This is a genomic window from Pseudomonas cremoris, from assembly GCF_014230465.1.
In genome coordinates, this window is sequence record NZ_JAAXCY010000008.1 from 169,738 (window position 1) to 227,208 (window position 57,471).

The 57,471-nt window shown below is 60.0% G+C and carries 50 protein-coding genes and 2 pseudogenes (2 of these 52 cut by a window edge); 29 read left to right on the forward strand and 23 right to left on the reverse strand.

Going from position 1 to position 57,471, the window contains the following annotated elements; translation table 11 throughout:
- Window positions 1–732: the 5' portion of a bifunctional glutamate N-acetyltransferase/amino-acid acetyltransferase ArgJ gene (argJ, locus tag HF257_RS20765; RefSeq protein WP_185708083.1), read on the reverse strand. It extends 486 nt beyond the left edge of the window; only the first 732 of its 1,218 coding nucleotides appear in the window; it begins with the start codon at window positions 730–732; its stop codon lies off the left edge, out of view.
- Window positions 733–857: 125 nt separating this feature from the next.
- Window positions 858–3,593, reverse strand: a complete 2,736-nt coding sequence (gene secA, locus HF257_RS20770) for a preprotein translocase subunit SecA (protein ID WP_185708084.1) — start codon at window positions 3,591–3,593, stop codon at window positions 858–860.
- Window positions 3,594–3,898: 305 nt separating this feature from the next.
- Here secA and HF257_RS20775 point away from each other — a divergent pair, with 305 nt between their 5' ends.
- Window positions 3,899–4,354, forward strand: coding sequence for a DUF721 domain-containing protein (locus tag HF257_RS20775; RefSeq protein WP_185708085.1), 456 nt, complete (start codon window positions 3,899–3,901; stop codon window positions 4,352–4,354).
- Window positions 4,355–4,358: 4 nt separating this feature from the next.
- On the opposite strand, the gene HF257_RS20780 is transcribed toward HF257_RS20775, so the two are convergent.
- A complete protein-coding gene (locus HF257_RS20780) occupies window positions 4,359–5,837 on the reverse strand; it encodes a helicase HerA-like domain-containing protein (RefSeq protein ID WP_185708211.1) in 1,479 nt (492 codons plus the stop codon).
- Between the two features lie 203 nt (window positions 5,838–6,040).
- On the opposite strand from HF257_RS20780, the pseudogene HF257_RS33630 reads away from it, so the two are divergent.
- Window positions 6,041–7,072, forward strand: a pseudogene (locus HF257_RS33630) (HAMP domain-containing protein); the annotation flags it as partial.
- A 93-nt stretch (window positions 7,073–7,165) separates the two neighbouring features.
- Window positions 7,166–7,930, forward strand: coding sequence for a methyl-accepting chemotaxis protein (locus tag HF257_RS33635; protein ID WP_376750111.1), 765 nt, complete (start codon window positions 7,166–7,168; stop codon window positions 7,928–7,930).
- 13 nt (window positions 7,931–7,943) lie between these two features.
- On the opposite strand, the gene HF257_RS20790 is transcribed toward HF257_RS33635, so the two are convergent.
- Together HF257_RS20790 and purU are read right to left on the reverse strand one after the other, a co-directional pair.
- A complete protein-coding gene (locus tag HF257_RS20790) occupies window positions 7,944–8,114 on the reverse strand; it encodes a hypothetical protein (protein WP_185708087.1) in 171 nt (56 codons plus the stop codon).
- Window positions 8,115–8,200: 86 nt separating this feature from the next.
- On the reverse strand, window positions 8,201–9,049 hold the full coding sequence (purU, locus tag HF257_RS20795) for a formyltetrahydrofolate deformylase (RefSeq protein WP_015885632.1): 849 nt from the start codon (window positions 9,047–9,049) through the stop codon (window positions 8,201–8,203).
- 350 nt (window positions 9,050–9,399) lie between these two features.
- On the opposite strand from purU, the gene mvaT reads away from it, so the two are divergent.
- Entirely contained in the window at window positions 9,400–9,774 is a 375-nt protein-coding gene (mvaT, locus tag HF257_RS20800; RefSeq protein ID WP_005790963.1) for a histone-like nucleoid-structuring protein MvaT, read from the forward strand.
- A 90-nt stretch (window positions 9,775–9,864) separates the two neighbouring features.
- On the opposite strand, the gene sbcB is transcribed toward mvaT, so the two are convergent.
- The gene (sbcB, locus tag HF257_RS20805; RefSeq protein WP_185708088.1) at window positions 9,865–11,292 is read right to left on the reverse strand and encodes an exodeoxyribonuclease I; all 1,428 of its coding nucleotides are present in this window, start codon (window positions 11,290–11,292) and stop codon (window positions 9,865–9,867) included.
- Between the two features lie 167 nt (window positions 11,293–11,459).
- Between sbcB and HF257_RS20810 the strand changes: the two genes are divergently transcribed.
- From HF257_RS20810 to HF257_RS20835, 6 genes are read left to right on the forward strand one after another with little or no spacing between them, the layout of a single operon-like run.
- Window positions 11,460–12,152 (forward strand): RDD family protein, encoded by a 693-nt coding sequence (locus HF257_RS20810; RefSeq protein WP_185708089.1) that lies wholly within the window; start codon window positions 11,460–11,462, stop codon window positions 12,150–12,152.
- The gene (locus tag HF257_RS20815; protein ID WP_185708090.1) at window positions 12,149–13,129 is read left to right on the forward strand and encodes a stage II sporulation protein M; all 981 of its coding nucleotides are present in this window, start codon (window positions 12,149–12,151) and stop codon (window positions 13,127–13,129) included. The genes HF257_RS20810 and HF257_RS20815 overlap by 4 nt, the downstream gene beginning before the upstream one ends.
- Window positions 13,116–14,636 (forward strand): DUF4129 domain-containing protein, encoded by a 1,521-nt coding sequence (locus HF257_RS20820; RefSeq protein WP_185708091.1) that lies wholly within the window; start codon window positions 13,116–13,118, stop codon window positions 14,634–14,636. The genes HF257_RS20815 and HF257_RS20820 overlap by 14 nt, the downstream gene beginning before the upstream one ends.
- The gene (locus HF257_RS20825) at window positions 14,633–15,790 is read left to right on the forward strand and encodes a DUF4350 domain-containing protein (RefSeq protein WP_185708212.1); all 1,158 of its coding nucleotides are present in this window, start codon (window positions 14,633–14,635) and stop codon (window positions 15,788–15,790) included. Before HF257_RS20820 ends, HF257_RS20825 begins: the two co-directional genes overlap by 4 nt.
- Window positions 15,787–16,782: an AAA family ATPase gene (locus HF257_RS20830; RefSeq protein WP_185708092.1), complete on the forward strand. Its 996-nt coding sequence runs from the start codon at window positions 15,787–15,789 to the stop codon at window positions 16,780–16,782. Before HF257_RS20825 ends, HF257_RS20830 begins: the two co-directional genes overlap by 4 nt.
- A 7-nt stretch (window positions 16,783–16,789) precedes the next feature.
- Window positions 16,790–18,121 carry a DUF58 domain-containing protein gene (locus HF257_RS20835; RefSeq protein WP_185708093.1) on the forward strand — a complete coding sequence of 444 codons (1,332 nt, stop codon included), beginning with the start codon at window positions 16,790–16,792 and terminating at the stop codon, window positions 18,119–18,121.
- Between the two features lie 63 nt (window positions 18,122–18,184).
- Here HF257_RS20835 and HF257_RS20840 read toward each other — a convergent pair whose 3' ends face one another.
- Window positions 18,185–18,544, reverse strand: a complete 360-nt coding sequence (locus HF257_RS20840; protein ID WP_185708094.1) for a PilZ domain-containing protein — start codon at window positions 18,542–18,544, stop codon at window positions 18,185–18,187.
- A 226-nt stretch (window positions 18,545–18,770) separates the two neighbouring features.
- Window positions 18,771–19,145: a tol-pal system YbgF family protein gene (locus tag HF257_RS20845; RefSeq protein ID WP_071496513.1), complete on the reverse strand. Its 375-nt coding sequence runs from the start codon at window positions 19,143–19,145 to the stop codon at window positions 18,771–18,773.
- 173 nt (window positions 19,146–19,318) lie between these two features.
- Between HF257_RS20845 and pyk the strand changes: the two genes are divergently transcribed.
- Window positions 19,319–20,770, forward strand: coding sequence for a pyruvate kinase (pyk, locus tag HF257_RS20850; protein ID WP_185708095.1), 1,452 nt, complete (start codon window positions 19,319–19,321; stop codon window positions 20,768–20,770).
- Between the two features lie 168 nt (window positions 20,771–20,938).
- Here the strand turns inward: pyk and HF257_RS20855 are convergent, their stop codons facing one another.
- Together HF257_RS20855 and HF257_RS20860 are read right to left on the reverse strand one after the other, a co-directional pair.
- Window positions 20,939–21,688: an enoyl-CoA hydratase-related protein gene (locus tag HF257_RS20855; RefSeq protein WP_185708096.1), complete on the reverse strand. Its 750-nt coding sequence runs from the start codon at window positions 21,686–21,688 to the stop codon at window positions 20,939–20,941.
- A 30-nt stretch (window positions 21,689–21,718) separates the two neighbouring features.
- Window positions 21,719–22,651 carry an iron-sulfur-binding ferredoxin reductase gene (locus HF257_RS20860; protein ID WP_185708097.1) on the reverse strand — a complete coding sequence of 311 codons (933 nt, stop codon included), beginning with the start codon at window positions 22,649–22,651 and terminating at the stop codon, window positions 21,719–21,721.
- A gap of 217 nt (window positions 22,652–22,868) precedes the next feature.
- Between HF257_RS20860 and HF257_RS20865 the strand changes: the two genes are divergently transcribed.
- The 4 genes from HF257_RS20865 to HF257_RS20880 all read left to right on the forward strand — a co-directional run bounded on the left by HF257_RS20865 (window position 22,869) and on the right by HF257_RS20880 (window position 29,259).
- Entirely contained in the window at window positions 22,869–24,392 is a 1,524-nt protein-coding gene (locus HF257_RS20865) for a fumarate hydratase (protein ID WP_016971118.1), read from the forward strand.
- Between the two features lie 168 nt (window positions 24,393–24,560).
- A complete protein-coding gene (locus HF257_RS20870; RefSeq protein WP_185708098.1) occupies window positions 24,561–26,327 on the forward strand; it encodes an ATP-binding protein in 1,767 nt (588 codons plus the stop codon).
- A complete protein-coding gene (locus HF257_RS20875) occupies window positions 26,321–27,646 on the forward strand; it encodes a sigma-54-dependent transcriptional regulator (RefSeq protein ID WP_185708099.1) in 1,326 nt (441 codons plus the stop codon). Before HF257_RS20870 ends, HF257_RS20875 begins: the two co-directional genes overlap by 7 nt.
- Before the next feature lie 293 nt (window positions 27,647–27,939).
- The gene (locus HF257_RS20880; RefSeq protein ID WP_185708100.1) at window positions 27,940–29,259 is read left to right on the forward strand and encodes an MFS transporter; all 1,320 of its coding nucleotides are present in this window, start codon (window positions 27,940–27,942) and stop codon (window positions 29,257–29,259) included.
- A 111-nt stretch (window positions 29,260–29,370) separates the two neighbouring features.
- Here the strand turns inward: HF257_RS20880 and HF257_RS20885 are convergent, their stop codons facing one another.
- On the reverse strand, window positions 29,371–30,126 hold the full coding sequence (locus HF257_RS20885; RefSeq protein ID WP_185708101.1) for a COG4705 family protein: 756 nt from the start codon (window positions 30,124–30,126) through the stop codon (window positions 29,371–29,373).
- Window positions 30,127–30,318: 192 nt separating this feature from the next.
- Here HF257_RS20885 and HF257_RS20890 point away from each other — a divergent pair, with 192 nt between their 5' ends.
- Window positions 30,319–30,951 (forward strand): flavin reductase family protein, encoded by a 633-nt coding sequence (locus HF257_RS20890; RefSeq protein WP_185708102.1) that lies wholly within the window; start codon window positions 30,319–30,321, stop codon window positions 30,949–30,951.
- 125 nt (window positions 30,952–31,076) lie between these two features.
- Here HF257_RS20890 and HF257_RS20895 read toward each other — a convergent pair whose 3' ends face one another.
- Together HF257_RS20895 and HF257_RS20900 are read right to left on the reverse strand one after the other, a co-directional pair.
- Window positions 31,077–31,355, reverse strand: a complete 279-nt coding sequence (locus HF257_RS20895; protein WP_185708103.1) for a hypothetical protein — start codon at window positions 31,353–31,355, stop codon at window positions 31,077–31,079.
- A gap of 10 nt (window positions 31,356–31,365) precedes the next feature.
- Window positions 31,366–31,707: an antibiotic biosynthesis monooxygenase family protein gene (locus HF257_RS20900; RefSeq protein ID WP_071484314.1), complete on the reverse strand. Its 342-nt coding sequence runs from the start codon at window positions 31,705–31,707 to the stop codon at window positions 31,366–31,368.
- 328 nt (window positions 31,708–32,035) lie between these two features.
- Here HF257_RS20900 and HF257_RS20905 point away from each other — a divergent pair, with 328 nt between their 5' ends.
- Complete coding sequence (locus HF257_RS20905) at window positions 32,036–32,965, forward strand: AraC family transcriptional regulator (protein ID WP_185712111.1); 930 nt, start codon at window positions 32,036–32,038, stop codon at window positions 32,963–32,965.
- A 124-nt stretch (window positions 32,966–33,089) separates the two neighbouring features.
- Here HF257_RS20905 and HF257_RS20910 read toward each other — a convergent pair whose 3' ends face one another.
- The 4 genes from HF257_RS20910 to edd form a co-directional block, all read right to left on the reverse strand.
- Window positions 33,090–34,571 carry an ATP-binding protein gene (locus tag HF257_RS20910; RefSeq protein ID WP_185708105.1) on the reverse strand — a complete coding sequence of 494 codons (1,482 nt, stop codon included), beginning with the start codon at window positions 34,569–34,571 and terminating at the stop codon, window positions 33,090–33,092.
- Window positions 34,561–35,295, reverse strand: coding sequence for a response regulator (locus HF257_RS20915; protein WP_185708106.1), 735 nt, complete (start codon window positions 35,293–35,295; stop codon window positions 34,561–34,563). Before HF257_RS20915 ends, HF257_RS20910 begins: the two co-directional genes overlap by 11 nt.
- Window positions 35,296–35,449: 154 nt before the next feature.
- Entirely contained in the window at window positions 35,450–36,406 is a 957-nt protein-coding gene (locus HF257_RS20920; RefSeq protein ID WP_185708107.1) for a glucokinase, read from the reverse strand.
- A complete protein-coding gene (edd, locus tag HF257_RS20925) occupies window positions 36,403–38,229 on the reverse strand; it encodes a phosphogluconate dehydratase (protein ID WP_185708108.1) in 1,827 nt (608 codons plus the stop codon). Before edd ends, HF257_RS20920 begins: the two co-directional genes overlap by 4 nt.
- Window positions 38,230–38,450: 221 nt before the next feature.
- On the opposite strand from edd, the gene gap reads away from it, so the two are divergent.
- From gap to HF257_RS33645, 8 genes and pseudogenes are all read left to right on the forward strand, one after another.
- On the forward strand, window positions 38,451–39,452 hold the full coding sequence (gap, locus tag HF257_RS20930) for a type I glyceraldehyde-3-phosphate dehydrogenase (protein ID WP_049711713.1): 1,002 nt from the start codon (window positions 38,451–38,453) through the stop codon (window positions 39,450–39,452).
- A gap of 215 nt (window positions 39,453–39,667) precedes the next feature.
- A complete protein-coding gene (locus HF257_RS20935) occupies window positions 39,668–40,186 on the forward strand; it encodes an RNA polymerase sigma factor (RefSeq protein WP_185708109.1) in 519 nt (172 codons plus the stop codon).
- A gap of 74 nt (window positions 40,187–40,260) precedes the next feature.
- Window positions 40,261–41,229 carry a FecR family protein gene (locus tag HF257_RS20940; protein WP_185708110.1) on the forward strand — a complete coding sequence of 323 codons (969 nt, stop codon included), beginning with the start codon at window positions 40,261–40,263 and terminating at the stop codon, window positions 41,227–41,229.
- Between the two features lie 115 nt (window positions 41,230–41,344).
- Complete coding sequence (locus HF257_RS20945; protein WP_185708111.1) at window positions 41,345–43,915, forward strand: TonB-dependent receptor; 2,571 nt, start codon at window positions 41,345–41,347, stop codon at window positions 43,913–43,915.
- Window positions 43,916–44,050: 135 nt separating this feature from the next.
- Window positions 44,051–44,659, forward strand: coding sequence for a biliverdin-producing heme oxygenase (locus HF257_RS20950; protein ID WP_185708112.1), 609 nt, complete (start codon window positions 44,051–44,053; stop codon window positions 44,657–44,659).
- A 157-nt stretch (window positions 44,660–44,816) separates the two neighbouring features.
- Window positions 44,817–45,218, forward strand: a complete 402-nt coding sequence (locus HF257_RS20955; RefSeq protein ID WP_185708113.1) for a YbaN family protein — start codon at window positions 44,817–44,819, stop codon at window positions 45,216–45,218.
- Window positions 45,219–45,498: 280 nt separating this feature from the next.
- Window positions 45,499–46,638: pseudogene (locus HF257_RS33640) on the forward strand (PDC sensor domain-containing protein); the annotation flags it as partial.
- Between the two features lie 102 nt (window positions 46,639–46,740).
- Entirely contained in the window at window positions 46,741–47,496 is a 756-nt protein-coding gene (locus HF257_RS33645; protein ID WP_370468593.1) for a methyl-accepting chemotaxis protein, read from the forward strand.
- Window positions 47,497–47,632: 136 nt separating this feature from the next.
- Here the strand turns inward: HF257_RS33645 and HF257_RS20965 are convergent, their stop codons facing one another.
- On the reverse strand, window positions 47,633–48,196 hold the full coding sequence (locus HF257_RS20965) for an NAD(P)H nitroreductase (RefSeq protein ID WP_185708115.1): 564 nt from the start codon (window positions 48,194–48,196) through the stop codon (window positions 47,633–47,635).
- A 139-nt stretch (window positions 48,197–48,335) separates the two neighbouring features.
- Between HF257_RS20965 and HF257_RS20970 the strand changes: the two genes are divergently transcribed.
- From HF257_RS20970 to HF257_RS20980, 3 genes are read left to right on the forward strand one after another with little or no spacing between them, the layout of a single operon-like run.
- Window positions 48,336–49,763 carry a di-heme oxidoreductase family protein gene (locus HF257_RS20970; protein WP_185712112.1) on the forward strand — a complete coding sequence of 476 codons (1,428 nt, stop codon included), beginning with the start codon at window positions 48,336–48,338 and terminating at the stop codon, window positions 49,761–49,763.
- Window positions 49,764–49,794: 31 nt separating this feature from the next.
- Window positions 49,795–50,859, forward strand: a complete 1,065-nt coding sequence (locus HF257_RS20975; RefSeq protein WP_185708117.1) for an imelysin family protein — start codon at window positions 49,795–49,797, stop codon at window positions 50,857–50,859.
- A gap of 2 nt (window positions 50,860–50,861) precedes the next feature.
- Window positions 50,862–51,959: a DUF1513 domain-containing protein gene (locus HF257_RS20980; RefSeq protein ID WP_185708213.1), complete on the forward strand. Its 1,098-nt coding sequence runs from the start codon at window positions 50,862–50,864 to the stop codon at window positions 51,957–51,959.
- Window positions 51,960–52,015: 56 nt separating this feature from the next.
- Here the strand turns inward: HF257_RS20980 and HF257_RS20985 are convergent, their stop codons facing one another.
- The 5 genes from HF257_RS20985 to colR all read right to left on the reverse strand — a co-directional run bounded on the left by HF257_RS20985 (window position 52,016) and on the right by colR (window position 55,787).
- Complete coding sequence (locus tag HF257_RS20985) at window positions 52,016–52,243, reverse strand: hypothetical protein (RefSeq protein WP_185708118.1); 228 nt, start codon at window positions 52,241–52,243, stop codon at window positions 52,016–52,018.
- A complete protein-coding gene (locus tag HF257_RS20990; RefSeq protein WP_185708119.1) occupies window positions 52,240–52,959 on the reverse strand; it encodes a lipopolysaccharide kinase InaA family protein in 720 nt (239 codons plus the stop codon). The genes HF257_RS20985 and HF257_RS20990 overlap by 4 nt, the downstream gene beginning before the upstream one ends.
- A gap of 4 nt (window positions 52,960–52,963) precedes the next feature.
- The gene (locus HF257_RS20995) at window positions 52,964–53,644 is read right to left on the reverse strand and encodes a class I SAM-dependent methyltransferase (protein WP_185708120.1); all 681 of its coding nucleotides are present in this window, start codon (window positions 53,642–53,644) and stop codon (window positions 52,964–52,966) included.
- Between the two features lie 189 nt (window positions 53,645–53,833).
- Entirely contained in the window at window positions 53,834–55,114 is a 1,281-nt protein-coding gene (locus HF257_RS21000) for a sensor histidine kinase (RefSeq protein ID WP_185708121.1), read from the reverse strand.
- Window positions 55,104–55,787, reverse strand: a complete 684-nt coding sequence (gene colR / locus HF257_RS21005) for a two-component system response regulator ColR (protein WP_016975511.1) — start codon at window positions 55,785–55,787, stop codon at window positions 55,104–55,106. Before colR ends, HF257_RS21000 begins: the two co-directional genes overlap by 11 nt.
- A 201-nt stretch (window positions 55,788–55,988) precedes the next feature.
- On the opposite strand from colR, the gene HF257_RS21010 reads away from it, so the two are divergent.
- Window positions 55,989–57,471, forward strand: the 5' portion of a protein-coding gene (locus HF257_RS21010; protein WP_185708122.1) for an LTA synthase family protein. The gene runs 467 nt beyond the window's last position; 1,483 of the gene's 1,950 nt are visible here — the first part of the coding sequence; it begins with the start codon at window positions 55,989–55,991; its stop codon lies off the right edge, out of view.

Here is a 57,471-nt window from a genome sequence, read left to right on the forward strand (position 1 = left end):
TTCCGGCAGGTTGGCCTGGCCGGTAGCGATGAGCATGCAGCAGTCGTTGGTCGAGGTGTCGCCATCGATGGTGATGCGGTTGAACGACTTGTTGGCGCCGTCCAGGATCAGGCTGTGCAGCACGTCGCGGGAAACTTTTGCGTCGGTGGCGATGTAGCCGAGCATGGTGGCCATGTTCGGGCGGATCATGCCCGCGCCCTTGCTGATGCCGGTCACGGTGACGGTCACGCCTTCGTGCACGAACTGGCGGCTTGCGCCTTTTGGCAGGGTGTCAGTGGTCATGATGCCGGTGGCGGCGGCGGCCCAGTTATCCACAGACAGATCATCCAGCGCGGCTTGCAGTGCGCCTTCGATCTTCTCGACGGGCAGCGGCTCACCGATCACACCGGTGGAGTACGGCAGCACTTGGCTGGCATCCACGCCGGTCAGTTGGGCCAGCTTGGCGCAGGTACGTGCAGCCGCCACCAGGCCTGGCTCGCCGGTGCCAGCGTTGGCGTTGCCAGTGTTGGTCAGCAGGTAACGGATGTTGCCGGCAACGCGTTGCTTGGCCAGGATCACCGGCGCTGCGCAAAAAGCGTTGAGGGTGAACACACCGGCGACGGTCGAGCCTTCTGCACAGCGCATCACCACCACATCCTTGCGCCCTGGGCGCTTGATGCCGGCCGAAGCGATACCGAGTTCAAAACCGGCAACCGGGTGCAATGTGGGCAAAGGACCAAGACCAACAGCCATGAATGCGCTCCTCAACAATTAGATGATGTCTGTGCCGTCGTGATCGACGGTGAAATTAATGGCAAAACGCCGCGACGGCAAAGGCCGGTCGCGGCGCGGGGTGTTGCAGCGTCAGGCAAAAAATCTTAGTTGATTTCGCCGTGGCAGTGTTTGAACTTCTTGCCCGAACCGCACCAGCACAGTTCGTTGCGGCCCAGCTTCTGGTCATTGCGAACCGGCGTCTGAGCCAAGGCCACATCGACCTCTTCGCCCAATACTTCCGGAGCTTCCAGACCAGGTGCTTCGTCGTGCTGGAACTGCATGCGTGCAGCCAGTGCCTCGGCTTCCTGACGCAGGCGAGCCTCTTCCTCGATCGGGTCTTCGCGACGCACCTGAACGTGGGACAGCACGCGAATCGAATCGCGCTTGATCGAATCCAGCAGTTCGGAGAACAGTGTGAACGACTCGCGCTTGTACTCCTGCTTCGGGTTCTTCTGGGCGTAGCCACGCAGATGGATACCATGACGCAGGTGGTCCATGGTCGACAGGTGGTCTTTCCACAGGTCGTCCAGCACGCGCAGTACGATTTGCTTCTCGAAGGTGCGCAGTGCTTCGGCACTCGCTTGCTCTTCTTTCTCGTTGTACGCGGCCAGCAATTCGGCCATCAGTTTTTCGCGCAGGGTTTCTTCGTACAGGTGATCGTCTTCGTCCAGCCACTGCTGAACCGGCAAGTCCACACCGAAGTCGCTCTTCAACGCCGCTTCCAGGCCGGCTACATCCCACTGCTCAGGCAGGGATTGTGGCGGAATATGTGCGCTGACGGTGGCGTTAAGCACGTCCTGACGGAAATCAGCGATGGTCTCGCCAATGTTGTCAGCGGCCAACAACGTGTTACGCATGTGATAGATCACTTTACGCTGTTCGTTGTTGACGTCATCGAACTCCAGCAGTTGCTTACGAATGTCGAAGTTACGGCCTTCAACCTTGCGCTGTGCCTTCTCGATGGCGTTGGTCACCATGCGGTGCTCAATCGCTTCGCCGGACTGCATGCCCAGGGCCTTCATGAAGTTCTTCACGCGGTCCGAGGCAAAGATGCGCATCAGGCTGTCTTCCAGAGACAGGTAGAAGCGGCTGGAACCGGCGTCACCCTGGCGACCGGCACGACCACGCAACTGGTTGTCGATACGGCGCGATTCGTGACGCTCGGACGCGATCACCTGCAAGCCGCCGGATTCCAGCACGGCCTGGTGGCGTTTCTGCCAGTCAGCCTTGATCTGGGCGATCTGCTCAGGAGTCGGGTTGTCCAGGGAAGCCACTTCCACTTCCCAGTTACCGCCCAACAGGATGTCGGTACCACGACCGGCCATGTTGGTGGCGATGGTCAGTGCGCCTGGGCGACCGGCCTGGGCGATGATCTCGGCTTCTTTTTCGTGGAACTTGGCGTTGAGGACCTTGTGCTCGATGCCTTCCTTGTTGAGCAGGTTGGACACGTGCTCGGAAGTCTCGATGGTGGCGGTACCCACCAGGATCGGACGACCCTGGGCCATGCCGTCCTTGATGTCGTTGATGATTGCCGCGTACTTCTCTTCGGCCGTCAGGAACACCAGGTCGTTGAAGTCTTTACGGGCCAGCGGCTTGTTCGGTGGGATCACCATCACGGCCAGGCTGTAGATCTGGTGGAATTCGAACGCTTCGGTGTCGGCCGTACCGGTCATGCCGGACAGTTTGTTGTACAGACGGAAGTAGTTCTGGAAGGTGGTGGATGCCAACGTCTGGCTTTCGGCCTGGATGTTGAGCACTTCCTTGGCTTCGATGGCCTGGTGCAGGCCTTCGGACAGACGACGACCCGGCATGGTACGGCCGGTGTGTTCGTCAACCAGCACCACTTGGCCGTCCTGCACGATGTATTCAACGTTGCGATGGAACAGCTTGTGGGCACGCAGGCCAGCGTAGACGTGAGTCAGCAGGCCCAGGTTATGCGCCGAGTACAGGCTCTCGCCCTCGGCCAGCAAGCCGATCTGGGTCAGCATGTCTTCGACGAACTGGTGACCGGATTCGTTGAGCTCGACCTGGCGGGTCTTCTCGTCGATGGTGAAGTGACCTTCTTTGGTCACCACGCCTTCCACTTCCTCGATGTGCTGCTCCAGGCGCGGGATCAACTTGTTGATCTCGGTGTACAGGCGCGAGCTGTCTTCGGCCTGGCCGGAGATGATCAGTGGGGTACGGGCTTCGTCGATGAGGATGGAGTCGACTTCGTCGATCACGGCAAAGTTGAGTTCGCGCTGGAATTTTTCATCCATGCTGAACGCCATGTTGTCGCGCAGGTAGTCGAAACCGAATTCGTTGTTGGTGCCGTAGGTAATGTCGCAAGCGTAGGCGGCGCGTTTCTCTTCCGGCGGCTGGAACGGCGTTACCACGCCGACGGTCAGGCCGAGGTATTCGTAGAGCGGGCGCATCCAGTTGGCGTCCCGGCGGGCCAGGTAGTCGTTCACCGTCACAACGTGCACGCCCTTGCCGGACAGTGCGTTGAGGTAAACACCCAGGGTTGCCACCAGGGTCTTGCCTTCACCGGTACGCATTTCGGCAATCATGCCTTCATGCAAGGTCATGCCGCCGATCAACTGAACGTCGAAGTGGCGCATGCCCATGACACGCTTGCCGGCTTCACGGGCGACCGCAAAGGCTTCGGGAAGCAGCTTGTCGAGGGTTTCACCTTTGGCTATGCGGGCCTTGAACTCTTGGGTCTTGGCGCGCAATTGCTCATCCGACAGGGCAACCATCTGCTCTTCGAAGGCATTGACCAGCTGCACCGTCTTGAGCATGCGTTTTACTTCGCGCTCATTCTTGCTTCCAAAAAGTTTCTTTAACAAAGGCGCAAACATATCGGCAGGTTCTTCCACACATAGGGATGGAGGGCGCACCGTGAGTGGCCCGAGCAGCCCTCACGGCCGCATGCGAACGCGCATTCTACCCGGATTCGTGGGTGAGGAAAGTGGCGTTATTCCCCGATGCTGGCATGGTGCTGTGAGAGGGCCTGTTTAAAATAAGGGCTTTTGCTGGAACTTCAACCCATGAAGCGCAGAAGTTAGCGATTGATTACACGGGCAAAGCCGCGCCGATGCATTGCCTGGGGGCGCACAGACGCTTTCTGCTAAGATGGCCGCTCTGTTACTTAAGGTGTCTAATCATGGCATTTCGCCCTCTTACAGCCCGCGCTCCCGGCGTGTTGCTTCGCGAAGCCAAGCCGTTGAAAGCCATCTTTGGCCATGCGCAACGCTTGGGCCATTTGCAACGCCTGCTCGAAAGCCAGCTGCAGCCGGCCGCACGTGAACATTGTCACGTGGCGTCCTGGCGTGAAGGAAATTTACTGTTAATTGTCACCGACGGCCATTGGGCAACCCGCTTGCGCTATCAGCAAAAACGCTTGCAGCGGCAATTAATGGCATTTGATGAGTTTGCCAGCCTGATGCGCATCCAGTTCAAGGTACAGCCCCCCACCGTCCAGCAAGGCGCGGTGGGGCATACCATGGACTTGTCGGAGAACGCAGCCGAAACCATTCAGGCCACCGCCGACGGTATCAGCGATCCAGGCTTGCGCGCGGCACTTGAGCGACTGGCCGCCCACGCCAAACCCAAGGCCTGAACCGCTACTTGCGCTTGTTACCGCCAAGCAACGACCCCAACAACCCACGCACCAACTGGCGCCCCATCTGATTGGCCGCCTGTTGCATGGCTGACTTGAGCGCCTTGCCCGCCGTAGTGCCCAGGAACGCACCGGCCTTATCGGTAAAACTCGGCTCCTCGGCGGCGGGCTTGGCCTCTTCGGTCGGCCCCAGCTCCTTGCGCGCCATCAGCACTTCATAGGCAGACTCCCGATCGATCGGCTTGTCGTAGCGCCCCAGTAATGGCGAACTGGCGACTATCGCAGCGCGCTCGGCCTCGCTCAGCGGCCCGATCCGCGATTGCGGTGGTGCGACCAGGACGCGTTGGACGACTTCCGGCGTGCCTTTTTCCTGCAAGGTGCCCACCAATGCCTCACCTGTACCCAACTCGGTCAGCACCGCCAGGGCATCAAACGCCGGGTTGGGTCGGAAACCGTCGGCCACCGCCCGCAGGAATTTCTGCTCCTTGGTGGTAAATGCCCGCAGGCCGTGCTGAATACGCAGCCCCAACTGGGCCAGCACGCTGTCCGGCAGGTCACCGGGCGATTGCGTGACGAAATACACGCCAACCCCTTTGGATCGAATCAACCGCACAACCTGCTCAAGACGGTCCTGCAACGCCTTGGGGGTATCGGCGAACAGCAAATGCGCCTCATCGAAAAACAGTGCCAGCAAGGGTTTGTCCGCATCACCGCGCTCCGGCAGTTGTTCGAACAACTCCGCCAGCAGCCACAACAGGAAGGTCGCATACACCTTCGGCGCCTCGTGCACCAGGCGGCTGGCGTCCAGCAGGTGGATGCGTCCACGCCCGTCACTGGCCGGCTGCAAGATATCTTCGAGCTGCAAGGCCGGCTCGCCAAACAAGGCTTCGGCACCTTGCTGCTCCAACACCGCCAGGCGCCGCAACAATGCCTGGCTGGAGCCGGTGGTCATCAGCGCCGCATCGTCGCCCAGCAGTTCCGGGTGATAACGCAAATGGTTGAGCAGCGCCTTGAGATCCTTGAGGTCCAGCAGCAACAGGCCTTCACGGTCCGCAACTTTGAAGGTGGCGTAGAGCGCCGACTGCTGGCTATCGGTGAGCTCCAGCAGAGCGCCGAGCAGCAACGGGCCCATTTCGCTGATGGTGGTGCGCAACGGGTGGCCGGACTGGCCGTGGATATCCCACAACGTCACCGGATAAGCCTTGGCCGTGTATTCAAGAAATGGCATGCCGGCTATACGTTCAGCGACCTTGCCCTGTGGGTTGGCTGCAGCACCCAGGCCGCAAAGGTCGCCCTTGATGTCGGCGGCGAATACCGCCACCCCCGCATCACTGAACGCTTCGGCCAGGCGCTGCAAGGTGACGGTCTTGCCGGTGCCAGTGGCCCCGGCAATAAGCCCATGGCGGTTGGCCAGGCGCATGGCCTGGGCGATTGGCTGGCCTTCAAGGTCGGCGCCGATCAAGAGTTGCGAGGCGTGAGGCATTTTGTCACCCATGGTTAATCTTTGGTTCCGCCAGGTCGATATAGACGGATGTGAGACCCACGAAGTCTAAAAATAGGTCAGATAGTTCCTACAGGAACCGGAGGAGCTATCACAAGAAGTATCACACCTTTTTTGACGCTGCCATTCTGCGCATCCCACAAGGGCGCGCATTGATATTAAGACCTTAGCGGACCCTACAAGCCATGAATAAAAATCTGCGCTTCAGCCACAAAATCCTGCTTGCAGCCTCCCTTATCGTCATCGCCGCTTTTGCGCTGTTCACCCTCTACAACGACTACCTGCAACGCAACGCTATCCGTGATGACCTCAACAACTACCTGCATGAAATGGGCGACGTCACCGCCGGCGATATTCAAACCTGGCTCACCGGGCGCATTGCCCTGGTAGAAAACGCCGCGCAGAACATCGCCACTAACCCCGAGCCCTCGGCCGTTGCCAGCCTGTTGGAACAGAAAACCCTGACCTCTTCGTTCATGGCCACCTACGTGGGTGACAGCAAGGGTGCTTTTACCATCCGCCCCGATACCAAGATGCCCGACGGTTTCGACCCACGTGTTCGCCCCTGGTACAAGGGCGCGCAGAGCAGCAACGGTTCGACCCTGACCGAACCTTATATCGATGCTGCCACCGGCAAGTTGATCATTTCCATCGCGACCCCAAGCACCAAGGCTGGCCAAAATATCGGCGTGGTCGGCGGTGACCTGAGCCTACAAACCCTTGTGGATAACATTGGTGCGCTGAAATTCGGCGGCAGGGGCTATGCGTTCCTCGTCAGTGCCGACGGCAAGGTGCTGGTTCACCCGGACAAAGACCTGGTGATGAAAACCCTGGCCGACATGTATCCGAAAAATACGCCGAAAATCAGCAGCGATTTCAGCGAAGTCGAGGCCAACGGCAAGGACAACATCGTGACGTTTACACCGATCAAGGGCCTGCCATCGGTGAACTGGTACCTCGGCATTTCGGTGGATAAAGACAAATCCTTCGCCATGCTCAGCGAGTTTCGCAACTCGGCGGTGATCGCCACCGTCATTGCCGTGGTGATCATCATCGCCCTGCTGGGCATGTTGATCCGTGTGCTGTTGCAACCCCTGCACCTGATGACCCGCGCCATGCAGGACATCGCTGACGGCGAGGGCGACCTGACTCGCCGCCTGACCATCCAGAATCACGACGAATTCGGCATGCTGGGTAACGCATTCAACCGCTTCGTAGAGCGGATTCATACATCGATCCGCGAAGTGTCCTCGGCCACCGAGCAGGTCAATGAAGTGGCACTGCGGGTGGTCAGCGCCTCCAATTCGTCGATGGTCAACTCCGACGAACAGGCCAACCGCACCAACAGCGTCGCCGCCGCCATCAACGAACTGGGGGCCGCCGCTCAGGAAATCGCGCGCAACGCAGCGCTGGCTTCGCACCAGGCCAGTGATGCACGGCACTTGGCCGAAGATGGCCAGCAAGTGGTTGAGCGTAATATCAAGGCGATGAACCAGCTGTCGGCGATGATTAGTGCTTCGAGCAGCAATATCGAAGAACTCAATAGCAAAACGGTGAATATCGGACAGATTCTGGAAGTGATCACCAGTATTTCCCAGCAAACCAACCTGCTGGCGCTGAACGCAGCCATCGAAGCGGCCCGCGCCGGGGAAGCCGGACGTGGGTTTGCAGTGGTTGCCGATGAAGTGCGCAACTTGGCCCACCGCACCCAGGAGTCGGCTCAACAAGTGCAAAAGATGATCGAGGAGCTGCAAGTCGGCGCCCGGGATTCAGTCAGCACCATGAGTGAAAGCCAGCGCCACAGCCATGACAGCGTGGACATCGCCAACCTGGCCGGCGAGCGCCTGAACAGCGTAACCCAGCGTATTGGTGAAATTGACGGCATGAACCAATCGGTCGCCACCGCCACCGAAGAACAGACCTCGGTGGTGGAGTCGATCAATATGGACATCACCGAGATCAACACCCTCAACCAGGAGGGTGTGGAAAACCTGCAATCAACCCTGCGCGCCTGCGCTGATCTGGAACAACAGGCCGCACGGTTGAAGCAACTGGTGGGCAGTTTCCGAATCTGACGGCGACGGCCCGTTATTCCCCGCTGGGCTCGGGCTTGGCCTGCTCGCGCTCCCACAATTCGGCGGCACCTGGAAATTCAGTGCCGTCGTCACTGTCCAGATCATCTGGGTCATAACGACTCAAACAGCCCTCCCCCAATGTTGCCGGGGCTTTTGATGTAGCTTTATCCAGTGGGTCGCTCATCAGTCAATCCTCAATGGCACACAACGAAAAAGGGCCTGGGACGATTTAACGCCCAGGCCCTTTATTGTTCAATCACAACGCGCTGATCAGAATACGACGGTCTTGTTGCCGTGAACCAACACGCGATCTTCCAGGTGATAGCGCAGGCCACGGGCCAGGACCATTTTTTCGACGTCACGGCCGAAACGCACCATGTCTTCAATGCTGTCGCTGTGGCTGACACGTACCACGTCCTGCTCGATGATCGGACCGGCGTCCAGCTCCTCGGTGACATAGTGGCAAGTTGCACCGATCAGCTTCACGCCGCGCAGGGAGGCCTGGTGGTACGGCTTGGCCCCGACAAACGACGGCAGGAAACTGTGGTGAATATTGATCACCTTGCCGGCGTACTCGCGGCACAGCTCCGGCGGCAGGATCTGCATGTAGCGCGCCAGCACCACAACGTCGGCTTCGTGCTGCTTGACCAGGCGCGATACTTCGGCGAACGCCGGCTCTTTATCCTGCGGGTTGACCGGCACGTGGTAGTACGGGATGCCGTGCCATTCGACCATGCTGCGAAGGTCGTCATGGTTGGAGATCACACAAGCAATCTCGCAATCCAGTTCGTCGCTGTGCCAGCGGTGCAGCAAGTCGGCCAGGCAATGGGACTCACGGCTGGCCATCAACACCACGCGTTTTTTCTGCTCGGTGTCGGTGATGTGCCAGGTCATCGAAAACTCTTCGGCGATCGGCGCAAATGCCTCGCGGAAGGCCTCAAGGCCAAACGGCAGCGTATCGGCACGGATCTCGTGACGCATGAAGAACCAACCGCTGAGATTGTCCGAGTGATGGCTGGCCTCGGTGATCCAGCCGTTGTGGGACGCCAGAAAGTTACTGACTTTGGCAACGATACCTACCCGGTCCGGGCAAGCAATCACCAGCCGAAAAGTGCGCATTAGGGGGAGACTCCAGAACTTCGCAAAGGCCGCCATTCTAGCGATTGCGCGGCAAAACTGCATTATTCCTTAGCGCTTATTCTGACCGCCCGCTTTCGGTTTCCCCCTTAATAACCTAAGGGTTTACCACCTTTATATGAATCTACTGCGTCATTCTCAGCCCACCCCCACTATTTCAAGGCAATTATCTTTAGGCATACGACCTAGTAATTAATTCGATGGCAGGGGTTTGCTACAAACATCCAAAGTAATTCACATAAATACACCCTTAAATGTTTACTTGGGGAAACTGCCTGACTATTATTAGGCCACTCTCCCTGTCAATCAGCGCTCTACATAAGGTAGTCCACATGTCTCTGATCAACGAATACCGTGCCACCGAAGAAGCTATCAAAGAGCTGCAAGCCCGTTTGAAGAATCTGTCCCAAGACGACAAACTGCAAACCGAGCTGGAATTTGAAGGCAAACTGCGCACCCTGATGGGCGAATACTCCAAATCCCTGCGTGACATCATCGCGCTGCTGGATCCAGAGTCGAAAGTTAAGGCACCTCGCGGCGCCGTGAAAACTACCGGCACCAAGCGTGCTCGCAAGGTCAAGCAATACAAAAACCCGCACAACGGCGAAGTGATTGAAACCAAAGGTGGCAACCACAAAACGCTGAAAGAGTGGAAAGCCAAGTGGGGTGGTGACGTGGTTGAAGGCTGGGCTACCCTGCTGGGCTAAGCCTCGCGAGGCTCCTGCCAGATACGCGACACATCAGAAAACGCCAGCTTGCTGGCGTTTTTTATTGCCTGGGCGTTCTGTAAAAACCGACTACAGACGCATTCGCGCGGCTAAAGACTCGGCATATTCCTGCCATTGGTCCAGCACGCCAATCTGAAATGGCGTCGCACTAACAATCAACTCCTGCCGCGCCTGATTAAATGCCTCCAAGGTAATTGGTGCCCCCCACTCCGGATTTGACAAACGCTGCTGACAGAAAAGTTTCCAGCGTTGTTGCTCCTCGCTATTCAAGGTATCGGGGAAGTTACGCGCACGGTAGCGGAACAATAATTCGGGCAAACGCTGATCATCAAACGGCCACTGCTGGCGTGCTAGTTGTGCCGGTTCGGCCAGCCGGACTTGCTCACATAAACGTCGATCTCGATCACCGATAAAACCATCGTACAGCTGCTGTTCCGGGTCCGAGTTGGGCGCAAATTCCTCCTCGGCATAAATAGCCGCCAACTTACCTTGCCAAAGTTCTTGTGCGTCAGTTAGCCGCAGCGCTCGGGCCTGGTACATTTCCATGTCCAATTGCAGGCGCTCACGATCTTCGGCCCGTAGAACATTCAGCGGCGCGACCACTGGGCAACGGTTGATATGCACCAACTTGAGCGGTACCGGCAGTTCGCCCTCGGCCAGGTCATCACGGCGGGTATAAAGACGTCGACGCAAGGTGTCCGCATCCAATTCCAGCAACCCCTGAGGATCAAGCCCAAGGTCACAGACGATCAACGCGTTGCGATTGCGCGGATGCCAGGCCAGGGGCAGGACCACGCCCAGATAATGGCGCTCGGCAGAAAAACGCCCGGAAATATGCACCATGGGTTGCAGCAAGCGCACTTGGTCCATCACCCGCTGCTTGCTGCGCAATTGAAACAGCCAGTCGTACAGCTTGGGTTGTTTCTCGCGAACCAATCGAGCCAAGGCAATAGTGGCACGCACGTCGGACAACGCATCGTGGGCCTGGCCATGATCAATACTGTTGGCTTCGGTCAGACGCTCTAGCTTGAGCGTGACGCGGCCATCCTGTTGCGGCCATTCGATACCCTCCGGGCGCAGGGCGTAGGCAGTACGAACCACGTCGATCAGGTCCCATCGACTGTTGCCGCCCTGCCATTCCCGCGCGTAGGGATCGAAAAAATTGCGATACAGGCTGTAGCGCGTCATCTCATCGTCGAACCGCAAGGTGTTGTAACCGGCACCGCACGTGCCAGGTGCAGCCAACTCGGCGTGAACCCGCGTCATGAAATCGGCCTCGGCGAGGCCTTTTTCCGCCAGGATCGCCGGGGTTATACCGGTAATTGCGCAGGCAGCCGGATGGGGCAGGATATCGTCGGCAGGCTGGCAATAAAGATTCACCGGCTGGCCGATCTCATTGAGCTCAAGGTCCGTTCGGATGCCAGCTACTTGAAGGGGGCGATCGTTGCGCGGGTTAATGCCGGTGGTTTCATAGTCGTACCAGAAAATGGAGGTCACGGGCTATTCCTGTACTGAAGATCAACAAAGTCTAGGCGCTGAACGGTCCTCGCCGCCAGCGCCAAATACACTGTACAAACATCCAGCAAAATGTTGAGTGGTTGCTTCCATCGCCGACACTGCTAGCATCCGAGTCTCCCAGCCGTTTTGCACTGCCAAGGATCGCAATGCCATCAGCCTCATTGGATACCCGCTACCAAATCGAGACCCCGGAGGGCATCGACCTGCCTTTGCGCCCGGCCGGCTTGGTACCACGCGCGCTGGCCTTCGCATTCGACCTTGGCGTACGCGGGCTAATGATGGGCGTGCTCCTGGTGCCCTTGGCACTGTTGGGCAACATTGGCATCGGCCTGGGATCCCTGCTGCTGTTTTTGGTCAGTTGGTGGTACATGGTGCTTTTCGAGGTGCTTAATCAAGGCTGCTCACCGGGCAAACAGGTGATGGGGTTGCGCGTAGTCCAGGACGACGGCACTCCGGTCAGTTGGTCAGCATCGCTGATCCGCAATTTGCTGCGGTTTGTCGACATGCTTCCGTTTGGCTACTTCCTCGGCGCCATCAGCTGCCTGCAGCACCCCCACTTCAAACGCCTCGGCGACTTGGCTGCCGGTACGCTGGTGATCTACCGAGAATCCCCCATGGTGCGGCCTAAAGTCCCGCAAGTGGCCGCACTGCGCCTGCCCTTTGCCCTGGACCTCAGCGAACAAAGGGCCATCCTTGGCTTCGCCGAGCGCCAGGGTGAGTTGTCGGCCGAGCGGGTTCACGAACTCGCCTCGATTCTCGCAACGCCCCTGCAAGTATCACCGGCTCGCGCGGTGGAACAACTCAATGGCGTGGCTCGCGGCCTGCTGGGGCCGACATGAAACAGAGCATGTTCGAAAGCCGCCACCAGCTTCAATGGCAAGCCTTTGCCGAACAACTCAAGCAGTTGGAGCAAGGCAAAACCAAGCCCGGTGACGTGGCCACTTTTCCGCTTCAATACCGGCGCCTGTGCCAGCATCTGGCCCTGGCCCAAGAGCGCGGCTACAGCAGTTACCTGGTGGATTCGTTGCAACAACTTGCCCTGCGCGGGCACCAACAGATGTACCGTCACCGCGGTCAATTGACGGCAAACGTGTTGGGTTTCGTGCTGGCCGACTTCCCTCGACTGGTTCGCGAACAGTGGCGTTTCGTGTTGATCGCCAGCCTGCTGTTTTTTGGCAGCCTGGTGGGCATAGCCCTGCTGGTCTACCTGTTTCCCGACATGATCTACAGCATCGTCAGCCCGCAGCAAGTGGCCGAAATGCAGGGCATGTACGACCCCGATGCCAGCCGCCTGGGTCGCGCTGCCGAGCGAGCATCGAGCGAAGACTGGATGATGTTCGGCTACTACGTGATGCACAACATCGGCATTGCCTTCCAAACCTTTGCCGCCGGCCTGCTATTCGGCTTGGGCAGCGTGTTTTTTCTGATTTACAACGGCCTGATCATCGGTGCGATCTCCGGGCACTTGACCGAAATCGGCTACGGCCAGACCTTCTGGTCATTCGTCATCGGACACGGTGCCTTCGAGCTTACGGCCATCGCCCTGGCAGGCGCCGCCGGCCTGCAGCTGGGCTGGGCACTGATCGCCCCCGGCCAGCTGCCGCGCAGCGAGTCCTTGCGGTTGGCGGCACGTAAAAGCGTACAGATGTTATGCGGTGTCATGGTTTTTCTGCTGATTGCGGCATTTATCGAGGCTTACTGGTCGTCCACCACCCAGATCGCCCCCTGGGTCAAATACCTCGTGGGGGCATCCCTTTGGCTGATGGTCGCCGCCTATCTCACCCTTGCCGGGCGGACCGACCATGCGCCTGAGTGATGCCAGCGTGGTGATTCGCCCGCGCAGTTCCTGGGAAGCCATGGACCTGGGGGTGTTAATGGCTCGGGAATATCGCCAACTATTGATGAGTAGTTGGGCCCTGGTGACATTGCCTATGTTCGCTCTGATTACCGCACTGCTGTGGAAATACCCGTCCACAGCCATGTTCCTGCTCTGGTGGCTCAAGCCGGCGTTTGATCGCTTGCCGCTGTATATCCTGTCCAAGGCGTTGTTTGGTGAAACGCCCAGCCTCAAACAGGCCGTGCGCCAATGGCCACGCTTATTGAACGGCCAACTGCTCGCCAGTTTGACGTGGCGACGGTTCAGCTTGAGTCGCAGTTTTGTCATGCCGGTCAGCCAGCTCGAAGGCCTCGACGGCCACTCCCGGCAAAAACGCCTCGGGGTGCTGCTACAGCACAATGCCGGCGCGGCGCGCTGGCTGACCATCATCGGCGCTCACCTGGAAATTGGCCTGTGGTTCGGCTGCATGGCGCTGTTCTATCTATTTATTCCGCAACAAGTCGAGCTGGGCTGGGACTGGCAACGCCTGGCACTGTCGACCAGCACTGAAGCGTTGTGGTTGGAGCACTTGAGCAACGCCTTCTACGCCCTGGTCCTGGTGTTTTGGGAGCCGATCTACGTCGCCTGCGGATTCAGCCTCTACCTCAATCGCCGCACTGTGCTTGAGGCGTGGGACCTTGAACTGGTTTTCCGGCGCCTGCGAGAACGCCTGAGCAGCGTAGCGCCGCTGATGCTGCTGTTAATTGCGATGACGCTGCTGCCTTTCAGTCAGTCGGCCATGGCCAATGACGCCAAACTGCCAAGCCCCGCCAGCGCGAGCCAATCGATCAAGTCCGTACTGGAAAACCCTCCCTTCAAGAATCCGGAAACCGTTACCCGCTATCGATTTGACGGAGAAAAACCTGCGGCTGAAAACAAACCCCACGGTGACGGCAAGCTTCCTGCGTGGTTACAGGCGCTGCTGGGTAATCTCAACAGCAACGCTTTCAAACATGTCGCCCAAGGCTTGGAAGTGCTGCTATGGAGTCTGCTGATTGCGGGCTTGGCACTGGTGGTCTGGCGCTACCGCGATTGGTTGCAAACCTTTGTCAGCCGACGTGGGCCACGCCCACCTAACGTCGCCAAGCCTGCACCTACGCAATTATTTGGGCTGCAACTGGGCACTGAAACCTTGCCCGAGGATATCGCCACCACCGCCGAGCAACTGTGGGCCAGCCAACCACGGGAAGCACTCGGTCTGCTCTATCGCGGTCTGCTCAGCAGGTTATTGCATGACTTCAACCTGCCATTGAAAAGCGCGGACACCGAAGGCCAGGTCTTGGACCGCGTTCACCAGTTGCAACAACCGCAGTTGCTGGCGTTCAGTAATGAACTGACGCAACACTGGCAAAACCTTGCCTACGGTCATCACCTTCCTCCCGCGTCTGTTCAACAAAAACTGTGCAGTGACTGGCGTGCCCTCTTCAGTTCGGGGGGAGCATGTTGAATCGGCTATTACTGTGGCTTGGCCTGCTGTTGGCGTGCCTGCTCGGTGCGGGTGCCCTTTATGCCTGGCACAAGGCAATCCCTTATGAGGAAGTGATCGATCGCGGCCCTTCACCAGATGCAATGGCCAACCCCTATCTGGCGGCCGAGCACTTTCTGCGCCAGCAAGGGCTGGTCGTTGAGCATGCCGATAATCTTGAACGGCTGACCACCCTACCCTCTAAAGACAACAGCTTTCTGCTGTTGGGGGAACGCAGCAATATGCCCCCCCGCCAGGTAGAACAACTATTGGACTGGGCAAAGGCAGGCGGCCACCTGTTGTTAGTGGCCGAAGCGCTGTGGGATGAAGAGACCGGCAAAAGCGGCGACTTGCTGCTCGATCGTCTGCAGGTTCACCAGCTATTGAGCGATGAACCTGATGAACCCGTCCAGGCCCGCAAAAAGAAAGCGCCGGACCTGACCAAACTTTATGTCGACAACGAAACCGCTCCGGCCTATTTCAGCTTCGACACAGACTTTAACCTCACTGACCCCAAGCACCTGGCGCAATTCTCAGCCAACAGCGCCAACTCTAGCCACCTGATGCAACTCAACCTCGGGGAAGGCCGTGTAACGGTCATCACCGACAGCGATCTGTGGAAAAACCCCAACATCGGCAAACATGATAACGCCTGGCTGCTGTGGTACTTGAACCAAGGTAATGCCGTGACCTTGCTGTTCAACAGCGACGTGGATGACCTGTTCACCTTGGTGGTGCGTTACTTTCCCCAGGCGCTGGTGGCACTGACTGCCTTGATCGCCCTCGCACTCTGGCACGCAGGGATGCGCCAAGGCCCAATTCAGACGCCTGCCCCCAAAGCCCGGCGGCAGTTGCAGGAACACTTGAAAGCCAGCGCCGACTTCCTGTTACGTCGCAGCGGCCAAGGCACCCTGTTACACGCCTTGCAGCGCGACATCCTGCGGGCCGCGCGGCGGCGTCATCCCGGCTTCGAGCATCTTGAAAACGTCGAACAGTGGCGGGTGCTTGGGCACCTGACGCATCAACCCTCTCACGTCATCAGCCAGGCCCTCGGCCCACTGCCGGATAAACGCCTTTCCAGCGCGGACTTCTGCCGACAGGTGGCGTGCCTGCAAACCCTCAGGAATGCCCTATGAGCGAATTTCCAACGGCCACTGCCCCGACGGGCGAACCCTTGCACCGCGCCAGCCAGCAAGCCCAGGCCCTGCGTACCGAATTGCGTAAGGCAGTGATAGGCCAGGATCAGGTGATCGACGATGTGCTGACGGCTCTAATTGCCGGCGGCCATGTGTTGCTCGAAGGCGTACCCGGCTTGGGCAAGACCTTGCTGGTACGGGCACTGGCACGTTGTTTCGACGGCGACTTCGCGCGCATCCAGTTCACGCCGGACCTGATGCCCAGCGATGTCACCGGCCACGCCGTCTATGACTTGCACACCGAGCAGTTCAAGCTGCGCAAAGGGCCGGTATTCACCCACCTATTGCTAGCCGACGAAATCAACCGTGCCCCAGCCAAGACCCAGGCGGCCCTGCTTGAAGCCATGCAGGAACGGCAAGTGACCCTTGAAGGTGAGGCGATGCCTATCGGCCAACCGTTCATGGTGCTGGCAACCCAGAATCCCATCGAGCAGGAAGGTACCTACCCGCTGCCGGAAGCGGAACTGGACCGCTTCATGCTCAAGGTGCGCATGGACTATCCCGACGCCCGGCACGAACTGGATATGGTGCGAGAAGTGACGCGCTCATCCCGAGCCGACATGCTTGACGTACAGCCGTTGCGCACGGTGCTGCAAGCCGAAGACGTGCTGCAACTGCAACAAATCGCCAGTGAATTGGCGCTGGACGAACAAGTCCTCGATTACGCCGTGCGACTGGCGCGCGCTACCCGCAATTGGCCGGGGCTGGCCATCGGCGCCGGGCCCCGAGCGTCCATCGCGTTGGTTCGCGGCGCCCGCGCTCGTGCACTGTTACGCGGGGGCGAGTTCGTTACGCCGGATGACATCAAGGGCTGCGCGCTCGCGGTACTGCGCCACCGGGTGCGTATAGCGCCAGAGTTGGACATTGATGGGCTGGAGGTCGACCAGGTGCTCCAGCAGTTACTGGATCAGATTCCAGCTCCGCGGCAATGACCTGCCCATGAAACCAACCCGCCTGTTGTTGAGCTGGCTAAGTGTGTTGCTGGGCTTGAACATCCTGCTAGGTATTGCTGCAGCATTGCAGTTCAAACTGCCCGACACTCTGCACGCTGTCGCGTGGGGCTTGCTCCTCGCGCTGTTGCTGCTCGCCTTGCTGGATGCCGCACGCTTGCGCCGCCGCCCCTGCGTGCGGGTACAACGAAAAATGCCCGCCAGCCTGGCACTCGGACGCTGGGGCGAAGTGCGCCTTACGCTAGAACATAACTACCTACAACCGCTGACTGTACGGGTGTTCGATCACGCCCCCGACGGGCTGAACGTAGAGGGCATGCCCCAGTCCATCGAGCTGCGACCCGGAGAACGCAGTGAACTGGGCTATCGTTTGCGGCCTGTGCGACGCGGGCATTTCAGTTTCAGTCGCTGCGAAATCCACCTGCCCAGTCCCTTGGGGCTGTGGTCGGCTCGGCATTTTGTCGACGTCGACGATTCCACCCGTGTCTATCCAGACTTCGCTCGCCTGTATGGCGCTCAACTGCTGGGCGTGGATAACTGGCTGAGTCAACTCGGGGTGCGACAGCGCCAACGACGGGGGCTGGGGTTGGAGTTTCACCAGTTGCGCGAATTTCGCGAGGGCGACAGCCTGCGCCAGATCGACTGGAAAGCCACTGCACGCCAGCGCACCCCCATCGCCCGCGAATATCAGGATGAGCGCGACCAGCAAATCATCTTCATGCTCGATTGCGGCCGACGCATGCGCAGCCAGGATGATGAGCTTTCGCACTTTGACCACGCGCTCAACGCCTGCCTGTTGCTTAGCTATGTCGCGTTGCGCCAGGGCGATGCGGTGGGGCTGTGCACCTTTGCTGGCGAACAGCCGCGCTACCTGGTGCCGGTCAAAGGCAGCAGTCAATTGAACCGCTTGCTCAACGCGGTCTATGACCTGGACACCACTCGCCGAACGGCTGATTACCAGGCCGCAGCCAACCAGCTGTTAGCCCGGCAGAAACGCCGGGCATTGGTGATCCTGGTTACCAACCTGCGGGATGAAGACGATGAAGCATTGCTGGCGGCGGTCAATCAGATAAGTCGTCAACATCGTGTGCTGGTAGCCAGTCTACGCGAGGAAGTGCTTGATCAACTGCGTCAGTCCCCCGTGCAAACCTTGCCCGAAGCCTTGGCCTACAGCGGCACCGTCGATTACCTCAACACACGCGATGAACTGTACGACCGTTTAAGCGCCAACGGCCTGTCGATACTGGACACGCGGCCATCCGAACTCGGCGCAGCCCTTGTCACGCGCTACTTGGGTTGGAAAAAAGCCGGGGTATTTTGAGAAGGGGGTGCACGACCACGGCTGGAGTGATAACACCCGAGCCGGGTCGACGACGCGCTGTAGCTAGACTGAAGCCTGCAGGGGGTCAAAACTGAAGTAATGCAACAATACGTTGATCAGTTGCCCGTACTCCTCGGGCGCCTGAAGCACGCTGAACCCGGAATCATAATGCTGCGGGTTGATATCTTCATGACTCCACAGACAGGTCGCCGTGAGGTCAATTGCATGGAACGAGCCGTCAGCCGCCGGGATCTTCAAGCGTAGCTCAAAGTCCACGTCGACCATCATGGGCAACTGGCTGATTAACATAAGCCCGCCTTCCGAGACGTTGCCCAAAAAGCCGATAGGCTTGTCAGTGAGACGATTAAACACTTGCAGGAAGTAAGGAAGCTGATGCCGCTCGATCCGTCGGTCGGTAAACATGGTGAGATCGCCATCCAGTGGCCATGACTCTGGCCGTGCCAGTGATTCGGAACAGGCAAAAAACACCCGCTCTCCCTGGATCTCGGTGTGACAACAGACGATGCTTTGTCACTAGACAGCTGCCGAATCCGGGCCCCGCATTCGTTCGAATAGAAACTTGTACAAACGAACATTCAAAGAATAGCCCAAGACTGACAGCGGGCCAGTTATGAAATGACGAATATCATCACAAAGACGCTGGACGCGGTTGAGCGACGCTCGCACCGGGGTAATGCCCCAGTTGTTGCAGGGTGTCGAGCCGCGCTCGGGCGCGGTAGGCGTATTCGCTCGACGGATACTGGTTAATGATGAACTGGTAGGTTTGCACGGCGTCAACGAACAGTTTCTGCCGTTCAAGGCATTGGCCACGCAACATCGAGACCTCCGGCTGCACATAACGTCGGGTGCGACTTTCACGGTCGACCTGGGACAATTCCAGGGTGACACGCTCGCAATCACCGACCTTGTAGGCGCGGTAGGCGTTGTTCAAATGGTGGTCCATCGACCAGCGGGTGCAGCCGACAACACTGACGGCCAGGGCAGCAACGAGCAAAATTCGCATGAGGGTTCTCCTGTCTTGTGCAGTGTATCGACCCCTCGTCAAAAATCTTCAAGGTTGTTCGTATTCAGCCGCAACGAAAACAAGTCAATCGTCGATAAGTAGTGCAAAGGAACAATGACTACAACGAAAGAGCATAGTAGCCTTCCTCAGCGCTTGAACTCAGGAGTCTGTGCATGTCCGTCCGTCGCACCAAAATCGTCGCCACCCTTGGCCCGGCCAGCAACTCGCCGGAAGTCCTCGAACAGCTGATTCTGGCTGGTTTGGACGTCGCCCGTCTGAACTTCTCCCACGGCACCCCGGACGAGCACAAGGCTCGTGCCAAGCTGGTACGTGACCTGGCCGCCAAGCACGGCCGCTTCGTCGCTCTGCTGGGTGACCTGCAAGGCCCGAAAATCCGTATTGCCAAATTCACCAACAAGCGTATCGAGCTGAAGATCGGTGACAAGTTCACCTTCTCTACCAGCCATCCGCTGACCGAAGGCAACCAGCAAGTCGTGGGTATCGACTACCCGGACCTGGTCAAGGACTGCGGTGTCGGTGACGAGCTGCTGCTGGACGACGGTCGCGTGGTCATGCGCGTCGATACCGCGACCCCGACTGAACTGAACTGCACCGTGATCATCGGCGGCCCGCTGTCGGACCACAAAGGCATCAACCGTCGTGGTGGTGGCCTCACGGCGCCGGCCCTGACCGAAAAAGACAAGGCCGACATCAAGCTCGCCGCCGAAATGGAAGTGGACTACCTCGCCGTGTCCTTCCCGCGCGACGCTGCCGACATGGAATACGCCCGTAAACTGCGCGACGAAGCCGGCGGCACCGCCTGGCTGGTGGCGAAGATCGAACGCGCCGAAGCCGTAGCCGATGACGAAACCCTGGACGGCCTGATCAACGCCTCCGACGCCGTGATGGTTGCCCGTGGCGACCTGGGCGTGGAGATCGGTGACGCCGAACTGATCGGCATCCAGAAAAAGATCATCCTGCACGCACGCCGCCACAACAAGGCCGTGATCGTGGCGACCCAGATGATGGAGTCGATGATCCAGAACCCGATGCCGACCCGTGCCGAAGTGTCCGACGTGGCCAACGCCGTGCTCGACTACACCGACGCCGTGATGCTCTCGGCTGAAAGTGCTGCCGGCCCTTACCCGCTGGAAGCGGTGCAAGCCATGGCGCGCATCTGCGTTGGCGCTGAAAAGCACCCGACCAGCAAGACCTCCAGCCACCGTATCGGCAAAGTGTTCGAAAGCTGCGACCAGAGCATCGCCCTGGCTGCCATGTACACCGCCAACCACTTCCCAGGTGTCAAAGCGATCATTGCCTTGACCGAAAGTGGCTACACCCCGTTGATCATGTCGCGTATCCGTTCTTCGGTGCCGATCTACGCGTTCACCCCACACCGCGAAGCTCAAGCCCGCGTGGCGATGTTCCGTGGCGTGTACACCATCCCGTTCGACCCGGCTTCGCTGGCACCGAACGAAGTCAGCCAGAAGGCGATTGACGAGTTGGTCAAACGCGGCGTCGTAGAAAAAGGCGACTGGGTCATCCTGACCAAGGGCGACAGCTACCACACTACCGGTGGCACCAATGGCATGAAGATCCTGCACGTGGGCGACCCGCAGGTCTAATTGACCGGTAAATGAGGAAGCCCCGACTGGTTCGGGGCTTTTTTATGCCTATGGGTTTTGTGTTGCCAGGGAGGGCCTCATCGCGGGTAAGCCCGGCGCTCACAGATGAGCGCATTCCAATGTGGGGGCTGGCTTGCCTGCGATAGCGCCAGACCAGCCAATGCAAACTCATCGACGGGTGACAAAAGCTGACAAGGCCGCAACCGCCTCCGGCGACTTCAACCGCTGCGTAAACAGCGCCCCTTCCTCCTCGATCACCTGGCGCAACTGCTCGCGGTCCACGCTCTTCATCAACTGCTTGGTCACCTGCACCGCCCCGGTGGCCAGGGTTTCAAAACGCCCAGCCACTTCCCGCGCCTTGGCCAGCGCTGCGTCACCGCTGCCCAACGCCTCGGTGGCAATGCCCCAAGCCGCTGCCTGCTCGCCCGTAAAGCCCTCACCCAACAGCAACAGTTCGGCCGCCTTCGCATGCCCCAACAGGCGCGGCAAGATCAAGCTTGAACCAAACTCAGGGCACAGCCCCAGGTTGACGAACGGCATACGCAAACGTGCATCGCGGCTGATGTAAACCAAGTCGCAATGCAGCAACAGCGTCGTACCGATACCCACCGCCGCACCGGCCACGGCGGCGATCACCGGCTTTCGGCAGTTGAGCAGGCTTTTCATAAAGTGAAACGGTGGGCTGTCGAGGTCGGCGGGCGGTTGTTCTAGAAAGTCGCCAATGTCGTTGCCGGCGGTGAAGCATTCGCTGCTGCCCTGGATCAGCACCGCGCTGATATCCGGGCTCGCATCCGCTTGCTCCAGCGCCTCGGCCAAGGACGTGTACATGGCACGGGTCAGGGCGTTTTTCTTGTCGGGGCGGTTGAGCTGCAAGGTCAGCAGCCCGCCTTCGCGGTGCTGCAAAATGGCGTCGGTCATGGCGAATCTCGCGACTATAGAGTTCAGCGCTCAACCACGGGGCAGGAACACATCGGCCAGCAGTTGATTGCGCGGCAGTCCCGCCAGGAACAAGCGCTTGGAGAACGCTTCGACATGGGCGGGGTGCCCGCAGAGTAAGGCCAGAGTTTGCCGCGAAACAAGCCGCAGTTGCGCCAATGCCTGGGCCGACTCGGCCGCAGTCCACAGCTGCACCTGCACGTTTGGATGCTGCGCGGCCAGTTGTGCCAAGGGCTCGGCCAGGTAGTGCCCTTGCGCATCATGGGCCAGGTGAATCACGCGGATAGGGCCTTGGTGATCCTGGCGCAGTGCTTCACGCAACACACCCCATAACGGCCCTAGGCCGGTACCGGAAGCCAGCAACCACAGCGGCCGGTTTTGCCAGTCCGCATCGTATTGCAACGCACCGCCGCGCAGCTCGCCCAGGCGTAAAGGGTCGCCGACCTGCAACTGCCGGGCACGATCACTGAACTCGCCCGGCAGCCGGCAATCGAGGTGAAACTCCAGGAACGGGTCTTCCTGGGGCAAGCTCGCCAATGAGTAAGGACGTGCTACCTGCCCTGCCCACACCACCAAATGCTGGCCCGCTCGATACCGCAGGCCCCGCTCAGTTTGCAGGCGCAAGCGCAACACATTCGGGTTCAGCCAATCGGCACCTACCACTTGAGCGGCCAAACCGTCACGCGCCGGGTCAAACGTCTCGACCCGCACATCCCCACTCACGTGGCACTGGCACGCCAGCCGCCAGCCGTCCTGGCGCTGCGCCGGGCTCAGGGCATCGGGCTGCTTGTCCTCGACTTCGCCGTGGCAACGTACCAGGCAGGCATGACAACTACCGGCACGGCAACTGAAGGGCACGGCCACACCCGCCTGGTTCAGCGTATCCAGCAGATTGCTGCCGGTTGTGACCGACCAGTGGCGTTCGCCGACGTGCAGTTCAGGCATATAAAGGTCTCGATGACAGGGGATGCGCACAGGGAATCATGCCTGCGACAGTTTGACCATAGTCGGGTGTATCGGCCACCGTACCGGGTTATACTGCCGCGCCTTTTTAGCGTCGCGCCTGCACCATTTTGGCGTGCCTTGGAAAGGTGGCTTCAGCCGACCGATGCAACACTGACGCCACCTTTATTGAATGTTCCCTTATAGAGGAGCGCGACTCATGACCGTGATCAAGCAAGACGACCTGATTCAGAGCGTTGCCGACGCCCTGCAATTCATTTCCTACTACCACCCCGTTGATTTCATCCAGGCCATGCACGAAGCCTACCTGCGCGAAGAATCGCCAGCAGCCCGTGACTCCATCGCCCAGATCCTGATCAACTCGCGCATGTGCGCCACCGGCCATCGCCCGATCTGCCAGGACACCGGTATCGTTACCGTGTTCGTGCGCGTGGGCATGGACGTGCGTTGGGATGGCGCCACCATGGGCCTGGACGACATGATCAACGAAGGCGTGCGTCGCGCCTACAACCTGCCGGAAAACGTCCTGCGTGCATCGATCCTCGCCGACCCGGCAGGCGCGCGCAAAAACACCAAGGACAACACCCCAGCGGTCATCCACTACTCCATCGTCCCGGGTAACACCGTGGAAGTGGACGTGGCGGCCAAGGGCGGCGGCTCCGAGAACAAGTCGAAAATGGCCATGCTCAACCCGTCCGACTCGATCGTTGACTGGGTTCTGAAGACCGTTCCGACCATGGGCGCCGGCTGGTGCCCACCGGGCATGCTGGGCATTGGCATCGGCGGCACCGCCGAGAAAGCTGCGGTGATGGCCAAGGAAGTGTTGATGGAGTCCATCGACATCCACGAGCTGAAAAAGCGCGGCCCGCAGAACCGTATCGAAGAGATGCGCCTGGAGCTGTTCGAGAAGGTCAACCAACTGGGCATCGGCGCCCAGGGCCTGGGTGGCCTGACCACCGTGCTCGACGTGAAGATCATGGACTACCCGACCCACGCCGCCTCGCTGCCGGTGTGCATGATCCCCAACTGCGCCGCCACGCGCCACGCGCACTTCGTGCTCGACGGCTCGGGCCCTGCGTCGCTGGAAGCGCCACCGTTGGACGCCTACCCGGAAATCGTCTGGGAAGCCGGCCCATCGGCTCGCCGTGTCAACCTCGACACCCTGACCCCGGAAGAAGTGCAGAGCTGGCAGCCGGGCGAAACCGTATTGCTCAACGGCAAGATGCTCACCGGCCGCGACGCCGCGCACAAGCGCATGGTCGAAATGCTGAACAAGGGTGAAACCCTGCCGGTCGACCTCAAGGGTCGCTTCATCTACTACGTCGGCCCGGTTGATCCGGTGCGCGAAGAAGTGGTTGGCCCGGCGGGCCCGACCACCGCGACGCGGATGGACAAGTTCACCCGTCAGATCCTCGAACAAACCGGCCTGCTGGGCATGATCGGCAAATCCGAGCGCGGCCCAACCGCCATCGAAGCGATCAAGGACCACAAAGCCGTGTACCTGATGGCTGTCGGCGGCGCGGCTTACCTAGTGGCGCAAGCCATCAAGAAGTCCCGCGTTGTCGCGTTCGCCGAGCTGGGCATGGAAGCGATCTACGAGTTCGACGTGAAAGACATGCCGGTCACCGTTGCGGTGGACAGCAAGGGCGAATCCGTCCACATCACCGGTCCTGCCATCTGGCAGAAAAAGATCAGTGAAAGCCTGGCGGTAGAAGTGCAGTAAGCATTTTCCCGCTTGGATGAAGGCGACTGCGGCTCCACGGCCCAGTCGCCTTTTTTATGGCTGGCACTTTTGTTAAGCCGAGCCCGCTCCCACAAATACCCACCCGTCACAAGAGTCAGGGTGCTCATGGTATGGTGCACTCCCCTCACTGCGCCTGTTCATCACCGTATGATCGTGATCCCTCGTCCCCTGCGCCTGACCTTCTTCTCCCTGTTGATCATCGCCGGCGCACTGCTGGCCGCGGCCTTGGCTACGCGCCATGCCGAACGCCAGGCCTTGGCGGACGACGCCGCTCGCGCCAGTCAGCAGCTCATGCTGTATGGCAACTCCCTGCATACCCTGATCGAACGCTACCGCGCCCTGCCGGCGGTGCTGGCGCTTGACTCGGAAATGATCAACGCCTTGAGAGGCCCGCTGGATGCCAGCACTCAGGACTTGCTCAACCGCAAGCTGGAGCGCATCAACGGCGCCGCGCAGTCTTCTACCCTGGAGTTGATGGACCGAACCGGCCTGGCCGTGGCCGCCAGTAACTGGAACCTGCCCAGCAGTTATGTCGGCCACAACTACGCTTTCCGGCCCTATTTCAGCCAGACCCGAAGCCAGGGGACCGGGCGCTTTTTTGCCGTGGGCGTGACCACCGGAATACCGGGATATTTCCTCTCGAGCGCGGTGCTCGATGAGCACGAACAGTTCCTTGGTGCCATGGTGGTCAAGCTGGAGTTCCCCGAGCTTGAACGCGAGTGGGCCCAGGGCAACGACCTGCTATTGGTCAGCGATGCGCGGGGTATCGTATTTATTGCCAACCAACCGGGCTGGCGCTATCGCAACCTGCGACCGCTGTCGGACAACGACCTGGCCGAACTCAAGGCCACCCGCCAATACGACAAGAAACAACTGCAACCGCTGGAGACCCAGTCGCTGCAACGCTTTGACGACAACAGTCACCTGATGCGCGTCAATGGCCCCGACGGCAACGCCAATTACATCTGGGAATCGCTGCCGCTGAAAGCAGAAGGCTGGACCCTGCACCTGTTGCGCAAACCGCAATTCGCCTTCGAGGACCAACGCAACGCCGGGCTCGCCGCCGCTGGCTCGTGGCTTGCGCTGGTGTTCCTGGTGCTGTTCCTGACCCAGCGCTGGCGCTTGGCTCGCTTGCGTCAGCGCAGTCGTGAAGAACTTGAGCAGTTGGTGGAAGAACGCACCCAAGCGCTGCGCACCGCCCAGGATGGCTTGGTGCAGTCGGCCAAGCTGGCAGCGCTGGGACAGATGTCCGCCGCCCTCGCCCATGAGATCAATCAACCGCTGACCGCCCAGCGCATGCAATTGGCAACCCTGCGCCTGCTGCTGGACCATGGCCGCGTAGACGATGCCTACAAGGCGCTGACGCCGCTGGACGAAATGCTCACGCGCATGGCAGCGCTCACCGGCCACCTCAAGACCTTTGCGCGCAAAAGCCCCAGCGGCTTGCGCGAACGGCTGGATTTGGCGTTAGTGGTCGACCAATCCCTGCATTTACTTGATGCCCGCCTGCGCGATGAAGGCATCGGCGTGGTGCTCGACCTGACACGCCCGGCGTGGGTACGGGGCGATGCGATCCGCCTTGAACAGGTGCTGATCAACCTGCTGCGCAACGCCCTCGACGCGATGGCCGACAAACCGCGTAAACGCCTGGAAATCCGCCTGCAGGCTGACCAGCAACTGTGGCAACTCACTGTCAGCGACAGCGGCGGCGGGATTGCCGAGGAGCACCTGAACAGCGTGTTCGACCCATTCTTCACCACCAAACCCGTGGGTGATGGGCTCGGCCTCGGGCTGGCAGTGTCCTACGCGATCGTGCATGAACTCGGCGGTCGCCTGATTGCCGGCAACCGTGGTGACGGCGCCGTGTTTACCCTGACCTTGCCTATCGCGCTGGAGACGCCCGACCTATGTTGAACGCGGTGATTGTGGTCGATGACGAAGCCAGCATTCGCACGGCCGTAGAGCAATGGTTGAGCTTGTCCGGGTTTGAGGTGCAACTGTTCAGCCGCGCCGAAGAATGCCTGGCGAAATTGCCCAAGGACTTTCCCGGAGTGATCCTGAGCGACGTGCGCATGCCTGGGCTCAGCGGGCTCGAGCTATTGGCCGAAGTGCAACGTCGCGATGCCGACTTGCCGGTGATCCTGTTGACCGGCCATGGCGACGTGCCGATGGCGGTGGAAGCCATGCGCGACGGTGCCTACGACTTCCTGGAAAAACCCTTCAGCCCCGACGCGCTGCTCAACAGCCTGCGCCGGGCCCTGGACAAGCGCGGGCTGATCCTGGAAAACCGCCGCCTGCATCAACAGGCCGATCATCGCGCGCAGTTGGAAACAAGCCTGCTGGGTGTGTCCCGGGGCTTGCAGAACCTGCGCCGCCAAGTGCTCGACCTGGCGAGCTTGCCGGTCAATGTGCTGATCCGTGGCGAGACGGGCAGCGGCAAGGAACTGGTCGCGCGCTGCCTGCATGACTTTGGCCCACGGGCGAAAAAACCCTTCGTGGCCCTCAACTGCGCGGCGATCCCCGAGCAGCTGTTTGAGGCCGAGCTGTTCGGCCATGAAAGCGGCGCGTTCACCGGCGCCCAGGGCAAGCGCATCGGCAAGCTGGAATATGCCCATGGCGGCACGCTGTTCCTGGATGAAATCGAAAGCATGCCGCTGGCCCAGCAGGTCAAGCTGCTGCGGGTGTTGCAGGAGCAAAAGCTGGAGCGGCTGGGTTCCAATCAAAGCATTCATGTGGATTTGCGCATCATCGCCGCGACCAAGCCAGACCTGCTGGAAGAGGCGCGCGCCGGCCGTTTTCGCGAAGATTTGGCCTATCGGCTGAACGTGGCGCAGCTGCGCCTACCGCCACTGCGTGAGCGGCGCGAGGATATTGCGCTGCTGTTCGACCACTTTGCCCACAGCGCGGGCGAACGGCTGGGCCGCAGCGTTGAGCCCTTGAGCGGCGCACAGTTGGGGCGAATGCTCGGCCATGATTGGCCGGGTAATGTCCGTGAGTTGGCCAACTTCGCTGAACGCCAGGTGCTGGGCCTCGGCGATCCGGAGCCGGAAGGGATTGAGGCGGGGCAATCGTTAGCGGCGCAGCAGGAAGCGTTCGAGGCGCATTGCCTCAAGGCTGCGCTGACCCGGCATAAAGGCGACATAAAGGCGGTGCTGGCGGAGTTGCAACTGCCACGGCGTACCTTGAATGAAAAGATGCAGCGGCATGGGTTGGTGAGGGATACGTTTCTCTGATTCATTCATTGTGTAGTCCTTCAGGCCGCCTTCGCGAGCAAGCCCGCTCCCACACTAACTGCATTCCAAAGATGAAATACGGTCAAGTGTGGGAGCTGGCTTGCCTGCGATAGGGCCAGCGGCCATAGGCGGATTTCCGCTCACCACCCGCAAATCATCAGCAACTTTCCGCTCAAAAAAATCCGCAAACCCTTCTAGAACGGGCCTTCATCCACCTGGCACAGCTCCTGCTATAGCCCAGCCAGGCTGCGCTCAAGCGGCTCCATAAAAACAACTAGATGAAGGATCCTTCAATGGATAATTCCAACGCCCTGCCTCTGGGGTCGGCGGCCGCGCCGACGAAAGAGCGCACTACCTCCAGCCGCATCAAATCGATTTTCAGTGGCTCCGTCGGCAACATGGTCGAGTGGTACGACTGGTACGTCTATGCCGCCTTCTCGCTGTACTTCGCCAAGACCTTTTTCCCTAAAGGCGACACCACCGCTCAATTGCTGAACACCGCCGCGATCTTCGCCGTGGGTTTCCTGATGCGCCCTATTGGTGGGTGGTTGATGGGCCTGTACGCCGACAAGGTCGGGCGCAAGAAAGCCCTGATGGCCTCGGTGTACCTGATGTGCTTCGGCTCGTTGCTGATTGCCCTGAGCCCAGGCTATGAAATGATCGGCATCGGCGCGCCGATCCTGCTGGTGTTTGCCCGTTTGCTGCAGGGCCTGTCGGTCGGCGGCGAATACGGTACCTCCGCCACTTACCTCAGCGAGATGGCGACCAAGGAACGTCGCGGATTCTACTCCAGCTTCCAGTACGTGACCCTGATCTCCGGCCAGCTCATCGCCCTGGCGGTGCTGATCGTGCTGCAACAGCTGCTGACCACCGAACAACTGTACGACTGGGGCTGGCGTATCCCGTTCGCCATCGGCGCACTGTGCGCGGTAGTCGCGTTGTACCTGCGTCGTGGCATGGAAGAAACCGAGTCGTTCACCAAGAAGGAAAAGGCTAAGGAAAGCGCCATGCGCACCTTGATGCGCCACCCCAAGGAACTGATGACGGTGGTTGGCCTGACCATGGGCGGCACCCTGGCCTTCTATACCTACACCACCTACATGCAGAAATACCTAGTGAACACGGTCGGTATGAGCATTTCCGACTCCACCACCATTTCGGCGGCGACGCTGTTCTTGTTCATGTGCCTGCAACCCATCATCGGCGGGCTGTCGGATAAAGTCGGCCGTCGGCCGATCCTGATCGCCTTCGGCATCCTTGGCACGCTGTTCACCGTGCCCATCCTCACCACCCTGCACACCATCCAGACCTGGTGGGGCGCGTTCTTCCTGATCATGGCGGCGCTGATCATCGTCAGCGGCTACACCTCGATCAACGCGGTGGTAAAGGCCGAACTGTTCCCGACCGAAATCCGCGCACTGGGTGTAGGCCTGCCGTATGCGCTGACTGTGTCGATCTTCGGCGGTACGGCTGAATACATCGCGCTGTGGTTCAAGAGCATCGGCATGGAGACCGGGTATTACTGGTACGTGACGGCGTGTATTGCGGTGTCGCTGCTGGTCTATGTGACCATGAAAGACACCCGCAAGCACTCGCGGATCACCACTGACTAACAGCTGAACGCGGTACAAAATGTGGGAGCGGGCTTGCTCGCGAAAGCGGTGGATCAGTCGATACAGTCGGCGACTGACACTCCGTATTCGCGAGCAAGCCCGCTCCCACTTTTAGTTTTGCAGCGTCTGGTTGATCGAGCCATACCGCCGTTGCGCATACGACGCCCCCGCAATCATCACCACCAGCACCGCCGCCAATACCGCCGATGATCCAATGGTGCCGAAATCCAACCCGCCTTTCTCATGGGGCTTGGTGAGGAAGTCGCCCAAGGTCGCGCCAAACGGACGGGTCAGCACAAACGCCACCCAGAACAACAACACCGACGAAATCTGCGTGAAGTATTTGAGCGCCACCACGGCCGCAATGGTCGAACCGATCAGCAACGCGCCTCCGGCAAACCCAAGCCCAGAATCGTCCGCCAGGAAATCGCCCAATGCGGTGCCCAGGGTGTTGGAAAACAGGATGGCCATCCAGTAGAACAACTCGCCGCGAAAGGTCTGCACCTTGTTCACGTTGAGCGAGTCGCCACTGAGGTGCCACATGGCGAAGATGATCATCAAAATCACGATCAAAATCATCGACCCCGTCGCATACCCCAGGCCCAGGGAGCGATCCATAAAGTCCGACATGGTAGTGCCAGCGGTGCTGGTGGACAGGATCACGATCCAGTACAGCACCGGGTTGTAGGTTTTCGACCAGAGCTGCGTCACCAACGTGACCAGGAACACGCTGATCAGGATCATCGAGCTGATGGCATAGCCGACATTCAGGGTCATCGACAGTAAATCACCTGCGGTTTCGCCCAGGGTGGTCGCGCAGATTTTCATAACCCAGAACGCCAGGGTGATCTGAGGAAGTTTATTCATTGGGGGGAAGGCTCCAGAGCTCAGTCATTCAATTGGCCGACTGATGTGGGGTGCCGACCTTGGGGCGCAGACTGAACGTGGCGCTGTGAAAAATAGGTGGGGAGCGCATGAAAATTCCATATCGGATGGAAATTCATCGCCATGCCTTGCAGTATGGCCACCTCAGCAAACTCACCTGCAGGAACCCCGGCCATGCCTGACGATATCCACTTCTACGAACCCGCCAACGGCCACGGCCTTCCCCATGACCCGTTCAATGCCATCGTCGGCCCACGGCCCATTGGCTGGATCTCGTCGCACGACAGCGAAGGCCGCCTGAACCTTGCGCCCTATAGCTTCTTCAATGCGTTCAACTACATTCCGCCGATCATTGGGTTTTCCAGTGTCGGGCGCAAAGACAGCCTGAACAACATCGAACAGACTGGCGAGTTTGTATGGAACCTGGCGACGCGCCCGCTGGCCGAGCAGATGAACCAGAGTTGCGCGGCGGTATCACCCGAGGTGAATGAGTTTGAGCTGTCTGGCCTGACGCCGGTCGCGTCAAAAATCATCAGCGTGCCACGGGTCGGCGAGAGCCCGGTGTCGTTCGAGTGCAAGGTGACGCAGATCATTCAGCTGCAACGGGCCGACAAGGGACTGGTGCCAAGCTGGCTGGTGCTGGGTGAGGTGGTTGCGGTACATATCGCCAAATGGCTGCTCAAGGATGGCATCTATGACACAGCGGCGGCTGAGCCGATTCTGCGGGGGGGTGGCCCAGCGGATTATTTCCAGTTGGGGCCGGAAGCGCTGTTCAAGATGTATCGCCCAGGTGCCACAAAACCCTGACTGAAATGCGATTAAAACTGTGGGAGCGGGCTTGCTCGCGAATGCGGTCTGTCAGTGACACTGTTGTGCCTGACGCACCGCTTTCGCGAGCAAGCCCGCTCCCACATTGGGTTCAGCGGTGTTGGTTAGATTGATGCCGTTGCCCAGGCCAACTGGCCTTCTTCATCCACGTCCACCAACCGCTCCAATTGCAACGCCGCCGCGTCATCGGCATCGGAAGCGGTCTTGAACGTCTGTCCATCAAGGATCTTGTGAAAGCGCGGTGCGCCCATGCCATCCAGTGCCTTGACGGCGACGGCGGCGCTGTAGCCACCTTCTCCCGGCACTACGGCGGAAACGGCTTCGTGGTGGGCAAATTCTTTACGTGCCATGTTGCAGGTCCTGGCCAATGGGAAGTCGGCCATTCTACCCCCGTCAACCGGCGAGTTGCAGGTACTCGCCGTAGGCATGCACGGCGGATGCGTCGGTGAAGGTCTGGAAGTCCATGCTACGAACCACCATGTCATTCAACAGCTCGGTAAAGATCATCAGGGCTGGCGAGTTGAAGTAGGCGCTCATCGCCTGCTCGCTGCTCCAGAAACCCGAGACCAGCCACACATCGGGATCAACCTGGGAATGCTGCAACGAGAATTGCAGGCAACCCTGAGCCTGACGGCCCGGTTCGATCAAACTGCTCAAGCGTGCACCGAGTTCGGTGCTGCACCCGGTACGGGCACGGATAAAGGCCATATGGCTCGCGGGAATGGGGGTGGACATGTTCGACTCTCCCGTTGAGAAGTGATGCTCGGCAAGCACTGTGAGGGCGTGTTGCCACAGGATCAAAGATAACGGCGCAGGTAGCCGCGCAGTTAGTCGATTCCTGCAGGCTTATTGCACAATCCTGCGAGAAGCGTAGATAGGACGTTACAGCCTCGGGTTTTATTCCAAGCCCATGCTCAGTGTTTCAGGGAGATGACAGGCGCTTTGCTTGCCTGATTCACGATTTATCGCAGGATCAGGCAAGGATTGTGCAGAATCGACGTAACACTTTTTGAAAAGCCACCGCTAAGCTGAGCCCATCAAAAAAGCCTGTAGAGGACACTCCATGTCGTCGCCTGAACATCAGTCCATTCCCCTCGATGCCGAGATGGAAAAGCAGCGCGCCGAACTGGCCAGTATCGTGCACCGACACACCTGGGAAGATGGCTCCTACGGCACGGCAATCACCTCGCTGTACCTGAACCGCCACAACACGCCGCGTGATTTTATGCCGGTGCTGGTGGAGCCCGCGCTGTGCATCCTGGCCAGCGGTAGCAAGGAAGTACGCCTGGCCGACGAAATCTTTGCCTACGACCCGCTCAATTACCTGGTGTTCTCGGTGGCGATGCCGGTGGCGGGCCGGATCATCGAGGCCACACCCGAAAACCCGAACCTGTCGGTGCGCATCAATATCGACCCGGCGCAGCTCACCGCGCTGATTGCCGAGGCCGGCCCGATGGGCGTGCCTTCGCGCCCTACTTCTCGCGGAATGTACGTGGACCGTATCGACAGCCAACTGCTGGACGCGGTGCTGCGCCTATCGCGCCTGCTGGATACGCCCAAAGACATCGCGATGCTGGCGCCATTGATCAACCGGGAAATCCTCTACCGCCTGTTGCGTGGGCCGCAGGGTTATCGGTTGTATGAAATTGCCGTGGCCAACAGTCAGAGCCATCGGGTCAGCCAGGCGATCACGTGGTTGAACGGCAACTACGAACAACCCCTGCGCATCGATGACCTGGCCAAGGAAGTGAACCTGAACGTGTCGACCTTGCATCACCGCTTCAAGGCGATCACCGCGATGAGTCCGTTGCAGTATCAGAAGCAGCTGCGCTTGCAGGAAGCACGACGCTTGATGATTGCCGAAGGGTTGGAAGCGTCGGCGGCAGGGTATCGGGTAGGGTATGAAAGCCCATCGCAGTTCAGCCGGGAATACAGCCGGTTGTTTGGTGCGCCACCTTTAAGAGATTTGGCCCGGCTGCGCCAAAGCATCTGACTCAACAGAGATCAAAAATGTGGGAGCGGGCTTGCTCGCGAATGCGGTCAATCAGTTGATACATGTGTTAACTGGCACACCGCATTCGCGAGCAAGCCCGCTCCCACATGGTTTCCATGTGTATTCAGTCCAATCCACGGGGTAGTTGCAACGTCACCCGCAACCCACCTTCGCGCAAATTCTGCAAACTCACCTCGCCGCCATGGCTATGGGCAATGTTTCGCGCAATCCCCAACCCCAAGCCATAGCCCTGCTGCTGCCCGGCCAGACGAAAGTGCGGTTCGAACACCTGCTCCAACCGCTGCTCCGGCACGCCTGGCCCCTCATCATCCACGTGCAGGATGAAATCGACGCCATCGTCCTCGATATGCAAGTGAGCGTTCTGCCCGTACTTCAGGGCGTTATCGATCAGGTTGCCGATGCAGCGCTTGAGCGCCAGCGGCTTGCCCGGGTAGGTCGTCAGGGCTCGACCCTGCTGGGTCACGCGGCCATTGCCGTTCGGCGCCAGGTACGGCTCCACCAGGCAGTCGAGTACGTGGTTCAGGTCCACCGGCTCGATGTTTTCGTGAATGTCGGTGTCTTTTACGCATTGCAGCGCGCCTTTTACCAGCAACTCCAACTCATCCAGGTCGCGGCCGAACTTGGTTTGCAGGTTCTCGTCTTCGAGCAGTTCCACACGCAGTCGCAGACGGGTGATGGGAGTGCGCAGGTCGTGGGAAATCGCGCTGAACAATTGGCTGCGTTCAGTCAGGTAGCGGCTGATGCGCTCGCGCATCGCGTTGAATGCGCGGCCCACTTCCACCACTTCACTGCCGCCACCTTCGGCCACCGGCTCTACATCGGCGCCCAGGGACATATCCCGCGCCGCCCGCGCCAGGCGCTTGAGCGGTCGGCTTTGCCAGTGCACCAACAGGCCGATAAACAGCAACAGGAAGCCGCTGGTCAGCACGATAAACCACACCTGTTGGGACGGCAGGCCCTGCTCTTCCAGGCTGGTGTAGGGCTCGGGCAACAGCGAGGCGATGTACAGCCATTCACCGGGCGCGAGCTGGATCTGCGTAACCAGCACCGGCGGGTTCACCGGTTCCAGGGTCAGCGCGTAATGCGCCCAGGAGCGTGGTAATTCATCGAGCTTCAAGCCAGCGTTGAAAATGCGCAGGTCCTCGGCGCTGACGAACTCCACCGAGATATGCACGTCGGCGCCCAAGGTCTGGCGCAGCACTTCATCTACCGCTTGCAGCACCGCTTGTTTGCGTGGGGTCTGCGGCAGAATCGCCATGTCCAAGGGGCGGTCGTTGAGGGTCACCACAAAGCGAGTGCCGCCCATGCTACGCAGTTGGTCGAGGACCAACGGGCGATAGGCCACCGGCAACGAACGGAAGTAACTCACGCTGGCGGTCATCGAATGCGCCAGGCTGCGGGCGCTGGTGACCAAGCCTTCAAGCTGCGTGGCGCGTAACTGCGAAACCCAGATCACGCTGGACAGCGCCTGGGCGAACAACACCGCGAGCAAGGTCAGCAGCAACATCCGTCCCAGCAATGAGCGCGGTACCGGAAAGCGCCGGCGGCGCTCGCTCAGGTGCTCGCCCAGTTGCTCAGTGCGCATTGCCGGCAACCACGCTGGCTGCCAATTGATAACCGCTGCCACGCACGGTGCGAATCAGTCGCGGCGGCTTTTCGGTATCGCGCAGGCGCTGGCGCAAGCGACTGACAGCCATGTCGACGATACGGTCCAGCGGCATCAGGTCACGGCCACGGGTGGCGTTGCCGATGGTGTCGCGGTCGAGGATCTGTTGCGGGTGGTCGAGAAACAACTTGAGCAGGGCAAAATCGGCACCCGAGAGGATCACTTCTTCGCCATCCACATGGAACAGGCGGTGACTGATCATGTCCAGGCGCCACTCGTCGAACACCCACACATCACCACCGCCGCTGCGCTCCTGGCCAAACTGTGCACGGCGCAGCAAGGCCTTGATACGCGCCTGCAATTCGCGGGGGCTGAACGGTTTGCCGATGTAATCGTCGGCGCCCAGTTCCAGGCCGATCACGCGGTCGGTTTCATCCGAGCTGGCGGTGAGCATGATGATCGGCACCTGCGCCTGGCGCGGGTGCTGGCGAATCCAGCGGCACAGACTGAAACCGTCTTCGTCCGGCAGCATCACATCAAGGATGACCAGGTCGCAGGGCGCCTCGTTCATCGCCTGGCGGAACCCCGCGCCATCCGGCACGCCACGCACCTGGAAACCGGCGCGACTGAGGTAGGTTTGCAGCAATTCACGGATTTCCTGGTCGTCGTCGACGAGGAGAATGGATTTACTGATTACGCTCACGGGGTCCTCCTTGTTGTTATGGCCAAGCTTGAGTCATTTGTTGCCCTTGAGGCCGCTTTCGCGAGCAAGCCCGCTCCCACATTTTGCCCGCATTCCAAAGCTGGAACGCGATCAAATGTGGGAGCGGGCTTGCTCGCGAAGAGGCCATAACTAACTACGCAAAAGCCTGTTCAAGCGCCACACCCGCGCCAGTCAACCCGGAATACGGCGCGGTCACCAACCACACCGGAATGCCCGTGAAGTAGTCACTCATGCAGCCCTTGTCGCGAAAGCTCTTGGCGAAACCGCTGCTGATAAAGAAGTCGGCAAACCTCGGTATCACTCCGCCCACAATGTACACGCCACCGCGTCCACCGGTGGTCAGCACGTTGTTACCTGCCACCCGGCCCAGCCAGATGCTGAACTGGTCCAATACTTCCATCGCCACCGGGTCGCCGGCCAGGCCAGCTGCCGTGATGGCTTCGGGCGTGTCCAGCACCGGCGTGTACCCGTCCACCGCGCAAATCGCGCGGTACAGCCGTGGCAAGCCGCCGCCGCTCAACGCGGTCTCGGCGCTGACATGGCCGATTTCACTGTAAATATGCTGCCACAGCTGAGTTTCACGCGGGCTGCTCAGGGGCAGGTCGACATGGCCACCCTCCCCTGGCAGCGCCGCAAAGCGGCCAGCGCCCAGGTCCAGCAGGGTGCCGACGCCCAGGCCGGTGCCTGGGCCGATCACCACCGCCGGGCGCAACGGTTCCGGCGTGCCTTCGCAGACCACGCGAAATTCGTCGGGCTTGAGGCGGGTCATGCCCAGGGCCATGGCCGAGAAGTCATTGACCAACAGCAACTCATCGACCTGCAAGGTGTTGCAAAACGCCGTCTTGCTCAGGCGCCAGTGATTGTTGGTGAACTTGAATTCATCACCACTCACCGGCCCGGCCACCGACAGGCACACCGCACCGATATCACCGATGTGCAGGCCTTCTTCCTTGAGGTAGAACTTGATGGCCTCCTCCGGGCTGGCATGATCCGCCGTGGCGTGCACGCGGATCGAATGCAGTTCCTGGTCCCGCCACAACGCAAAACGCGCGTTGGTTCCACCGATATCACCGACCAGCGCAAGCTTCACTTAAGCGTCTCCAAGGCAGAGGTAAAGGCGCTGGCGCCTTGCTCTGCGGAGCTTGCGGCCAAGCGCATAAATGCAAACAGCTCGCGACCGGCCCCCACGTTATTGCCCAACAGGCCCGTGGCAGGCGCGCGCGCTGCAAATTCTTCGGCGTCCACCTTAAGCTCCAAGGTGCCCTTCACGCCATCGACGCGAATGATATCGCCATCGCGCACCCGTGCCAGCGGCCCGCCGCTCTGGGCTTCGGGGTTGACGTGGATCGCGGCGGGAATCTTACCCGAGGCGCCGGACATCCGCCCGTCTGTCACCAGGGCGACTTTGAAGCCACGGTCCTGCAGCACGCCGAGGAACGGGGTCATCTTGTGCAGTTCGGGCATGCCGTTGGAGCGCGGGCCCTGGAAGCGCATCACCGCGACGAAGTCTTTTTCCAGTTGGCCGGCCTTGAACGCGTCCGCCAGGTCCTGTTGGTCCTGGAACACCACCGCCGGTGCTTCGACGATCTGGTGCTCAAGGGCCACGGCCGAGACTTTCATCACACCACGGCCAAGGTTGCCTTCCATCACGCGCAAACCGCCTTCCGGCGAGAACGCACGGGCGACCGGGCGCAGGATGGTTTCGTCGAGGCTTTCGATAGGGCCGTCGCGCCAGATCAGCTCGCCATCCACCAGGAACGGTTCCTGGGTGTAACGGCTCAGGCCCTTGCCCGCGACGGTGTTGACGTCCTCGTGCAACAGGCCGGCTTCCAGCAGTTCGCGAATCAGGAACGACATGCCGCCCGCTGCCTGGAAGTGGTTGATATCGGCCTTGCCGTTTGGGTACACGTGGGACAGGGTCGGCACTACCTCGGAGAGGTCCGCCATGTCGTCCCACGTCAAAATGATACCCGCCGACATGGCGATGGCTGGCATGTGCAGAGTGTGGTTGGTGGAGCCGCCGGTGGCGTTGAGCGCGATGATGGAGTTGACGATGGACTTCTCGTCGACGATCTCGCCAATCGGCATGAAGCTGCCGTTAGCCTTGGTCAAGCGCGTGACCTGATGCGCAGCCTCGCGGGTCAGCGCATCACGCAACGGCGTGTACGGGTTGACGAACGAAGCGCCCGGCAAGTGCAGGCCCATCACTTCCATCAACAGCTGGTTGGTGTTGGCAGTGCCGTAGAAGGTGCAGGTGCCGGGGCTGTGGTAGGACTTCATCTCCGATTCCAGCAGCTCTTCACGAGTGGCCTTGCCTTCAGCGTAACGCTGGCGAACATCGGCCTTCTGCTTGTTGGAAATACCGGACGGCATCGGTCCGCCAGGCACAAAGACCATCGGCAGATGACCGTAGCGTAGCGCGCCCATCATCAGGCCCGGCACGATCTTGTCGCAGATGCCCAGCATCAGCGCGGCGTCGAACATGTTGTGGGACAGCGCTACCGCCGTGGACATGGCAATCACTTCACGGCTGAGCAGGCTCAACTCCATGCCGGGTTCGCCTTGGGTCACGCCATCGCACATGGCGGGGGTACCACCGGCGAACTGGCCGACCGAGCCGACTTCGCGCAGGGCTTTCTTGATCTGTTCAGGAAAATGTTCGTACGGCTGGTGCGCCGAGAGCATGTCGTTATATGACGAAACAATTGCCACGTTGGCGGCATTCATCATTCGCAGACTATTTTTATCTTCAGTGCCGCAACCGGCTACGCCGTGGGCGAAGTTGGCGCATTGCAGCTTGCCGCGCATCGGACCGTCGCTGGCTGCGCCGCGAATGAGCGCAAGGTAGGCCTCGCGAGTGGCGCGGCTGCGGGCGATAAGCCGTTCGGTGACCTCAAGAACGCGGGGATGCATGTATAGAACTCCAGGCTAACGGATGTGGCGACCCTCGTTCCTATGCTGGTCAAACGCCCGCCGCAAAGAGGTTGGCAGGGTGTTACTTGACCAATCGGACCAGTTGATTCAGGTCACTCGTTGTAGATTGAACAAAATATTGCCACTAAAAAGGCTTGTTTTCTATTTTTATGCGAATAATCTTGTAATTCTTACAACAAATCGACGACAGGCACTTTCCAATGACTCTTCGTATCGCAATCAATGGTTTTGGCCGTATCGGCCGTAATGTCCTGCGCGCACTGTATACCCAAGGCTACCGTCAGGATTTGCAGATCGTCGCCATCAATGATCTGGGCGACAGTTCGATCAATGCCCACCTGCTCAAATACGACACCGTCCATGGCACATTCGAAGCAGAGGTCGCTCACGATCAGGAAAGCCTGACCGTCAATGGTGACCGGATTGCCGTCAGTGCCATTCGCAACCCGGCCGACCTGCCGTGGGCTGCGCACAAGATCGACGTGGTGTTCGAATGCACCGGCCTGTTCACCGACCGCGACAAAGCTGCCGCCCATATTACCGCCGGCGCACGCAAGGTGATCATTTCTGCACCGGCCAAGGGTGCAGACGCTACCGTGGTCTACGGTGTGAACCACGATATTCTGCGTCAATCGCATCAAATCATCTCCAATGCTTCGTGCACCACCAACTGCCTGGCGCCGGTCGCCCAGGTACTGCATCGCGAGCTGGGCATCGAAAGCGGCCTGATGACCACCATTCACGCCTACACCAACGACCAGAACCTGACCGACGTCTACCACACCGACCCGTACCGTGCGCGCTCGGCTACCCAGAACATGATCCCGAGCAAGACCGGCGCCGCCGAAGCGGTGGGCCTGGTACTGCCGGAACTGGCGGGCAAACTGACTGGCATGGCCGTGCGTGTGCCGGTGATCAACGTGTCGCTGGTGGACCTCACCGTGCAGTTGAAGAAAGAAGCCACTGCCGAGCAAGTGAACGCGCTGCTGAAAGAAGCCAGCCAACATTCGAAGATCCTCGGCTACAACACCCTGCCGCTGGTTTCCAGTGACTTCAACCATAACCCGTTGTCGTCGATTTTCGATGCCAATCACACCAAAGTCAGCGGCAAATTACTGAAAGTGCTGGCGTGGTATGACAACGAGTGGGGCTTCTCCAACCGCATGCTGGATAACTGCCTGGCGCTGTGCAACGCCGAATAAAGGCCCAATAGAGATTCCCTGTGGGAGCGGGCTTGTGTGGGAGCGGGCTTGCTCGCGAATGCGGTCTGTCAGTTATAGATGCTTTGTCTGACCCACCGCTTTCGCGAGCAAGCCCGCTCCCACATTTGTCCTGCGCCAGCCCTCAAAAAAGTGCTCCTTGCTATTTGCGTTGATGATAAGCATTATCATTAACTGCAAATCGGTCTGGTATCACTGTGAGCCAATCTCGCTTCAACCAAGTCTTTCTCACCCAACGGGTGATTCTGCTACGCACCTTGCAGCGGATGGTGAATAACCACAGCACCGCCGAGGACCTGTTGCAGGAAACCTACCTGCGCGTCACCCGGGCGCTGAGTGAGCGGCCCATCGATCACCTCGAACCCTTCGTCTATCAAACGGCACGCAACCTGGCGCTGGATCATCTGCGTTCCCGTCGTATCCAGGCCCGCACACTGCAGGAAGACGTCCCGCTGGACGTCCTGCAAAGCGTCGCAGCCCCCATTAGCACGCCCGAAGACGCGACCCAGGCCGAGCAAATGCTGGAACACCTGAGTGTCAGCCTGGGCCAGCTGAGCGCCCGTCAGCAGCAGATCTTCATCCTCAGCCGCCTGCATGGCTGCAGCTATCAGGAGATTGCCGATCAGTTGGAAGTCTCTTTGAGCACCGTGCAAAAGGAACTCAAATTGATCATGGCCATCTGCGTAGGTGTAGCCCAAAGACTGGATCAGCCTTAAGCTGACCCCGGCAGACCTATCGACACACGCTGTAGGATCGATGAACAAAACGTGGCGAAGACCCGAGGAACACCGTGACGGACCCGAATAAACAGCACCCCCATGAGCTGGCTCATGAGGTGTTGCAAGACGTGGCTATGGACCAAGCCCTCGACTGGCTGATCGCCTTGCAGTGCCCGCTGCCCGGGCAACAGGCCGAATTTGAAGCCTGGCTCGCCAGCGATCCCGCCCACGTACACGCCTTTGGCAAAGCCCAGGCGGCCTGGGGGGGGGCGCCGGTGCACAGTGCCGCCGTAGCACTGGCCGCGCCGCGCAAGCCGAGCGCCTGGCGCCGCATCAAACCCCATTGGAAGCCCTTGGCAACCGCCGCCATGCTGCTGATCGGCCTGTTCAGCTTCAGCAACCTGCCGGTGCGCCTGCAAGCCGATCACCTCACCGTGGTGGGTGAACGCCAGCGCCTGCAACTGGACGAGGGCGCAAAGGTGTTGCTCAACACCAACTCGGCGTTTTCCAGCAGTATCAAGGATCACCAACGCTTGGCTCGCCTGTATCAGGGCGAAGCGTTTTTCGAAATTATCCCCAACCACGGCCTGCCTCTGGAAATCGACGCCGGCCCGGTGCGCGCCAGCGTGCGCGATACCGATTTTGCCGTGCGCTACCTCAATGGCGAGGCCCAGGTGCAGGTACAGCGTGGCAACGTGGACCTGAGCAACACCGTCGACGACGCCCGTGTGCGCCTGAGTGCCGGTGAAAGTATCCGCATCGGCCCCAAAGGTTTCGGCCCACCGGCCAAGCTCGACGCCAACAAGGACCTGGCCTGGGTGCAGGGCCGGCTGATTTTCGAGAACCGCCCGATGAGCGAAGTGCTTGCTGAACTGCGCCGCTATTACCCCGGGTGGATCATCAATACCAACGACAAACTCGCCAGCGTTGCCGTCACCGGTAACTACCGCCTCGACCAGCCCCTCGACGTCGTGCGTTCGCTGGCGCACATCACCTCGGCCAAGCTCTCGGAATACCCGGCGCTGGTGATCCTGAACTAAATGAGAATTATTTTTACTCGATAGCCTCCGGCGGTACGTCTCGTCTTAGCCAATGCAACTGATTCCTATTTGTTCAGTTCGCAACTAAAAAGATTCGTACCCCGGAGCGCTCTCGATGTCCTCTCGTTTCAACCGCCGGTCTTCCTCGCCCGTCCTATCCTTGCTGACCGCCGCTATCCTGCTGGCTGGCGCGCCGGTGATGAGCGCCAGCGCTGCCGAGCCTGTTTCACGCAGCCACGGCAATTACAACTTCAGCATCGAACAACAGCCGTTGGTCTCCGCGCTGAATGCCTTTACCAGCGTCACGGGCTGGCAAGTCGGCCTGCCGGCAGAACTGGGCCAAGGTGTGTCGTCCCCTGGCGTGCGCGGCCCCCTGTCGCCGGAAAAAGCCCTGGACCAGTTGTTGACGGGCACCAACCTGAGCTACCGAAAACTGGGCAACAACAATATCGTCCTGGAAAAACGGGTAGCCGGCAGCACCCTCAACCTGCAACAGGTGACCATCAGCGCCACCCGCCACGAGCAGGATGTGAACAGTGTGCCGAGCACCGTCAGCGTGCACGACCGCCAGGAACTGGACCGCCTCAACGTCGGCAACAGCCGCGATCTGGTGCGTTACGAGCCCGGTGTCTCGGTAGGCGGCGCTGGCACCCGTTCCGGCAATGCAGGTTTCAACATTCGAGGGATCGACGGCGACCGCATTCTCACCCAGGTCGACGGCGTCGAAGTGCCCGATCACTTCTCCAACGGCCCTTACGCACAAACCCGCCGCAACTATGTCGATCCGGAGATCGTCAAGCGCGTCGAAATCCTGCGCGGCCCAGCCTCGGCGCTGTACGGCAGCAGCGCCATCGGTGGCGCGGTGAGCTACTTCACCCTCGACCCGGACGACATCATCAAGCCTGGCAAGGACGTCGGTGCCCGCCTGAAAACCGGCTACAGCTCCGCCGACGACAGCTGGCTGACCTCCGGCACCGTCGCTGGCCGCGTACAAGACTTCGACGGTTTGCTGCACCTGAGCCAGCGCAACGGTCACGAGACCGAAACCTACGACGGCAACAACGCCACCGGCCTGGCCCGTACCGGCGCCAACCCGGAAGACGCACGTACCACCAACGTGCTGGCCAAGCTGGGCTGGAACTATGGCGATGAGAACCGCCTGGGCCTGACGTACGAGAAGTACAAGGATGACCGCGACACCAATCAGAAAAGCGCCGTGGGTGGGCCGTTCAACGCCGGTCCGTCGATGAACCTTTACCGTGCACGCGTGGGTAACGACACCATCACCCGCGAACGCTTCGGCCTGGAAAACACCTTTGCCCTGAACGCGCCGTTTGCCGATCACATCAAGACCAGCCTCAACTATCAGATCGCCAAGACCGACCAGACCACGGCCGAACACTACGTTTCCGGCGCGCGCAACTTGACGCGTGACCGCCAGACGCTCTACCAGGAAAAACAATGGGTATTCGATGCCCAACTGGACAAGGCGTTTGCCATCGCCGACACCGACCATGTGCTGACCTACGGCACCACCATCAAACAAGCCAAAGTCACCGGTTCCCGTACCGGCAGCGCAACCTGCCTGACCGTCAGCACCTATTGCGCTGCAATCGGCGGCCCGAGCACGTTCCCTTCGGACAAAGTGGTACCGGCCAGCGACTTCCCGGACCCGACCATCAACACCTACGCCCTGTTCGCCCAGGACCAGATCAACTGGGGCAAGTGGACCTTCCTGCCCAGCGTTCGTTATGACTACACCCAGCTCAAGCCCAAGCTGACCGAGGACTTCCTCAACTCCACCGACCCGAACCGCGTCTACCCACATGACGACAGCGACAAGACCTGGCACCGCGTCTCGCCAAAATTCGGCCTGACTTACGCCCTGACCGATAACTACACCTGGTTCGGCCAATACGCCGAAGGCTTCCGCACGCCGTCGGCCAAAGCCCTGTACGGCCGCTTTGAAAACATCCAGCAAGGCTACGTGGTAGAACCTAACTCGGACCTCAAGCCGGAAAGCAGCAAGAGCTTCGAAACCGGCCTGCGCGGCAACTTCGAGTCGGGCAACTTCGACGTGGCGGTGTTCTATAACAAGTACCACGACTTCATCAACGAAGACGCTGCGTTGCTGTCGCCCAGCGGCACGGCCTTCAAGGCCAGCAACATCAAGCGCGCCACCATCAAGGGCGTGGAAGCCAAAGGCCGTCTGAACCTGGACGCCTTCGGTGCCCCGCAGGGCCTGTATACCCAGGGCTCGGTGGCGTATGCCTACGGCCGTAACGAAGACACCGGCGAGCCGATCAACAGCGTCAATCCGCTCAAGGGCGTATTCGGCCTGGGTTACGAGCAAGAGACCTACGGCGCGCTGGTCAGCTGGACCTTGGTCAAGAAGCAGGATCGGGTCGACAAAAACACCTTCTTCTCGCCAGACGGCGACCAGAAAAAAGCACCGTTCAAGACGCCTGGTTTCGGCACCGTCGACCTGACCGGTTTCTACAAAGTCACCGACGACGTGACCGTCAATGGTGGCCTGTACAACGTCACCGACAAGAAATACTGGAACTGGGACGACGTGCGCAGCTTCGACAGCATTGGCGAAGCCGGCGTGACCGCGCCCGCCAACATCGACCGCCTGACCCAACCTGGCCGCAACTTTGCGATCAACGTGATCTGGGATATCTGATAGCGCTCACCTCACCCCGTCTAAATTTCATCGACGGGGTGAGGATTTTTTACTGTGCCGCGTCTTCTTGTTCGTCTAGTTGATAACAGCTCTCTTTAGGGCAATAAGGCGCTCCTCTTCTCAAGGACTTTTTTCATGACCGCATCTCCCACCGCAGAACGCCCAAGCCTGCGCTCCCAGCGCCTGAACCAGATCACCCACTCGCCGCACGCCAAGCTCGATGCGCTGGTGAAAGCCCACGCGCCGTTTGAAACCCAGGCCAACTTCGCCCGCTTCGTGGTGGCGCAATACCTGTTCCAGTCGGAATTGGTGGCGTTGTACAACGATGCCGAGCTAATCAAGATTATCCCCGACCTGGCCGCACGCTGCCGCGCCGAAGCCGCCAAATTGGACCTGGGCGACCTCGACACCGAAGTGCCTGCCCCGGTGGCCGGCGCAGTGAAAAACCCTAGCAAGGCCGAGGCCCTGGGCTGGCTGTTCGTGTCTGAAGGCTCCAAGCTGGGTGCTGCGTTCCTGATCAAGCGCGCCGTGGGCCTGGGCCTGAGCGAAACCTTCGGTGCCCGCCACCTGGGCGAGCCGGCGGGTGGTCGTGCCGAAGGCTGGAAGCGCTTTACTCGCACCCTCGATGGCCTGGAGTTCAGCGCCGAAGAAGAGGCTGCCGTGGAAAAAGGTGCAATTGACGCGTTTGTGCGCTTCACCGTATTGCTGGAACAGGCGTACGCTAGCGCCCCTGAACTGGCCTGATTCCTAACTGGAATGCAGTTTAAATGTGGGAGCGGGCTTGCTCGCGAATGCGGTGGATCAGTTGACGCATGTGCTGGCTGACCCACTGCATTCGCGAGCAAGCCCGCTCCCACATTTGAATATCATTTCAAGCTGATTTTCTGTGATCCTCCTACCCATGACCGGCAAAACCCAATCCATCTCCAAAATCGCCCAAATCCTCTTCGGCCTGCTGGCCTACGTCAGCCTGGGCATCGGGCTGGTGGCGATCGTGATACCGGGTTTGCCCACCACTGAATTCATCTTGCTGGCCGCCTGGGCCGCCACCAAAAGCTCGCCGCGCCTGAGCGCCTGGCTGGAGAACCACCGGCTGTTCGGGCCGATCCTGTTCAACTGGCGCAACGGCAAGATCATTGCGCGCCGAGCCAAGGTCAGCGCCACCGTGAGCATGTTGGTGTGCGCGATCCTGATGCTGGTGATGCTCGACCACGGCTGGCCGATTTACCTGGCAATTGCCGGGATGAGCCTGGGCAACCTGTGGATCTGGTCACGCCCTGAACGCCTCGCAGCCCCCGTATAACGTTGCGTGTAGGTTTTTTCCTACCGCTCATCGCCTCCCCCTAATGAAACACCTCGTTACGCCGATGTTCCGGACATAGCGCCGAATGGACTTGGCTCGCCCTGCGTGCATTTCAACAAGACCATTCGCGAGTGAACCTATGTTCAAAACCCTCTCCATCCGCTTGAAAATCGTGTTGTTGTCCGGTCTATGCCTGCTGGGGGTGATCGCACTCGTCGTCGGCGTCAACATTTACGAGGCCGATCAGAATAACCATCTGGTCAGCGACTCAAGCTCGCGAATGCTCACCCACAGCGTGCAGGACTTGCTGCAATCCAAAGCCGCCGAGCAAGCCGCGCAACTGCAGAAAACCTTTGGCGAAAACCTCCTGGTGGTCACCGCCCTCGCGGACCAGGTCAAAGACCTGCGCAACCTGGCGACCAAACGGCAACTGGAGCCTGGTGCGCTGCGCGAAGAGCTCAACCAGAGCCTCAAGACCGCGTTTGAGCGCAACAACAAAGTGCTCGGCATCTGGTTGTCGTTCGAACCCAATGGGCTGGACGGCAAGGACAGCGAATTCATCGACGACAAGGCCCGCGTCTCCAATGAAAAAGGCCGCTTCTCCAGCTACTGGAGCCGTGCCGGCGGTGAAGGCCTGAACACGATCATGGTCGAGGACGACCTGACCAAGACCACCCTCAACCTCAGCGGTACGCCCTACAACATCTGGTACACCTGCCCACGCGACACGCGCAGTGTTTGCCTGTTGGACCCGTATGCCGACGAAGTCGCCGGCAAGTCGATGCTGATGACCACCATCTCGCTGCCGCTGATCGTGGACGGCAAAGTCATCGGCGTGGTCGGCATCGATATCGCCCTCAACACCCTGCAGGCCACCACGGACGCCGCGCAAAAGGAGCTGTTCGACGGTGCAGCGCACTTGGAGATCCTGTCCAGCTCAGGCCTGATTGCGGCGTACAGCGGCGAACCCGACCGGGTCGGCAAAAACCTGATCAACACCCTCGGCGCTGAGGGCAAGGAGATCGTGCAACTGCTGGCCAGCGACACGCGCATGATCCGCGAACAGGAAGACACCATCCGCGCCGTGTACCCGGTCAAGCCGATTAACGACGCCAAGTCCTGGGGCATCGTGATCAAACTGCCCAAGCAAGTCATGCTGGCCGACACACTCAAACTGCAAACCCTGCTCGACAAGGCCCAAGACGCCGGCACGCTCAAGGCGCTACTGGTCGGTGCCGCTGCCGGCCTGCTTGGCCTGCTGCTGATGTGGCTGAGCGCCACCGGCGTAACCCGGCCGATCAACAGCGTGGCCGCCATGCTCAAGGACATCGCCAGCGGCGACGGCGACCTCACCCAGCGCCTGGCCTACGCCAAGCAAGACGAACTGGGTGAGCTGGTGAACTGGTTCAACCGCTTCCTCGACAAGCTGCAACCAACCATTGCCCAGATCAAGCAGAGCATTACCGAAGCCCGTGGCACTGCCGATCAGTCCTCTGCCATCGCGCGCCAGACCAGTGAGGGTATGCAAGTGCAGTTCCGCGAGATCGACCAGGTCGCCACCGCCTCCAATGAAATGAGCGCGACCGCCCACGATGTCGCCAACAGCGCCTCCAATGCCGCCAGCGCGGCACGCGGCGCCGATCAGTCGGCGCGTGAAGGCATGTCGATCATTGAGCAAAGCACCCGCGACATCACCACCCTCGCCGAAGAAGTCAGCAAGGCCGTGGGCGAAGTCGAGGCCCTGGCGGTGAACAGCGAACAGATTGGCTCAGTGCTGGAAGTGATCCGCAGCATCGCCGAGCAGACCAACCTGCTGGCCCTCAACGCAGCGATTGAAGCGGCACGCGCCGGGGAAAGCGGGCGTGGGTTTGCGGTGGTGGCCGACGAAGTGCGCAACCTGGCCAAGCGCACCCAGGATTCAGTGGAGGAAATTCGCCTGGTGATCGAGCGTATCCAGAGCGGCACCCGTGGCGTGGTGGCGACCATGCATTCAAGCCAAAGCCAGGCCCAGAGCAATGCCGGGCAGATTCATCAAGCGGTGCAGGCGTTGGGCAAGATCAGCGATGCGGTAACCGTGATCAGCGACATGAACCTGCAAATCGCCAGCGCCGCCGAACAACAAAGCGCGGTGGCCGAAGAGGTCAATCGCAACGTCTCGGCAATCCGCACCGTGACCGAAACACTCACTGGCCAGGCCACCGAGTCGGCGGCCATCAGCAGCCAACTGAATGCATTGGCCAGCCAGCAGATGAAGTTGATGGATCAGTTTCGGGTGTAAACCCGATCCTCAACACAATGAAGATCCCCTTGTGGGAGCGGGCTTGCTCGCGAAGGCGGTGGGCCAGTCACTACATACATGACTGACCCACCGCTTTCGCGAGCAAGCCCGCTCCCACATTTAGATCACTGTAACCTTAGAGACCCGGCCAGGCTTGGACAAACGCCGCCACATCTTCCTTCTGCGGCGTACGCGGCGGGTTCTGTGGCGTGCCCAGGTACAGGAAGCCAATCACTTCCTCATCTGCCGTCAGCCCCAAGCCCTTGGCGACGTGGGCCGAGTACGACAATTCACCCGTGCGCCACACAGCCCCAATGCCCTGGGCATAAGCCGCCAGCAGAATTCCGTGGGCCGCACAGCCTGCCGCCAGCAGTTGCTCGGACTTCGGCACTTTGAAGTGTTCCTGCAGGCGGGCAATCACCACCACCACCAGCGGCGCGCGCAACGGGCCGTTCTGAGCTTTGTCGATCACGGCTTGTGGGGCATCGGCATCCTGCAGGCGGGCAGCTTCTGCCAGCAGCGTGCCCATCTGCTCACGGGCTGCACCTTCTACGGTGAGAAAACGCCAAGGGCGCAACTGGCCATGGTCGGGTGCACGCATGGCGGCAGCGAACAGCACGTCGCGCTGCTCCTGGGTCGGTGCCGGCTCCAGCAAACGCGGCACGGAAACACGGTTGAGCAAAGCGTCGAGAGCCTGCATTGGCCACCTCCAGAGAAAAATGTGCGGTCATTCTAGCGGGAATGGGTTGCCACCCACCAAACGATAATTGCTCTTATTCATTCGGCCCTGCCCTGTTAGACTTTGCGACCTTATTTTTAGCCTTCGTCCGGGAAACTCGATGTTCCGTTCGCTTTTTCGCCTGTGCGCAGCATTCCTGGCCTTGAGCCTGGTGGCCTGCGATGACGCGCCAAGGTTTACCAAGGCAGAGCCGGGTGAATCACGGGCCGGTGGCGCGACGACGGTGAATAAACGTGATCAGAATGCATTTTCCCTGCCTTCGGCCAACCTGTCGCCCACGCGCCGTCTGGATTTCAGCGTCGGCAACAGCTTCTTTCGCAGCCCGTGGGTGATTGCACCTTCCACCACCACTGCGCGTGACGGCCTTGGCCCGCTGTTCAACACCAATGCCTGCCAGAACTGCCATATCAAGGACGGTCGCGGCCATCCGCCGCTGCTCGATGCTCCCAATGCGGTGTCGATGCTGGTGCGACTGTCGATTCCGGACACCCAGGTCAACGCCAAGCTCATCGAGCAAGTCGGCGTGGTGCCCGAGCCGGTCTACGGTGGGCAATTGCAAGACATGGCCGTGCCAGGCGTACCGCCGGAAGGCAAGGTGCGGGTCGACTACACGCCGGTCACTGTGACGTTCAAGGACGGCACCGTGGTGGAATTGCGTAAACCAGACCTGCAAATCACCCAACTCGGCTATGGCCCGATGCACCCAGATACACTTTTTTCAGCGCGCATTGCCCCGCCCATGATCGGCCTGGGCCTGCTCGAAGCCATCGGCGATGCCGATATCCTGCGCAACACCGACCCCAAAACCGCCGACAAAGAAGCCATCGTCGGCCGTGCCAACTGGGTCTGGGATGATGCGCAACACAAGACAGTGCTCGGGCGTTTTGGCTGGAATGCCGGGCAACCGAATCTCAATCAACAAAATGTTCACGCGTTTTCTGGTGATATGGGCCTCACCACGTCCCTGAGACCCTTTGATGACTGCACCGACGCCCAAGTGGCCTGCAAACAGGCACCCAATGGCAATGGCCCCGATGGCGAGCCAGAAGTCAGCGACAACATCCTGCGCCTGGTGCTGTTTTACACCCGTAACCTTGCAGTGCCTGCACGCCGCGACGTCAATACGCCGCAGGTACTGGCCGGCAAGAATTTGTTCTATCAGGCCGGTTGCCAGGGTTGCCACAGGCCATCCTTCACCACGGCAGCGAACGCCGCCGAACCTGAGCTGGCCAACCAAGTGATCCGCCCGTACAGCGACCTGTTGCTGCACGACATGGGCGAAGGCCTTGCCGACAACCGCAGCGAATTCAAGGCGGGTGGCCGCGACTGGCGCACCGCGCCGTTGTGGGGCATCGGCTTGACGCAAACCGTGAGTGGCCACACCCAGTTCCTGCATGACGGCCGCGCCCGCAACCTGCTGGAAGCCGTGCTATGGCACGGCGGTGAAGCTCAAGCGGCGCAGCAGCATGTGTTGTCCTTTAATGCCGAGCAGCGGGCTGCGTTGCTGGCGTTCCTGAACTCTTTATAAGCGTTGCCCCAATTACAGAAGGGAGCTCTACATGTTCCGTCCCAAGTTGTTGTTCACCAGCCTGGCCGCCCTTGCATTGGGCGCCTGCTCGCCGCAAGACCCGCAAGCAGTGACCTCGGCGGCTATCGCCAAGCAAGTCATCCTGCCGACCTACAGCCGTTGGGTAGAAGCGGACCGTCAACTGGCCGTCAGCGCATTGGCCTACTGCCAGGGCAAGGAAAGCCTGGAGACCGCCCGTGCCGACTTCCTCCACGCACAAAAAGCCTGGGCTGAGCTGCAACCGCTGCTGATTGGCCCATTGGCCGAGGGTAACCGTTCGTGGCAGGTGCAATTCTGGCCGGACAAGAAGAACCTGGTCGGTCGTCAGGTTGAACAGTTGGTGACCGCCCAGCCGCAAATCGATGGCGCCGCACTGGCCAAGTCGAGCGTTGTGGTACAAGGCTTGTCGGCTTACGAATACATCCTCTACGACGCCAAGACCGACATCGCCGACGAAGCCCAGAAAGCCCGTTACTGCCCGCTGCTGGTTGCCATTGGTGACCGTCAAAAGGCCCTGGCCGAAGAAATTCTGGCCAGCTGGAACAGCACCGACGGCATGCTCGCGCAGATGACCAAGTTTCCTAACCAGCGCTACGCCGATTCCCATGAAGCCATCGCCGATCTGCTGCGCGTCCAAGTGACCGCACTGGATACCCTGAAGAAGAAACTCGGTACGCCGATGGGCCGCCAGACCAAAGGTATCCCGCAGCCATTCCAGGCTGATGCGTGGCGCAGTGAATCGTCCCTGCAAAGCCTTGAAGCCAGCCTGGCTGCCGCCCAAACCGTGTGGGTCGGCGTCGACAACAAAGGCCTGCGTGGCCTGCTGCCGTCCGATCAGAAGCCGTTGGCCGACAAGATCGACGCCGCCTATGCCGCCTCCCTGAAGCTGTTCGCCAGCAATCAGCGCACCCTCAATGAACTACTGGCAGACGACGCCGGACGCCAGCAACTCAACGACCTCTACGACAGCCTCAACGTTGTCCACCGCCTGCACGAAGGCGAGCTGGCCAAGGCGCTGGGCATCCAACTGGGCTTTAACGCCAACGACGGTGACTGATGATGCTCAGGCGACAGGCTTTGGCGATTGGCAGCGTGCTGCTCAGCGCCCTTACTTTGGGTGGCTGGACGTTATTCCAGCAGAAGGACAAGGGCCCGCTGCTGTTGTCGGCGCGGGATGATGCAGACGGCAAGCACTATGCCGTAGGCTATCGCCTGGACGGCAAGCAGGTGTTTGCCACCCAGGTCGGCCAGCGCTGCCACGACATCATCAACCACCCGACGCTGCCGATTGCGCTGTTCGTCGCCCGTCGCCCGGGCACCGGGAGTTACCTGATCGACCTGCGTGATGGCGCGCTGCTGCAAACCATCACCTCGAACGTCAATCGCCACTTCTATGGTCACGCGGTGATCCACAAGAGCGGCGACTGGCTGTATGCCACCGAGAACGACACGACCGACCCCGGCCGTGGCCTGCTCGGTGTGTATCAGTTTGAAGGCGAGCGGCTGGTGCACACCGGCGAGATTTCCACCCACGGCATCGGCCCGCATCAAGTGTCGTGGATGCCTGATGGCGAAACCCTGGTGGTAGCCAACGGTGGTATTCGCACCGAGGCGGAAAGCCGCGTGGAGATGAACCTCAACGCCATGGAGCCGAGCCTGGTATTGATGCAGCGCGACGGCACGCTGATCAGCAAGGAAACCCTGGGCCAACAGATGAACAGCGTGCGTCATATGGGGATCGCCGCCGATGGCACCATCCTCACCGGACAGCAGTTCATGGGGCCGTCCCAAGAGCGTTCCGAGTTGCTGGCAATCAAGCGGCCGGGACAGCCATTCGTCGCGTTCCCGGTGGCGGACGAGCAGTTGCAGGCGATGGGGCATTACACCGCCAGCGTCGCGGTGCACAGCCAATTGCGTCTGGTGGCCCTGACCGCACCGCGGGGTAATCGCTTTTTTATCTGGGACATGGACAGCGGCAAGCTGCGCCTGGATGGCCCACTGCCCGACTGTGCCGGTGTAGGCGCCGTGGCAGATGGATTTGTCGTCACCTCTGGCCAAGGACGCTGCCGCTTCTACGATTGCCGTCAGAAACAGCTGGTGGCAAAGCCGTTGGAATTACCGGCGGGGCTCTGGGATAACCATCTGCATCTGATCTGACAGGCAAAAAAAAGAGCCTCGCATCGCAAGGCCCTTTCTCGGGGGTTTGAATCGTTTCAACTCTGCGGCCTCATCCCTTGAGACATTCCAAACATAAACAGCAACAGCTCATGGTCAGGCTTGGCCGCGACACTCGCCTTGGCGACGCGCGGCAACAGGCATTGCGCGCTACTCTGCGCCGCACTGAGCACCTGCGTGCGAGGCTGTTCCCACGCCGCCAACGCCAGGGCTGCAATGCCCAGCGCCCCGACCAAAAACACACCTCGTGCTATTTCTAGCTTCATCTGGTTAAACCCTTGATAGCGCTGCCAAACGCCGTCTCATAAAAGTAGCTGAGTTTTGTCCAGTCAGCGCTGTTCCACGACGAATGGCGGCGCAGTTGCAGCATGTCATGGGAGGCGGCCCGATAAGCGGTCAACCGCTGGCGGCATTTCTCGAAATCCAACAGCGCCACTTCCACGTTGGCCGAGTCGCCCTCCCCCGTCACACGCACGAAAATATGCTTGCTGTACAAACAACCGTGCTGCCAACGGCCCTTGTGCATACGCGCCAAAGTGCCGGCCAACTCCCTGAGCACGCGCTCGTGCACCAACTCGCCGTAGCGTTCGCGGCCGCCAGCGGCGTACCAGTTGTCAATTTCGTCGAAGCCGTCGAGGGATGCGGTGACCAACAATGCTTTCCATTGGTGCTGAGAGTCACGACGCGCCTCGCAAAAGACCATCTCTGGCACACGCACATCCAGCAAGCGCAGGCCTTTGATGGCATCCCGCTCTCGCAACACTGTGGGGCGACCAAATGGGTGCAACCAACTGCGGTAGATATGGCCGGTCTGGCGCTTGCTGTAGAGCAAGCGGCCATTGCTGCTCATTACCCGCTGCACGCCGCTTTCACCACCGCGGCGACGGTTGGGCTCCTCGACCCACTCGCCCTGCTGGCGCCAGAAATAATCAAATCGTTCTTCGGGAGCTACATGACTGCCTACCGCAGACTCAACTGCCATCCTGTTACCTCTTTCGCAATACATACACACGCCACATGGCGTAGAGCGGCATGAAGTCGAGGGACTCCTGAACGCGGAAACCGGCCTGCTCGAATTCGTCTTCAACGGTAGCCGCAGGTAACACAAATCGGTTTTGGTAACCTTCCTGCTCACCTTTCATACGACGTTGCCCTTCGAGCCGCTTGCGTTTCCAAGCCTTGAAATTGCCATCAACCCACAGCGAAAGAATCACGCTGTCACGCGTAACACGCTGAAACTCACGCAGTATCGTCAAGCGGTGCACCGGGTCACCTATATGGTGTAGCAGGCGCATGCAGAAAATGCTGTCGACCGAGTTGTCCGGTAAATCGATATCGAATGCAGATGTCTGCAAGGGCCGTACCCGTTTCACCACATCTGCCGGTTGGGAGGCCATCGCGACCTTCAACATCGACTCGGAATTGTCAGCGCCGATAATCACCCTGTTGGGTTTTTCGGCCAGCAGCGGCCAGAAGCGGCCCGCCCCACAGGGCAGGTCCAACACCAGTCCTGGCTCACCAGCCATGGCCAGCGCACCCCGGGCCAATTGCTCGTCGCGTTTGTGGGACAAGCGGCGAGCCAAATTGTCCTTATGCTTGAGCAAATATTCTTGGGCGTGCTGATCGTCGTACTTTTCGGAAAATTCGAGCTTGATCGGACTAGACATCAACGGGTCTCCGGTTGCTGATGCCGACAACCTTAAGCAGCGACCTGTGATCAACAGGTCAACCCGTTGTGAAAAACTTGTCCTGTCCAATCTCATACATTTCAAGACTTTACAGATACAAGGGGTGGCATGGGGCCATCTTCGCCGAAAAGGCGGGGATCTGCCGCAGGATAGCGGCAGGGAGGGAGGTCAGGGTTTGACCGGGCTCAATTCAACATGAAAGCGGCAGCCATTGGGCTCCATGGTGCTAAGGCTCACGCTCCAGCCCTGGTTTTCACAGATGCGCTGGACCAGTGACAAGCCGAGGCCCAGGCCCTCGCCGCGTTTCTCGCTGCCGCGCACAAAAGGCTCGAACATCGCTTCACGCTTGTCTTCAGGAATCCCGACACCGCTGTCTTCCACCACAAAGCCACTTGGCTTCAGGGTCAAGCGGATAAAACCTTGCTCGGTGTAATGCAGGGCATTGCGCAGCAGGTTGCCCATCACGGCATGCAAGAAGGTCGTGTTGTAGCGCGTATCCAGCGGGTTGCCCGGTTGGTAGATCAACTCCAGGCCCTTGTGCTGTATAGGTTCGCGCCAGATGCCGAGCAAATCATCGGCAACCTGGGTAAGGGTCACCTGAGGGGACATGGCAGCGTCGTTATGCTGGGCTCTGGCCAGCATCAGGAAAGTCTGCACCAACTCGCGCATTTCCTCGCAGGCACGTGCGATACGCTCCACCTGGTTACGCCCGCGCTGGTCGATGGCCGGATTTTCCAGCAGCAGTTCGCAGGAGCTGGCCAGTACCATCAACGGCGTGCGCAACTCGTGGCTGACATCGCTGGTAAACAGTTGCTCACGGGACAGCGCCTGGCGCAGCCTTCCCAGCGTGGCATCGAACGCCACCGCCAGCTCACCCACTTCATCGGCTGCGTAGTCCGGCGCCAGCGGCGGTGCCAGGCCGAGCAATTGGTCACGGTGACGCACCTGGCGAGCCAGGCGTACGACAGGCGCCATCACCCTACGTGCCAGTACCCAGCCCAGGAACACTGCCAGCGCCAGGCTGAGCACGAAGCCCACTAGCACCACGGCAAACAGCACGCGCTCGCGCTCTTCAAAATCGCTTTGATCCTGCAACAGCACGTATCGCCGCCCGTCCACCACTTCGACCATCGCGTGGTAAGACAGCGCTTCACGGAAGACTTCATGGAAGCCGGGTTCAAGGTGCCGCAAATCCTTGGGCAACTCGAAGTCGCCAGGCCCGCCGCTGAAATAGAACAGTTGGTCCGGCTCGGGCCGATGCCGCCAGTCCTCGACCGTGTCCATCAGCAGCAAGCGTTGCAAGTCACCGCCCAAGCCCGCCGAGATCAGCTTCTCTTCCACCAGGTGCACGGTCGCGACGATGCCCATGGCGAAGGCCCCCGCCACCAACGCACTCATCAAGGCAAAGGCGATGATGATCCGTTGGGCAAGGCTTTGCTTAAACTCCATCACGGCCCTCGGCCAGGCGATACCCCACACCGTGCACCGTTTGCAGCAGCGGTTTGGCGAACGGTTTATCGATCACTTGGCGCAGTTGGTGGACGTGGCTGCGCAGGCTGTCGCTGTCCGGGCAGTCATCGCCCCACAGGGCTTCCTCGAGGATTTCGCGGCGCAACACGTGAGGGCTTTTTTGCATCAGCACCGCCAGCAATTTCAAGCCAACCGGGTTTAATTTGAGCAGGCGCCCCTCGCGGGTCACTTCGAGGGTATCGAGGTCGTAATGCAGGTCGGCCACCTGCAAGGCGCGGCGGCCACCGCCCTGGGCACGGCGCAGCACGGCTTCGATACGTGCGGCCAACTCCGAGAGGGCAAAGGGCTTGAGCAGATAGTCATCGGCGCCGGACTTGAAGCCCTGCAGCCGGTCATCCAATTGGTCGCGAGCGGTGAGCATGATCACCGGCGTGTCGCGGCGTGCGTCTTCGCGCAGGCGCTTGCATAAGGTGTAGCCGTCGATGCCAGGCAGCATGATGTCGAGCACGATCAAGTCGTAATGCTCGGTAGCGGCCAAGTGCAGCCCCGACAAACCGTCCTGCGCACAGTCCACGGTATAGCCTTTCAGCCCCAGGTAATCGGCCAGGTTGGCCAGAATATCGCGGTTGTCTTCAACCAATAGAATTCGCATGGGCAGTGTCTCCGTACGCGGTAACGGCCGTGTTGGCTCGCGCAGCTTAAGGCCAAGTGTGCCTCGCGGCTAGGTCCGCGAGCCGTTCCGATTAGTTTTTTCAACTGATGCATATAACCAACGAGTTTTTCACTATAGCTTCACAAACTGACTACAGTGTCAGGCAGAAGATCGCCGCCCATCGATATAAGGAATATAGACATGGGGTTTCTCAAAACAGCGCCTATGCGTTATCTGCTGCTCGTCACTGGCGCATGGCTGGTGGTTTTCTTGCTCACGCGTGGCGTGCTGCTTGTCACTCACCTCGACGAAGTTGGCGGTAACTTACTGCCGGTGTTTGGCGTGGGCTTGCTCTACGACCTGGGGTTTCTAGCCTATGCAGCCCTGCCCTTGGGCCTGTATCTGCTGCTATGCCCGCCTGCCCTCTGGCGTCGCCGCGGCCATCGTTGGTTCCTGCAAGCAGTGCTGACCGTCAGCCTGTTTGCCATGCTGTTCACCTCCGTCGCCGAGTGGTTGTTCTGGGATGAATTCGGCGTGCGCTTCAACTTTATCGCCGTCGACTACCTGGTGTACTCCGATGAAGTGCTGAACAACCTGCTGGAGTCCTACCCGATCGGCAAGCTTCTCAGTTTGCTGGCGATGCTGGCGATTGTGCTGAGCCTGGCCCTGCGCAAGCCCTTCAATGCGGCATTGAACGCCCCCCTGCCGCCCCTGCGGGGCCGTCTGTTGAATGCCCTGAGCCTGTTGGTTCTGGCCGGCCTCAGCCTGCAGTTGATCAGCCAGGAGAGCCCTCGCGCCCAAGGCGGGAATGCCTACATGAACGAGTTGGCCAGCAATGGCCCGTATCAGTTTTTCGCGGCGTTCCGAAACAACGAACTGGACTACACCCAGTTTTATAAAAGCCTGCCAACCGATGTGGTCGCCAAGCAACTGCGTGCCGAACTCAGCGAGCCTAACGCCCGCTTTATCGGCAACGACCCATTGGACATCCGCCGAGCCATCGACAACCCAGGCACCTTGCGCAAACCCAATATCGTGCTGGTCACCATCGAGAGCTTTAGCGCCAAGTACATGGGCAGTAATGGCGACGGGCGCAACCTCACGCCCAACCTGGACACCCTGCGTAAACAGAGCCTGTACTTCAATAACTTTTATGCCACCGGCACCCGCACAGATCGCGGGCTGGAAGCGATTACCTTGGCGATTCCACCAACGCCAGGGCGCTCCATCGTCAAACGCATTGGCCGTGAAAGTGGTTTCGCAAGCCTGGGCCAACAACTCAGCGCCATCGGTTACGACAGTGTGTTTGTCTACGGTGGGCGCGGGTACTTCGACAATATGAATGCGTTCTTCAGCGGCAACGGTTACCGAGTCGTCGACCAGAGCAGCGTGGCCGAATCGGAGATCTCCTTTAAAAACGCCTGGGGCATGGCCGATGAAGACCTCTATCGGCAAACCCTGAAACTGGCCGATGCCGACTACGCCAAGCAGCAGCCGTTTTTGTTGCAACTCATGACCACCTCCAACCACCGCCCCTATACCTATCCGGACGGGCGCATCGACATCAAATCCGGCAACGGTCGCGATGGAGCGGTGAAGTACACCGACCATGCCATTGGTGAATTCCTCGACGCTGCACGCCAGAAGCCTTGGTTCGACAACACTATTTTCGTGTTCGTTGCGG

Bases quoted from the DNA above. Each gene is read 5' to 3' on its own strand.
- HF257_RS20890 (WP_185708102.1), top strand. From the start codon at position 30,319: ATGCCTGACGATATCCACTTCTACGAACCCGCCAACGGCCACGGCCTT.
- HF257_RS20885 (WP_185708101.1), bottom strand. From the start codon at position 30,126: ATGAATAAACTTCCTCAGATCACCCTGGCGTTCTGGGTTATGAAAATC.
- HF257_RS20985 (WP_185708118.1), bottom strand. From the start codon at position 52,243: ATGAAGCTAGAAATAGCACGAGGTGTGTTTTTGGTCGGGGCGCTGGGC.
- HF257_RS20950 (WP_185708112.1), top strand. From the start codon at position 44,051: ATGACCGCATCTCCCACCGCAGAACGCCCAAGCCTGCGCTCCCAGCGC.
- HF257_RS20990 (WP_185708119.1), bottom strand. From the start codon at position 52,959: ATGGCAGTTGAGTCTGCGGTAGGCAGTCATGTAGCTCCCGAAGAACGA.
- HF257_RS20895 (WP_185708103.1), bottom strand. From the start codon at position 31,355: ATGGCCGACTTCCCATTGGCCAGGACCTGCAACATGGCACGTAAAGAA.
- edd (WP_185708108.1), bottom strand. From the start codon at position 38,229: ATGCATCCCCGCGTTCTTGAGGTCACCGAACGGCTTATCGCCCGCAGC.
- HF257_RS20905 (WP_185712111.1), top strand. From the start codon at position 32,036: ATGTCGTCGCCTGAACATCAGTCCATTCCCCTCGATGCCGAGATGGAA.
- HF257_RS20815 (WP_185708090.1), top strand. From the start codon at position 12,149: ATGAAACAGAGCATGTTCGAAAGCCGCCACCAGCTTCAATGGCAAGCC.
- HF257_RS21000 (WP_185708121.1), bottom strand. From the start codon at position 55,114: ATGGAGTTTAAGCAAAGCCTTGCCCAACGGATCATCATCGCCTTTGCC.
- HF257_RS33645 (WP_370468593.1), top strand. From the start codon at position 46,741: ATGCAAGTGCAGTTCCGCGAGATCGACCAGGTCGCCACCGCCTCCAAT.
- HF257_RS20970 (WP_185712112.1), top strand. From the start codon at position 48,336: ATGTTCCGTTCGCTTTTTCGCCTGTGCGCAGCATTCCTGGCCTTGAGC.
- HF257_RS20900 (WP_071484314.1), bottom strand. From the start codon at position 31,707: ATGTCCACCCCCATTCCCGCGAGCCATATGGCCTTTATCCGTGCCCGT.
- HF257_RS20945 (WP_185708111.1), top strand. From the start codon at position 41,345: ATGTCCTCTCGTTTCAACCGCCGGTCTTCCTCGCCCGTCCTATCCTTG.
- HF257_RS20820 (WP_185708091.1), top strand. From the start codon at position 13,116: ATGCGCCTGAGTGATGCCAGCGTGGTGATTCGCCCGCGCAGTTCCTGG.
- colR (WP_016975511.1), bottom strand. From the start codon at position 55,787: ATGCGAATTCTATTGGTTGAAGACAACCGCGATATTCTGGCCAACCTG.
- HF257_RS20880 (WP_185708100.1), top strand. From the start codon at position 27,940: ATGGATAATTCCAACGCCCTGCCTCTGGGGTCGGCGGCCGCGCCGACG.
- HF257_RS20965 (WP_185708115.1), bottom strand. From the start codon at position 48,196: ATGCAGGCTCTCGACGCTTTGCTCAACCGTGTTTCCGTGCCGCGTTTG.
- pyk (WP_185708095.1), top strand. From the start codon at position 19,319: ATGTCCGTCCGTCGCACCAAAATCGTCGCCACCCTTGGCCCGGCCAGC.
- HF257_RS20875 (WP_185708099.1), top strand. From the start codon at position 26,321: ATGTTGAACGCGGTGATTGTGGTCGATGACGAAGCCAGCATTCGCACG.
- mvaT (WP_005790963.1), top strand. From the start codon at position 9,400: ATGTCTCTGATCAACGAATACCGTGCCACCGAAGAAGCTATCAAAGAG.
- HF257_RS20830 (WP_185708092.1), top strand. From the start codon at position 15,787: ATGAGCGAATTTCCAACGGCCACTGCCCCGACGGGCGAACCCTTGCAC.
- HF257_RS20980 (WP_185708213.1), top strand. From the start codon at position 50,862: ATGCTCAGGCGACAGGCTTTGGCGATTGGCAGCGTGCTGCTCAGCGCC.
- HF257_RS20810 (WP_185708089.1), top strand. From the start codon at position 11,460: ATGCCATCAGCCTCATTGGATACCCGCTACCAAATCGAGACCCCGGAG.
- HF257_RS20855 (WP_185708096.1), bottom strand. From the start codon at position 21,688: ATGACCGACGCCATTTTGCAGCACCGCGAAGGCGGGCTGCTGACCTTG.
- purU (WP_015885632.1), bottom strand. From the start codon at position 9,049: ATGCGCACTTTTCGGCTGGTGATTGCTTGCCCGGACCGGGTAGGTATC.
- HF257_RS20955 (WP_185708113.1), top strand. From the start codon at position 44,817: ATGACCGGCAAAACCCAATCCATCTCCAAAATCGCCCAAATCCTCTTC.
- HF257_RS20840 (WP_185708094.1), bottom strand. From the start codon at position 18,544: ATGTTTACCGACCGACGGATCGAGCGGCATCAGCTTCCTTACTTCCTG.
- HF257_RS20790 (WP_185708087.1), bottom strand. From the start codon at position 8,114: ATGAGCGACCCACTGGATAAAGCTACATCAAAAGCCCCGGCAACATTG.
- HF257_RS20860 (WP_185708097.1), bottom strand. From the start codon at position 22,651: ATGCCTGAACTGCACGTCGGCGAACGCCACTGGTCGGTCACAACCGGC.
- HF257_RS20995 (WP_185708120.1), bottom strand. From the start codon at position 53,644: ATGTCTAGTCCGATCAAGCTCGAATTTTCCGAAAAGTACGACGATCAG.
- HF257_RS33635 (WP_376750111.1), top strand. From the start codon at position 7,166: ATGGTCAACTCCGACGAACAGGCCAACCGCACCAACAGCGTCGCCGCC.
- HF257_RS20845 (WP_071496513.1), bottom strand. From the start codon at position 19,145: ATGCGAATTTTGCTCGTTGCTGCCCTGGCCGTCAGTGTTGTCGGCTGC.
- HF257_RS20775 (WP_185708085.1), top strand. From the start codon at position 3,899: ATGGCATTTCGCCCTCTTACAGCCCGCGCTCCCGGCGTGTTGCTTCGC.
- HF257_RS20780 (WP_185708211.1), bottom strand. From the start codon at position 5,837: ATGCCTCACGCCTCGCAACTCTTGATCGGCGCCGACCTTGAAGGCCAG.
- HF257_RS20870 (WP_185708098.1), top strand. From the start codon at position 24,561: ATGATCGTGATCCCTCGTCCCCTGCGCCTGACCTTCTTCTCCCTGTTG.
- secA (WP_185708084.1), bottom strand. From the start codon at position 3,593: ATGTTTGCGCCTTTGTTAAAGAAACTTTTTGGAAGCAAGAATGAGCGC.
- HF257_RS20975 (WP_185708117.1), top strand. From the start codon at position 49,795: ATGTTCCGTCCCAAGTTGTTGTTCACCAGCCTGGCCGCCCTTGCATTG.
- gap (WP_049711713.1), top strand. From the start codon at position 38,451: ATGACTCTTCGTATCGCAATCAATGGTTTTGGCCGTATCGGCCGTAAT.
- HF257_RS20910 (WP_185708105.1), bottom strand. From the start codon at position 34,571: ATGCGCACTGAGCAACTGGGCGAGCACCTGAGCGAGCGCCGCCGGCGC.
- HF257_RS20835 (WP_185708093.1), top strand. From the start codon at position 16,790: ATGAAACCAACCCGCCTGTTGTTGAGCTGGCTAAGTGTGTTGCTGGGC.
- HF257_RS20865 (WP_016971118.1), top strand. From the start codon at position 22,869: ATGACCGTGATCAAGCAAGACGACCTGATTCAGAGCGTTGCCGACGCC.